General features: G+C 39.2%; 42 protein-coding genes, 1 tRNA gene and 1 pseudogene. 9 read left to right on the top strand and 35 right to left on the bottom strand.

Going from position 1 to position 51,389, the window contains the following annotated elements; translation table 11 throughout:
* Positions 1–654 precede the first annotated feature (654 nt).
* The 5 genes from Q0064_RS06720 to Q0064_RS06740 all read right to left on the bottom strand — a co-directional run bounded on the left by Q0064_RS06720 (position 655) and on the right by Q0064_RS06740 (position 4,752).
* On the bottom strand, positions 655–1,314 hold the full coding sequence (locus Q0064_RS06720; RefSeq protein ID WP_298146183.1) for an aspartate kinase: 660 nt from the start codon (positions 1,312–1,314) through the stop codon (positions 655–657).
* A gap of 130 nt (positions 1,315–1,444) precedes the next feature.
* Entirely contained in the window at positions 1,445–1,804 is a 360-nt protein-coding gene (locus tag Q0064_RS06725; protein WP_298146186.1) for a YraN family protein, read from the bottom strand.
* Positions 1,804–2,736, bottom strand: coding sequence for an LD-carboxypeptidase (locus Q0064_RS06730; protein ID WP_298146189.1), 933 nt, complete (start codon positions 2,734–2,736; stop codon positions 1,804–1,806). Before Q0064_RS06730 ends, Q0064_RS06725 begins: the two co-directional genes overlap by 1 nt.
* Positions 2,737–2,770: 34 nt before the next feature.
* Entirely contained in the window at positions 2,771–3,820 is a 1,050-nt protein-coding gene (locus tag Q0064_RS06735; RefSeq protein WP_298146192.1) for an AMP-binding protein, read from the bottom strand.
* Positions 3,820–4,752 carry a CPBP family intramembrane glutamic endopeptidase gene (locus Q0064_RS06740; protein ID WP_298146195.1) on the bottom strand — a complete coding sequence of 311 codons (933 nt, stop codon included), beginning with the start codon at positions 4,750–4,752 and terminating at the stop codon, positions 3,820–3,822. The genes Q0064_RS06735 and Q0064_RS06740 overlap by 1 nt, the downstream gene beginning before the upstream one ends.
* 138 nt (positions 4,753–4,890) lie before the next feature.
* Between Q0064_RS06740 and Q0064_RS06745 the strand changes: the two genes are divergently transcribed.
* From Q0064_RS06745 to Q0064_RS06755, 3 genes are all read left to right on the top strand, one after another.
* Positions 4,891–7,410 (top strand): TonB-dependent receptor, encoded by a 2,520-nt coding sequence (locus tag Q0064_RS06745; RefSeq protein ID WP_298146197.1) that lies wholly within the window; start codon positions 4,891–4,893, stop codon positions 7,408–7,410.
* A 153-nt stretch (positions 7,411–7,563) separates the two neighbouring features.
* Positions 7,564–8,655 (top strand): UDP-N-acetylglucosamine 2-epimerase (non-hydrolyzing), encoded by a 1,092-nt coding sequence (gene wecB, locus Q0064_RS06750; protein ID WP_298146200.1) that lies wholly within the window; start codon positions 7,564–7,566, stop codon positions 8,653–8,655.
* Positions 8,648–9,826 (top strand): glycosyltransferase family 4 protein, encoded by a 1,179-nt coding sequence (locus Q0064_RS06755; RefSeq protein ID WP_298146202.1) that lies wholly within the window; start codon positions 8,648–8,650, stop codon positions 9,824–9,826. Before wecB (Q0064_RS06750) ends, Q0064_RS06755 begins: the two co-directional genes overlap by 8 nt.
* A 21-nt stretch (positions 9,827–9,847) precedes the next feature.
* On the opposite strand, the gene Q0064_RS06760 is transcribed toward Q0064_RS06755, so the two are convergent.
* Genes Q0064_RS06760 through Q0064_RS06780 form a run of 5 tightly spaced genes read right to left on the bottom strand, consistent with a single transcriptional unit; the run spans position 9,848 to position 15,671 of the window.
* On the bottom strand, positions 9,848–11,200 hold the full coding sequence (locus Q0064_RS06760; RefSeq protein ID WP_298146205.1) for an undecaprenyl-phosphate glucose phosphotransferase: 1,353 nt from the start codon (positions 11,198–11,200) through the stop codon (positions 9,848–9,850).
* A 1-nt stretch (position 11,201) separates the two neighbouring features.
* Positions 11,202–12,185, bottom strand: a complete 984-nt coding sequence (locus Q0064_RS06765; RefSeq protein ID WP_298146208.1) for a UDP-glucuronic acid decarboxylase family protein — start codon at positions 12,183–12,185, stop codon at positions 11,202–11,204.
* Positions 12,186–13,511 (bottom strand): O-antigen ligase family protein, encoded by a 1,326-nt coding sequence (locus Q0064_RS06770; protein WP_298146211.1) that lies wholly within the window; start codon positions 13,509–13,511, stop codon positions 12,186–12,188.
* Positions 13,450–14,559, bottom strand: a complete 1,110-nt coding sequence (locus Q0064_RS06775) for a DUF1972 domain-containing protein (RefSeq protein ID WP_298146214.1) — start codon at positions 14,557–14,559, stop codon at positions 13,450–13,452. Before Q0064_RS06775 ends, Q0064_RS06770 begins: the two co-directional genes overlap by 62 nt.
* Positions 14,556–15,671 carry a glycosyltransferase family 4 protein gene (locus tag Q0064_RS06780; protein ID WP_298146217.1) on the bottom strand — a complete coding sequence of 372 codons (1,116 nt, stop codon included), beginning with the start codon at positions 15,669–15,671 and terminating at the stop codon, positions 14,556–14,558. Before Q0064_RS06780 ends, Q0064_RS06775 begins: the two co-directional genes overlap by 4 nt.
* Before the next feature lie 73 nt (positions 15,672–15,744).
* Here Q0064_RS06780 and wecB (Q0064_RS06785) point away from each other — a divergent pair, with 73 nt between their 5' ends.
* Complete coding sequence (gene wecB / locus Q0064_RS06785) at positions 15,745–16,860, top strand: UDP-N-acetylglucosamine 2-epimerase (non-hydrolyzing) (RefSeq protein WP_298146220.1); 1,116 nt, start codon at positions 15,745–15,747, stop codon at positions 16,858–16,860.
* On the opposite strand, the gene Q0064_RS06790 is transcribed toward wecB (Q0064_RS06785), so the two are convergent.
* The 21 genes from Q0064_RS06790 to Q0064_RS06890 form a co-directional block, all read right to left on the bottom strand.
* A complete protein-coding gene (locus Q0064_RS06790; RefSeq protein WP_298146223.1) occupies positions 16,835–18,070 on the bottom strand; it encodes a hypothetical protein in 1,236 nt (411 codons plus the stop codon). The genes wecB (Q0064_RS06785) and Q0064_RS06790 overlap by 26 nt on opposite strands.
* The gene (locus Q0064_RS06795) at positions 18,057–19,298 is read right to left on the bottom strand and encodes an oligosaccharide flippase family protein (protein WP_298146225.1); all 1,242 of its coding nucleotides are present in this window, start codon (positions 19,296–19,298) and stop codon (positions 18,057–18,059) included. Before Q0064_RS06795 ends, Q0064_RS06790 begins: the two co-directional genes overlap by 14 nt.
* Positions 19,299–19,317: 19 nt before the next feature.
* Positions 19,318–20,070, bottom strand: a complete 753-nt coding sequence (locus tag Q0064_RS06800; RefSeq protein WP_298146228.1) for an FkbM family methyltransferase — start codon at positions 20,068–20,070, stop codon at positions 19,318–19,320.
* An 834-nt stretch (positions 20,071–20,904) separates the two neighbouring features.
* Complete coding sequence (locus Q0064_RS06805; RefSeq protein ID WP_298146231.1) at positions 20,905–21,270, bottom strand: hypothetical protein; 366 nt, start codon at positions 21,268–21,270, stop codon at positions 20,905–20,907.
* A gap of 107 nt (positions 21,271–21,377) precedes the next feature.
* On the bottom strand, positions 21,378–22,313 hold the full coding sequence (locus tag Q0064_RS06810) for a glycosyltransferase (RefSeq protein ID WP_298146233.1): 936 nt from the start codon (positions 22,311–22,313) through the stop codon (positions 21,378–21,380).
* On the bottom strand, positions 22,297–23,436 hold the full coding sequence (locus Q0064_RS06815; RefSeq protein ID WP_298146236.1) for an FAD/NAD(P)-binding protein: 1,140 nt from the start codon (positions 23,434–23,436) through the stop codon (positions 22,297–22,299). The genes Q0064_RS06810 and Q0064_RS06815 overlap by 17 nt, the downstream gene beginning before the upstream one ends.
* Entirely contained in the window at positions 23,437–27,063 is a 3,627-nt protein-coding gene (locus Q0064_RS06820; RefSeq protein ID WP_298146239.1) for a hypothetical protein, read from the bottom strand. It abuts the gene before it with no gap.
* Positions 27,060–27,854, bottom strand: a complete 795-nt coding sequence (locus tag Q0064_RS06825; RefSeq protein ID WP_298146242.1) for a glycosyltransferase family 2 protein — start codon at positions 27,852–27,854, stop codon at positions 27,060–27,062. The genes Q0064_RS06820 and Q0064_RS06825 overlap by 4 nt, the downstream gene beginning before the upstream one ends.
* Positions 27,844–28,635 carry a sugar phosphate isomerase/epimerase family protein gene (locus Q0064_RS06830; RefSeq protein WP_298146244.1) on the bottom strand — a complete coding sequence of 264 codons (792 nt, stop codon included), beginning with the start codon at positions 28,633–28,635 and terminating at the stop codon, positions 27,844–27,846. Before Q0064_RS06830 ends, Q0064_RS06825 begins: the two co-directional genes overlap by 11 nt.
* On the bottom strand, positions 28,632–29,558 hold the full coding sequence (locus Q0064_RS06835) for an NAD-dependent epimerase/dehydratase family protein (protein WP_298146247.1): 927 nt from the start codon (positions 29,556–29,558) through the stop codon (positions 28,632–28,634). The genes Q0064_RS06830 and Q0064_RS06835 overlap by 4 nt, the downstream gene beginning before the upstream one ends.
* Before the next feature lie 590 nt (positions 29,559–30,148).
* A complete protein-coding gene (locus Q0064_RS06840) occupies positions 30,149–32,038 on the bottom strand; it encodes a glycosyltransferase family 39 protein (protein WP_298146250.1) in 1,890 nt (629 codons plus the stop codon).
* Positions 32,025–32,987, bottom strand: a complete 963-nt coding sequence (locus tag Q0064_RS06845) for a glycosyltransferase (protein WP_298146254.1) — start codon at positions 32,985–32,987, stop codon at positions 32,025–32,027. Before Q0064_RS06845 ends, Q0064_RS06840 begins: the two co-directional genes overlap by 14 nt.
* A 35-nt stretch (positions 32,988–33,022) precedes the next feature.
* The gene (gene rffA, locus Q0064_RS06850) at positions 33,023–34,156 is read right to left on the bottom strand and encodes a dTDP-4-amino-4,6-dideoxygalactose transaminase (protein ID WP_298146257.1); all 1,134 of its coding nucleotides are present in this window, start codon (positions 34,154–34,156) and stop codon (positions 33,023–33,025) included.
* 2 nt (positions 34,157–34,158) lie between these two features.
* Complete coding sequence (locus Q0064_RS06855) at positions 34,159–34,953, bottom strand: hypothetical protein (RefSeq protein WP_298146261.1); 795 nt, start codon at positions 34,951–34,953, stop codon at positions 34,159–34,161.
* The gene (locus Q0064_RS06860) at positions 34,943–35,869 is read right to left on the bottom strand and encodes a glycosyltransferase family 2 protein (protein ID WP_298146264.1); all 927 of its coding nucleotides are present in this window, start codon (positions 35,867–35,869) and stop codon (positions 34,943–34,945) included. The genes Q0064_RS06855 and Q0064_RS06860 overlap by 11 nt, the downstream gene beginning before the upstream one ends.
* Positions 35,869–36,684: a dTDP-4-dehydrorhamnose reductase gene (gene rfbD / locus Q0064_RS06865; protein ID WP_298146266.1), complete on the bottom strand. Its 816-nt coding sequence runs from the start codon at positions 36,682–36,684 to the stop codon at positions 35,869–35,871. The genes Q0064_RS06860 and rfbD overlap by 1 nt, the downstream gene beginning before the upstream one ends.
* Complete coding sequence (rfbC, locus tag Q0064_RS06870) at positions 36,681–37,229, bottom strand: dTDP-4-dehydrorhamnose 3,5-epimerase (RefSeq protein ID WP_298146269.1); 549 nt, start codon at positions 37,227–37,229, stop codon at positions 36,681–36,683. The genes rfbD and rfbC overlap by 4 nt, the downstream gene beginning before the upstream one ends.
* Positions 37,226–38,089, bottom strand: a complete 864-nt coding sequence (gene rfbA, locus Q0064_RS06875) for a glucose-1-phosphate thymidylyltransferase RfbA (RefSeq protein ID WP_298146272.1) — start codon at positions 38,087–38,089, stop codon at positions 37,226–37,228. The genes rfbC and rfbA overlap by 4 nt, the downstream gene beginning before the upstream one ends.
* A 2-nt stretch (positions 38,090–38,091) precedes the next feature.
* A complete protein-coding gene (locus Q0064_RS06880) occupies positions 38,092–39,060 on the bottom strand; it encodes a hypothetical protein (RefSeq protein WP_298146275.1) in 969 nt (322 codons plus the stop codon).
* A 5-nt stretch (positions 39,061–39,065) separates the two neighbouring features.
* Positions 39,066–40,754 carry a hypothetical protein gene (locus Q0064_RS06885; RefSeq protein WP_298146278.1) on the bottom strand — a complete coding sequence of 563 codons (1,689 nt, stop codon included), beginning with the start codon at positions 40,752–40,754 and terminating at the stop codon, positions 39,066–39,068.
* 373 nt (positions 40,755–41,127) lie between these two features.
* Positions 41,128–42,618 carry a GH3 auxin-responsive promoter family protein gene (locus Q0064_RS06890; protein WP_298146301.1) on the bottom strand — a complete coding sequence of 497 codons (1,491 nt, stop codon included), beginning with the start codon at positions 42,616–42,618 and terminating at the stop codon, positions 41,128–41,130.
* 254 nt (positions 42,619–42,872) lie between these two features.
* Between Q0064_RS06890 and Q0064_RS06895 the strand changes: the two genes are divergently transcribed.
* Entirely contained in the window at positions 42,873–43,112 is a 240-nt protein-coding gene (locus Q0064_RS06895; protein ID WP_298146281.1) for a twin-arginine translocase TatA/TatE family subunit, read from the top strand.
* 259 nt (positions 43,113–43,371) lie between these two features.
* Here the strand turns inward: Q0064_RS06895 and Q0064_RS06900 are convergent, their stop codons facing one another.
* Together Q0064_RS06900 and rpiB are read right to left on the bottom strand one after the other, a co-directional pair.
* The gene (locus tag Q0064_RS06900) at positions 43,372–45,489 is read right to left on the bottom strand and encodes a Tex family protein (protein ID WP_298146284.1); all 2,118 of its coding nucleotides are present in this window, start codon (positions 45,487–45,489) and stop codon (positions 43,372–43,374) included.
* Between the two features lie 2 nt (positions 45,490–45,491).
* Positions 45,492–45,923 carry a ribose 5-phosphate isomerase B gene (gene rpiB / locus Q0064_RS06905; protein WP_298146287.1) on the bottom strand — a complete coding sequence of 144 codons (432 nt, stop codon included), beginning with the start codon at positions 45,921–45,923 and terminating at the stop codon, positions 45,492–45,494.
* Between the two features lie 676 nt (positions 45,924–46,599).
* On the opposite strand from rpiB, the gene rnr reads away from it, so the two are divergent.
* The 4 genes from rnr (at position 46,600) to Q0064_RS06925 (ending at position 50,683) form a co-directional block, all read left to right on the top strand.
* Entirely contained in the window at positions 46,600–48,780 is a 2,181-nt protein-coding gene (rnr, locus tag Q0064_RS06910; protein ID WP_298146291.1) for a ribonuclease R, read from the top strand.
* Positions 48,773–49,447 (top strand): DUF2807 domain-containing protein, encoded by a 675-nt coding sequence (locus Q0064_RS06915; protein WP_298146294.1) that lies wholly within the window; start codon positions 48,773–48,775, stop codon positions 49,445–49,447. The genes rnr and Q0064_RS06915 overlap by 8 nt, the downstream gene beginning before the upstream one ends.
* A gap of 66 nt (positions 49,448–49,513) precedes the next feature.
* Entirely contained in the window at positions 49,514–50,197 is a 684-nt protein-coding gene (locus tag Q0064_RS06920) for a LysE family transporter (RefSeq protein ID WP_298146296.1), read from the top strand.
* A 415-nt stretch (positions 50,198–50,612) separates the two neighbouring features.
* A tRNA-Cys gene (locus Q0064_RS06925) sits at positions 50,613–50,683 on the top strand.
* A gap of 56 nt (positions 50,684–50,739) precedes the next feature.
* Here the strand turns inward: Q0064_RS06925 and Q0064_RS06930 are convergent.
* Positions 50,740–50,913: pseudogene (locus Q0064_RS06930) on the bottom strand (type II toxin-antitoxin system RelE/ParE family toxin); the annotation flags it as partial.
* A gap of 80 nt (positions 50,914–50,993) precedes the next feature.
* Complete coding sequence (locus Q0064_RS06935; RefSeq protein WP_298146299.1) at positions 50,994–51,206, bottom strand: hypothetical protein; 213 nt, start codon at positions 51,204–51,206, stop codon at positions 50,994–50,996.
* Between the last annotated feature and the right edge of the window lie 183 nt (positions 51,207–51,389).

Here is a 51,389-nt window from a genome sequence, read left to right on the forward strand (position 1 = left end):
CCCATCTTGAAAGGCAAAATTGATTCTTGATTGGTGGCCAAAATTCAAGTTGGGTTCCTGTTTTAATTCAAAGCAGGTAGTTGAAATGCGGTAATCCGGCACGCTTACTTGTTCATAACCACCCGAAACGTTTATAAACGTTTAAACACGCCTAAAATTCGTCGACAAAAAATCGATTTTGTAAATTTATGCCGGAGGCGGGCTGGAGGCCCCGGAGCGTTGCTGTACCCTTTTGGGATAATTTTCACTACAATCCCGCATATTCACTACGGCTGAACTGAATATAAACTGTTTTGTGTTTTATAATTTTTTCACTGAAAACAGGTTTTGGACGCTGATTTTGAGAATAGTTTTGCGCTACGAATCGATTGAAGCGGTTTTTAGATCATCAACTTTTGTGGGAACGACATTGATTAGCCCTGATGGCAGCGGAAAACCCACAGCTGCAACAAGGCGTGCGCACACTGTTTTGCTGGCGACCAACGGAAGCCAAGCGAAACGGTTGTGCAAACCCTTGGTGTAGCGCGGATTTGCAGCGAACAGCAGGAATAGCTTCAAACCTACACTAGACTTGAAAACTTTGTTAAGCCTCTGTAATTTAAGCTTTTGAGAATAATAATGTACGTAAATTTGATCGTACGTGCGTTTCTAAAATCAAATCGATTTTAAATCTTTTATGACTTTAAAGGCAAGATCAACTTCCTCATCGGAAACTAAAATGGTGAATTCGAAAGAAGTGGAAATAACTTCGTTAATAATGATTCCTTCCCAGGCAAGTCGCTGGAAAATAAAGTAATACACACCGGGCGTCGACACGTTGTCTTTCGGCAGCTTTACGGTAATCGACGCTAGATTCTCGAATTTGTGAAGCAGCTTTTCGCCTACAAAATGCTTATCTACCAGCTGGCTGACCGATTCGCTGATCACAATATTGGTTTCGGAAACCCCACGCGACGAGGTGTAAAAAATATCGGTGTAATTTTTTATATCCGCGATTAAATCGGCTTGTTTGTTCAAAATCGTATCGGAAACCGCAAACGTATAATCGACCAACGAAGAGCGCACAGTAATTTCTCCAATGTTTTTGAGCACTTTTACGATCTTGTGATTCATTCGGAAATCGAGATCTTCCGACAAGCGTTTGAGTGCCATCACAATTGCGCCTTGTTTCACGTCTTTTCCTAATTCTTGCTGTAAATCGGGCAACATATTGCGCGAAAGCGAGGTTAGGTTGATGATTCCTTGCGCGAGTGCGTTTAGCAAAAAGGGCTTTGTTTTGATGTAATTTTCTACAACGGCCGCAATAGTTTTCATAACAGAGTTGCTTTTAGTAAGAACCGCGCTCTACACCTAAATAATGTAACGCCAATTTACATTTTGTGGAATTTCATCCAAACTAAAACGCCGTTCTTGTATATCTGACAATTTGTTTCAAATATAACAACTAGAAATGATAAAATGCATCGGGTAAGTGTTTGATGTCGAAAGATTCGCCATTTTTAACAATCGCAATGATATCAAAACGGAATTCTACCTCATCTTCTAAATCTTCTGCGTAAGCATTTACCGCTTGGAGGAGGTTGTTAATTTTCTTTGATTTTACCGTTTCTTCGGGCAGTCCGAAATCAACACTACTGCGGGTTCGCACTTCAACAGCACACACAACATTGCCTATTCGTGCAATGATATCGATCTCTGATTTTTGATACACGTAATTGCGCTCCAGAATTTCGTAACCCTGTTCTTCCAAGTAGGTCACGGCCATTTCTTCGCCTTTTTTTCCTAAGTCGTTATGCTGCGCCACTAGTCGAAACGTAAAACTGTTTTGTCTTTGGTAACGGTGAGTTTTGCATGCGTGCCCAGCACTAATGCGCGATTATCGGGAATATGACCCGCGGGAAAATCGAAAACCACGGGAATGTTTAGGCCTTCCAAATGTTCGGCAACAATTTGGTTGGCGTTTTTGCCCCACGGAATTTCGTTGTCTTTCATTTTTGTCATGCCTCCCACTACCACGCCTTTTAGCTTACTGAGGCAGCCGCAGCGCTTGAGGTTCATGAGCATTCGATCGATGTGGTACAGGTATTCGTCGAGGTCTTCGAGAAAAAGAATTTTATCATCGCAATGCACCTGACTGTCACTGCCCAGCAAACTGTAGAGAATAGAGAGATTTCCGCCAACAAATTCGCCTTCTGCGGCTCCGAGTTGGCTTTCGGAATCGGTTGATATTTCGTACTGCAACGATTGTCCGAACAAACATTTTCGAAGCGATTCGACGGCCGCCGGACTTGCGGTAGCCACATTTAAAGGCATTAATCCGTGTATGCTTGCAAATCCTAAATTATTGAGATGGTTATGCAACACAGTAACGTCGGAAAAACCAATTAGCCATTTGGGATTTTTTTTAAAGGCTGTGAAATCAATTTTATCGATAATCCGCACAGTGCCATAACCGCCGCGAACACACCAAACAGCTTTGATATTTGGGTTGTCGAATTGCTCTTGTAAATCGGCTGCCCGCTGTTGGTCGGTTCCAGCTAACTGATTGTAATCTAAACCAATAGAACTTCCGATTTTGACTTTTAATCCCCAGCTTTCCAGCAGCTTAATAGCTGGTTTTAGATTGTCGGTAGTATTTTTTCGCGCGGTAGCAACGATAGCCACGGTATCACCTGGATTGAGTTTTGGCGGCAGTATTTTTTTTCCCTGGTTTTGGGCGTTCGTGGCAGATATCATAAACAAAAATATAAGAATCGATAAGCGCATGTATTTACGCGTTAAGAGAATCCTGACGGATAATTTTTCCGTTTCCTGTTTCTTTAAAAATAGGTTTAAAGATTATTTCCTTGGGCTTTTCGTATTTGTCTAGCTTTTTGAAGGTGTCTTCGGAAAGTTCGTACGGTTCTCCTTCTACAACTAATACCAAACGTTGCCCCAACTCGTCGTCGGGCAGCCCAGCTACAAAGAAGCGGCGGTTGATTTTAGGCGCTAACTTTTCTTCGATTAATTCTGGAGAAAGTTTAATGCCGCCTGAATTGATGACGTTGTCGATACGTCCTAACCACGTAAATGTGTGTGGCGTATGCACTTGCACCAGATCGTTTGAAACAATTTTCTCGTTTGAAATATCGGGTGCCGAGATTACGAGACAACCGCGCTCATCGGCGGAAACTTCGATATTCGACATGGTCTGGAAAACGGCGTCGCCAACAGGTTTAGCTGCGATATGCGATACGGTTTCTGTCATTCCAAACGTTTCAAAACATGCCGTTCCAGAGGCAATTAAATCGGCCTCAAGTTGTGCACTAATTTTGGCCCCACCAACAATTAACTTCTTGATCCATTTTAAGTCGGCAATCGAGTTTTGCGCTTGCAACGGCACCATTGCTGAAAAGGCGTATTGGGTATCGCAGTTTTTCAATGGCTTTGCGCTTGGTGCCACAAAATCGATGTCGAGTCCGAGCACAAAACCGCGTACAAACATCATTTTTCCTGCCACATATTTTGCAGGCAAGCAGTGAAGTACTTTATCGCCTTCCATTAAATCAAAAAACGCACCTGTTGCCAATGCCGAATTAACCATGGCTTGCTTTTTAACGCGAATACGTTTTGGCAGACCTGTGCTTCCCGAAGTATCCATTTCGATGTAATCGCGATCGTCGAACCAATCGAGCAGAAAGTTTCCAACGGGCTTTTCAAAATCGGCTCCTTCCTTAATAAAACTGTAGGCAACGCGGCATAAATCATCTTTTCCTAAATGGAAACCATTGAGTTTAAATTTATGATGTACGTCGGTGTAATTGATTGTATGTGTTTCCATTATATTTCGTTTTGAGGAATTGGTCCGGTAAGTTTTTCTCGCCAACCTTTCCATTTGTATTTTTTAGCAAAGATGAATGTCAAGATAGGGAAAATAATGACAAGTGGGACAAAAATTTCGATTCCGGCAGACGGCTCCGACAAATCTTTAAAGATCGAGTGAGTTTGAAAGGCTGTCCAGTCGGCAGTTACGAGTAATGCGGTACACAAATTATTAGCTGCGTGAAAACCGAGTGCGAGTTCGTTACCCTCATCCATTAATGTTATCAATCCTAAAAACAAACCGGTTCCGATGTAATAAAACATGATTATAGGTCCGATTTTATCGACTTCTGGATTGAAAAAATGCAATCCGCCGAAGATTACCGAGGTGAAAATCCACGGCAACCAACGATTCTTAAACAATGTCGCAAAGCCCTGCATCAAATAGCCTCTAAAAAGCAGTTCTTCTAAAGTTGTTTGAATTGGAATCATGGGCACTGCAATTAGAAACAAGATGATAAAAGGCAGCAATTCGAATTGCAAAACATAGTGTTCTGGATCTGAAAGCGCGTATGCTACTGTGGTTATGATCGAAAAAATGCTCCAGATTCCAAAGGCAAAATAAATTCGGGAGTAATCGATTTTAGGCCGGCTGGTAACAATTGTTTCAAAAGCTAATCGGTGTACGTACCGAACCGCGAAATAGAGTCCGCCCAAACCTGCTAAAAAAGACAGCAATAACAGGAACAGCAATAAGTTGGAGTCCAACACTTTATAGAGTACGTCTTCCGAAAGTTCACCCAATTTGCCGTCTTTAGCCGACTGAATTAATACGGCAATCGTTAAAGGGATTTGGCCTATAACACTAGCTACAATTACCAAAACGGATCCCAGCAAGTATTTAAAAAATTCGGACGCTGGTTTATTGGAGACCGAAAAAAAGTTGCTCATTTGTTTTCTTTTTGCGCTAAGTTACAACAGCGGCTTAACATATCGAAGCGTGCCGCTTACTTCATTTAACAAAGCTTTGGCAAAAGTGCCTTAAACCATTGGACTACCTTTGCGGTCAAATTGCCTGAAAAATAAGCTATGAGAAAGATATATTCCGGAATGTTCTACACATTCATTCTAATTTTCAGCACGTTAAGTGCCTATTCCCAAAACTCTGGAAAAACCGTAAAATTATCGGGGCGTGTTTTCGACGCAGGAACTAAAGCACCGATGGAGTACACGACGATTACGCTCAAAAACACCACAACTAATGCCGTTTCGGGTGGAATTACAGACGCGAAAGGTGTCTTTAATATTGATGTTGCTGTGGGTACTTACGACATTACTATTGAATTCATCTCCTACAAACCCGTCGAAATCAAAGGAAAAACCCTGACGGAAAACACCAACTTAGGCATTTTCTCTCTAGTCGAAGACGCAACTGTGTTGGAAACCGTCGAACTGCGGACAGAAAAAACTACCGTTGAAATTAAGCTCGATAAAAAAGTTTACAACGTGGGACAGGATTTGCTTGTGAAAGGCGGTACAGTTAGCGATGTTTTGGACAATATTCCATCTGTAGCTGTTGACACCGATGGAACCATCACTTTACGTGGAAATGAAAATGTACGTGTGCTTATCGATGGGCGTCCATCAAATGCAATTAACATTTCTGAAGCGCTGCGCCAGATTCCTGCCGATGCAATCGATAAAGTGGAGGTGGTTACCAACCCGTCGGCACGCTACGACAGCGAAGGCGGCGGCGGTTTGTTGAATATCATTCTAAAAAAAGGAAAAAACCTCGGAATCAACGGTTCGATTATTGCTTCTGGCGGCACACCAACCAACTATGGTTTAACTGCAAATGTGAACTATAAAACGAAACTCTTCAATCTTTTTGGAACCACAGGTTACAACTATCGTAAAAATCCAGGCAACGGCTTAAACAACAGCGAATATTTGAATGAAGACGGCACAACCCGAAATTTTATCGATGAAAAAAGATACAACGAACGGATCAACGATAGCTATAACACCAACTTTGGTTTCGACTTGCTTCTCGACGAAAACACCACTTGGACGCACCAAATGAATTACCGCAGCAGTGAAGGAAGCAACGATGAAACAGTTCGATTTAACAACTTCGACGCCAACCGTGAAAACCTCTTCGTAACGCGTCGGAACAATGAACAAGATAACTCTAGCACTAGCATTGAATACGCCTCGAACTTTGTGCATAATTTCAAAAGAAAAGGCCACAAACTCACGGCAGACTTGTCGTTTTCAACCAGTAGAGATAACGACGAGTCTGTTATCGAAAATAACAATACTGCTGTACTGCAAGAACTTACGTTCAACGATCAAAATCAAAAACGCAACATCATTCAAATTGATTATGTAATGCCTTTCGGAAAGAACCAACAATTCGAAGCCGGATATAAGGGCGACACAAATATTCTGGGAACAGACTTCGTAGTTGGCGGACTCGATGAAAACGGAAATTTCTCCCAATACCAACAGTTTTCTAACAACCTGGAATACAAAGAACGAGTTAACGCGCTTTACACGCAGTATGGAAATAAATTTGGTAAATGGTCGGCGTTGGTTGGTTTACGTTGGGAAGATTCCAACATTGACGTTAATTTACTCACAACCAACAACTTCAACAACAAGCGCTACAACAACTTTTTCCCTTCGGCCTTTTTAACGTACGAGATAACGCCTGAGACCAACGTATCGTTGAGTTACAGCCGTCGTATTAACCGTCCGCGTGGCCGACAATTAAACCCGTTTAGCAACTATTCTTCGAACATCAATATTTTTCAAGGAAATCCAGATCTTGATCCGGCAATGACCGATGCGTTGGATTTCGGATTTTTGAAAAGATGGCGAAAATTAACGCTAAACGGATCGATGTACATCAACAGAACGACAGATTCGTTTCAGTTTGTCCGTAAAGAAAGTGGCGATTTCGTAACCACTATCGTCGACGGAGCCGATACCGTAGATGCCAACGGGAATCCGGTTATCGTTGGTGGTGAAGACATTCAAGTACCTGTAATTTTAACCACGCCCATTAACCTCGCCACCGAATACCGTTTCGGATTTGAATTTACTCTAAACTACAATCCATTTAAATGGTGGCGTTTGAATTCAAACTTCAATTTATTCCGAAATGAAACGCAAGGTGATTTCACCTACACCAATACACAAGGTGAAGAGGTAATACAGAATTTCGACAATATTGCCTTCGGTTGGTTTTCTAGAATCAATTCTAAAGTAAATCTGCCTTACGGAATCGATTGGCAAACGAACGGTACTTATAACGCACCTCAACGCAATGCACAAGGTAGATCACTTGGTGTTTTTAGCGCGAATCTAGCGTTTAGTAAAGATATTTTAAACGATAAAGGAACCTTAGCGCTGAATGTTCAAGACGTTTTTAACAGTCGAAAGCGAATTAATGAAACCAATTTGCCCCAGTTAAACTCGTACTCTGAGCAACAATGGCGCGTACGAACAATTACGATGTCGTTTACCTACCGATTTAATAAGAGTAAAACGGATAAAGATCGTCCGACGAGACGCGACGACGATGGTGGGGATTTTCCAGGATAAGGGAAAAACGGTTTAGAAAAAGGTCGGTAAAGCATTGGTTTTACCGACTTTTTTGTTTTCGAAGTGTGTAGACTTCAAATCCCAAGCCTTTCCGACACCAAATGCAATTTTCCAAACGCTTTCTTTTACATTTGTTACCCGAAAGAATCGTCCATGAAAATAACTATTGTCGCCGGAGCTCGTCCCAATTTTATGAAAATTGCGCCGCTTATTCGCCAGATAAAAAATCGGCAGGAACAACGGTCCGATATACATTTCCGATTGGTGCACACCGGACAGCATTACGACACAGCATTAAGCGACGTTTTTTTCGAGCAACTTCACATACCAAAACCTGATGTTAATTTCAATGTAGGTAGCGGCAGCCAAGCTGAGCAAACTGCAGCAATTTTAACCGCTTTTGAAAAAGAGCTCATCGAAAATCCTTGCGATTTGGTACTTGTTGTTGGCGATGTAACTTCGACAATGGCCTGTGCTATTACGGCGAAAAAAATGGGTGTGAAAGTAGCCCATGTTGAAGCGGGAATTCGTTCAGGAGATTGGACCATGCCTGAGGAAATTAATCGTAAAGTAACCGATTGTTTAACCGATTTACACTTTACAACCTCTGTTTCAGCCTCGGAAAATTTGTTGCGAGAAGGAGTTAATCCGCAGCAAATTCACTTTGTTGGAAATGTAATGATTGATTCGCTGCTACATTCGAAACCACATTTTAAAGCACCTGATTGGTTTGCGGAAGCTAATTTAGAATCCGGGAAATATATCTTACTGACCTTGCATCGGCCATCCAATGTAGACAATGGTGATCAATTGCTGCAAACACTAAGAACAATAGAACAAATTGCTGGCGAGCGCGTTGTTTTATTTCCGATTCATCCGCGAACGAAACACGTTTTAGGATCGAAGATCAACGAATTTAAACGCATTTATTTCACCAGCCCACAGCCGTATTTAGAATTTATGTGGTTGGTGCAAAACAGCAGTTGTGTGATAACCGATAGTGGCGGCTTATCTGAAGAAACTACTGTGCTTGGCATAAAGTGCTTTACCCTACGAAACAGCACCGAAAGGCCCGAAACAATTGAGATAGGGACCAATACCTTGATAGGAACCGATTTAAATGTCCTTTCAAAAGCATACACATCCTTCCTTGAAAATGGATTAAGAACACACGGCATTCCCGAGCTGTGGGATGGTCGAGCCGCCGAGCGTATTTTGGAGATAATTTTGCGCGAAAATGACTGAAATACTGATCATTACCAACTATTTTCCACCAGAAACCGGAGCGGCAGCCAACCGAATCATGCAACTTGCGCAATTGCTTCAAAAAAACGGAAGACAAGTAACCGTGTTTTGTCCGCTTCCCAATTATCCAACAGGCAAACTGTATCCCGGCTATAAAAACAAACTAAACACACGAGAATCGGTTCAGGGAATTTCGGCAGTGCGTTTTTTTATATGGCCATCCGCGTCGAAAAATCCGCTTGTGCGACTGTTTTCTACTGCTTCTTTATTGTTGTTACTTTCGCTTAAATTGCTGTTTTCGCGCTTGCCTAAAGACGTTGTGGTACAATCGCCGCCCTTATTATTGTCGTTTGTGTGTTGTGCGATATTGCGCTTACGCAGAAGAAAAATCATACTCAATGTCTCCGACTTGTGGCCTTTAGCCGCAGTTGAATTACAAGTTATACCACCCAAAGGCATTGGCTACCGTGCAGCCTGCTACTTTGAACGAAAAATATACGGTTGGGCTCAGGTTATTTTGGGTCAATCGGAGGAAATTTTAACGCATATTAAGTCTTTTCAACCTAAAGCGACATTTGAACTTTACCGAAATTTTCCTGAATTTACTCATGAAACGACGCCTGTTGTGGAGAATGCCGAAAAAGTGCAAATTTTCTATGCCGGACTTTTGGGTGTAGCTCAAGGAATTTATCGTTTATTAACCGAGATTTCCTTTGATGCGAACAAGGTAGAAATTCATGTATTTGGAGCAGGTGCCGAACAAGATTTAATAAGAAGATATTTGAATCAAAAACCGAATTGCGGCATCTACTTTCACGGGAATTTAAGTCGGTCTGAATTACAGGCTCGTATTGAAAAAATGGATTTTGCTCTGGTGCCATTAGTAAGTCGCATTTACGGTTCGGTTCCATCTAAAATATTCGAATACAGCAAGATGGGATTTCCACTGATTTATATGGGTGGTGGCGAAGGCAGTGATATCGTTCGGAACTTCAAGTTGGGTTACGACGTTGAAACGGGTGATTACAAGCGTCTTTCCGAGCTAATCTCACAAGTAGCCCAATTAGATTCAGCAGAACGACTCGCATTAAAATCTGAGGTTTATCACACAGCTAATAGAAGTTTTAACGCAGTAGAACAATTTCAGAACTTGGCTGTTTTTAAAAGTTAGAAAAGCTTGATAATTGACGACTTAATACGCCTTTTCGTCGCCGCGAACCGCGTTCACCACCGTCATTACAATAATTTTAATGTCGAGCAGTAACGACCAGTTTTCCAGGTAAAAGATGTCGTATTTGACGCGATAAATAATGTCTTTCTCATTTTCAACTTCGCCACGAAAACCATTGGTTTGAGCTAAGCCGGTAATACCTGGCTTAATGAAATGACGAACCATAAACTTATCGATCTTTCGAGCATACATTTCGGTGTGCGAAACCATGTGTGGGCGTGGTCCCACAACCGACATATCGCCTAAGAGCACATTAAAAAATTGTGGCAATTCGTCGATGCTCGACTTTCGAAGAAACTTACCAATTCGGGTTATCCGAGGGTCGTTCTTAGTAACTTGTTCTAAATCGGCTATTTCATTTAGCGTCATCGAACGAAATTTAAAACAATTAAACTCTTTGTAATCCAGGCCATTACGCCTTTGTTTAAAGAAAACTGGGCCTTTGGATTCGAGTTTGATGATCAATGCTAATAGAGGTGTGAGCCAAGACAGGAAACCGATAATGATTACAATACTAAAAAGAATATCGAATATGCGTTTTGCTGTTCGATTTATGGGGTCGTCTAATGGAATGTCGCGCAGAGATATAATAGGAATGTAGCCGTAATAATCGAGTTTGGTGTTATTCCCTAAAATGTTGCGCTCGTCGGGAAGAAACTTCAAAATTTTGAGGTTGTTATCGGCAAAATCAATAAAAGTTTCTACTTGGGTAGGCGACAAATCTACCAGCGCACAATAAATTTCATCGATCTTATTTGTTTGAACAAAGCTTAAACACTCGTCGATTTGCTGCTTTTTGTCGGATTCTAGATTAAAAACACGAATTAAATCGTATCCATAATCTGGATTTTCATTGAAAAAGTCGGCTAACGCTTTTACATTTTTAGCTTGCCCGACTAAAACCACGTTTCTAAAATTTCCACCGTAAATAGCTCTATATCTGCGTAATGAATAATAGATTAGCAACTTCACGGTTGCTACGAAACAACCTGAAGAAAGCGTGTAGATTATTACTTCTTTTGCGGGAACTTCTTTAGAGTAAATTCCTGCAAAAGCGAAGCAAACGAGTGTAAAGAGAAACAGTTGTCTGGCTAACTTATTAAGAATAGCAACTACTTTCGTAAATCGGTAAACCTCGTAAAAATCGATGTTTAGAGCAATGATTACCCAACTTAGAGAAATAAAAATAGAGAAATAAATGCTTGCAAATTCACTTCCCAACAAGCAGATTGAAAGTAGATTAATTACAACCAAGTCGAACACATACGTGGCCGGCCGAATGTAAACAGAATATCGTCCTGTTTTTGCGCGCATTCTAGTGGTTGTATTTGGAGAAGTCTTTGTGGTCTTGTTTTTCTAAGTCGGCTTTCGACAAGCTTTTGAAGTAGTCGTAGGTTAATTTCATGCCTTCTTCACGACTTACTTTTGGTTCCCAACCCAATAGCTCTTTTGCTCGAGTAATGTCGGGTTGCCGCTGCAAGGGGTCGTTTTCTGGAAGTGGTTTAAAGACGATTTTCTGCTCCGTTCTAGTAAGCTTGATAATTTCTTTCGCGAAGTCAAGAATGGTGATTTCGTCGGGATTTCCAATGTTAACGGGTAGTGAATAATCGGAGTGCAATAATCTAAAAATACCTTCCACTTGGTCATCTACATAACAAAACGAGCGTGTTTGTAATCCGTTTCCAAAAATGGTGAGATCTTCGCCGCGCAGTGCCTGACCGATAAAAGCTGGAATTACTCGACCGTCGTTGAGACGCATCCGGGGTCCGTAGGTGTTGAAAATACGAACAATTCGGGTTTCCAAACCGTGAAAACGATGATAAGCCATGGTTATAGACTCTTGGAAACGCTTCGCTTCGTCGTAAACGCCTCTTGGACCAATGGTATTTACGTTTCCATAATAGTCTTCAGTTTGTGGATGTACGAGCGGATCGCCATATACCTCTGAAGTTGAAGCGATTAAAATTCGTGCGTTTTTGACGCGAGCTAATCCTAGTAAATTATGTGTTCCCAACGAACCAACCTTGAGGGTCTGAATTGGTATTTTTAAGTAGTCAATCGGGCTGGCGGGCGAAGCAAAATGGAGTATATAATCCAAATTACCTGGCACAAAAACAAATTTACTCACATCGTGGTGATGGAATTCAAAATTTGGATGCTGAAAAAGGTGTTCAATATTTCGGAGGTCTCCAGTTATGAGGTTGTCCATGCCAACAACATGGTAACCTTCTGCAATAAAACGGTCGGCTAAATGCGAACCTAAAAAGCCCGCGGCTCCCGTAATGAGAATTTTTTTCATCTATTTTGCTTCAATATTCGTTTTGCTGCTTGGCAATGCGGTATTGAATAAACAGTAGAGTACTGTAAAGAAAATAAGACCGCGTTGTCTGCAAAAAAACGATTCGGTCAAAAATAAGACTATAATAGACAACGCGAAAACGATATGTAAGAAATCTGCGCGTTTTATTGCATTTCGCATGTTCAGAAACAGCATTCCAATGAGCAATACAAATCCGAAAACTCCAAGCTCTGCAAAAATTTGTACGTATTGGTTGTGGAAGTTAAATTCGGCATAACCATTGTAAAGTCCGTGCTCATTTGCTTTTGCAACAATTTTACTTTGAGACGCTTCTAAACCATATCCTTTAAAAAATATTGGATCTTCCTGCAACATTTCACCAAAAATGCGCGCTTGATAAATGCGTAATGCCGTTCCTGGAAAAAAGTGATTTTGTTCAAATTTGTCCATATTCCACGCCTGATTGAGCGAGATGTTGTACACCTTTCCTTGTCCGTTTCCAATAGTCGTATTCAATGTATTGTCAACAAATGCAGTTTCGTATTCCAATAAAAACCGCTCTCGAATATTCTTCACAAATACCAAAGAAAATGCCAAGAACAAGAACAGTGAAATAACCGTTAAGTATCGCACACTTTTAGGAACTTTCGAAAAGAAAGAATAAAATACGACAATCAGTACTGCATCAATAAATATTACACTTTTCGAAGACAGTAATAGGACAAAAATCCCTAAAATAGCCAACGCTGCTTTTTCAATTATGTGCTTCTGCGGAAGCGAGATAAAATAAAATAATCCAAAAGAAGCAAACACCGACATGTAAATGGCATTGCGTTCAATTGTTACTAAATTGTGATAAAAAAACGCAGAGTTGTCTCCAGTAGAAATAAAAGTAAATAAAGCAACACCTATGAAAAAGCTGGCATACGCAGCGAATCCAAAGGAGTATATTCGAAAAACTCTCTGAAGTTGTTGCGAACAATATTGAGGCAAACAAGCAAATGCTAACGGTATAATAAGAAATACCAAATCTTTTCGCAAACCGTTTAAGGTAGCGCCGTAATCTATGGACCATGCAGCTGAAATCGCCATAAGCCCATAGAGCAAAACAGGTAACGCTAATGCCACCGATAATTTAAAATTCTTGCGTGTAAACGAGAATAAGCAAAGCAGTGCTAATAAAATTGTTGCAACACTGCTGTAACCAAATTTTAGCGGAATACTTGTTAAAACAACAGCTGCTAAAAACAGTTGCGCTTCTGCGTCAGTTTTTAGATTGCTGATTTTCAGCCAGGCGATTTGTAAATAATTGTAGATAAGCGTCATTAATCTTTTCCCACGAAAAATTGGTTGCAATTGCGCCAAAATTTTCAGAAACGAAGCGCAAGTTATCACTTTTTTGTTTGTGAGAAACTAAATCCGCTACTTCTTCCGCGGTGGAAAAATAATCGGCATTTTCTTTTAAAATTGCTCGATTAAAAATGTTATTGTGGGCAACAATATATGCCTGAGAAGCCATGGCTTCGAGTAAGGATGGGTTTGTGCCGCCAACAGAATGTCCGTGAAAGTAGATGTTTGAAAAATAGCGTAAATTGTTAAGTTTCTCCAAATCGTAAACGGAACCTACGAAAACAATATTGTGTGTGTTGCCAAATTTATGTTTGAGATAATTTCCAAAAGCGGTTTTATGGTTGCCAATGACCAACATTTTTCGGGCTTGCTTTGCGAGTGCAACGCCGTCGAGAATAGTCTCTACGTTATTTTCAGGCTCCAACCGTGCAATGAGCAAGTCGTATTGAAGTGGAACTACTTCGAAACTCTGAATCTGTGTTGCATCGGGTTGATTAAATTGAACTGCGCCGTAAGGAATGTATGTTGAATCGACTCCGAAGCGCTCTTGCAAGTGCTGTTGTATTCCTATGGAATCGGCCACAAGAACATCGCTGCTTTTCACCGCCAATTTCTCGCTAAAGCGAAGTAACTTTTGTACGGGTTTCGAAAATTTGGTTCGTTTCCACTCCAAACCGTCCATATTAGTGACAATTAGCGCTTTCCGCGGAAGCAGAAACGACCATATAGAACTCGATGTGTAACCCAATTGAAGTACGACATCGAACTTGCGTTTGCGAATGTCTAAAATGCAGTTCAAATCGTAAATGTATTGACCGGCTGTACCCATTTTATACTCTGGATCGTAACATTTTACAATTTGAACACCTTTATAGGATTGTTCTGTGTATGGATGATTGTGGGAATTGTAAACAACCACCTCGTGGCCCTTCTGTACCGCATACACGCTGAAGAATTCCGCAAATTGCTCGAAACCGCCGTAATGATTCGGAATTCCTCGAGTTCCTAAAACTGCAATCTTCATGAGTGGTCGGTATTTTTGAGTATACTTTGATACGCCTTGAGCGTTTGCGCAGCCGTTTCTTCCCAAACGTACTTTTCGAGGATCTGTTTCCGAAATGCTTCATCAACCGGAGCTGCATATGCCGTGTCAATTGCTTTTCGAATGCTTGCTACGTTATCGGGTTCACAATAAAACGCGTAATCTCCGAAATAATCGTAGGTATCGCCTTTCTTAGTTGCAACGATATTACAACCCGATGCCGCTGCTTCCAAGGAAGACAAGCCAGGCGTTTCCATCCAGCTTACCAAGGCGTGTACTTTAGCAACTCGGTAAAGGTGTCGTAAATCCGATTGTGGCATCGGTTCTAAAAAAACAACATTTGCGCCTGCTTCTGCACGTACTTGATCCACGTACTTACTCTGATTCGCAGATGCCTTTCCAACCAAAACCAAAGTGTAAGGCGCGTCTTTTACTGCACGAACCAGTTGTAAAGTCGATTTTCGTCCTTCGATTCTAGCGGCACAAACTATACAATCTTTATATTGAGAAAACTTCTCGTTTGGCTCGGTATCTGTGGAGAACAAGGACTTGTCTACTGAATTCGGTACTGGGAAATAATGCGGATTCTTTAAATTAAAATCGGCAATTACCCGCTGCATCTCGGAATCGGAATTGGGCAAAAATACGTCGGTTTGCGAAACCAGTTGTTTCATTAAGCCATAGTATCCTTTGTAAAGCATCTGATAAACGCCCTTATGCATGCGTTTCTCGACCCAATGACGTATAAATGTTTTTACGTATCCTATTTGATAGGGGCTCAAAATATTAGCCACAACTTGAAATGCACCTCCGCGAGCCTTGCGCTCAAACTCCGTGTACAAACCGTAAATGGTTGACAATGCCACAGGCTTTCCGTGCTTTTTTGCATGTGCCGCTTGTATAGCGGATTCTTGAGGTTCCATCAGATTGAAAACGTGAACCAAATCATACGTTTGCAAATCGGGTTCCAACTCGATACTGATGCTTACTTCAACGCCGAGCTTCTCAAGGAATTCTTTGGTTTTCTGCATCTGAATGAGATCGCCACCTGGAGCAGAAAACAAATTGGTTCGAGAAAGAAATAATACGCGCATCGGCCGTTTTTTAGCGCGACAAATATAGTTTTTTTAGTAGTTTCGCTCCACGCGAAAGTGCGTGTATTTGCTCATGAAAAAAGTACTGTTTTTATTTGGCACGCGCCCGGAAGCCATAAAAATGGCGCCTTTGATTGAACGCTTTTCGAAAGACTCCCGATTTGAAGTAAAAGTTGCCGTTACGGCTCAGCATCGCGAAATGCTCGATCAGGTGCTTTCGTTTTTTGAAATTGCCGTTGATTACGACTTAAACGTTATGAAGCCGAATCAAACGCTGCATCAACTCACTGCCGATTTAATTTCGCGCATTACCAACGAAATCTTGTTGAAAGAACCCTTCGATTATGTTTTTGTTCAAGGCGATACAACCACTGTTTTAGCTTCTGCACTAGCCGCATTCTACCAAAAAATTAAAGTAGTTCACATCGAAGCCGGATTGCGCAGCGGCGACATGCACTCCCCGTTTCCCGAAGAAATGAATCGGGTTTTAACTTCGCGCATCGCCGATTTTCACTTTTGTCCGACCGAAACATCCAAGGACAATTTAATTCGTGAAAACATCCATAAGAATGTTTTTGTAGTTGGTAACACGGTTATCGACGCGCTTTTAACTGGACTTCAGAAAATAGACCCAAATAGCGAAGCAAAATTACTTGCCCGTTTTTCGGATATTGATTTCGAGAAGAAAATAATTCTGGTTACTTGCCACCGTCGTGAGAACTTCGGACAGCCCTTTGAAGAAATTTGCGAAGCGCTACTTGAAATTGCCGCTGCCCGATCAAACGAAGTTGAAATTGTTTACCCGGTACATTTAAATCCGAATATCAAAGAGATTGCGCACCAGAAGTTGCTCGCTCCGAACATCAAACTAATTGCTCCGCTGGATTATCCGGAATTAATTTGGATGATGAACAAAAGCCATATTATCTTAACGGATTCGGGCGGTATTCAGGAAGAGGCGCCCAGTTTAGGAAAGCCGGTTTTAGTTTTGCGAGAAGTTACCGAACGTACCGAGGGTGTAGATGCGGGAACTGCTGTTTTGGTAGGATCCGACAAGAATAAAATTGTTTCCGAAACTCAAAAACTGCTCGATAATTCGATGTATTACCAATCGATATCAAAGGCGTCGAATCCGTACGGAGATGGAAGTACGAGTAAGCAGATTATAGAGATTTTGGCTGCTGATTGAGAGCTATTCTGTCGTAACAAGCTAAAATCAATCCAAGGACAATCGACTTAGTATCGGCTTTGAAATAGAATCCGAGGAAAACCCAATACGACAAGAATAAAAACAGAATCGTGCCTATTAATAATCGGTTGTACATTTTATACGACTCACCTACGACCTGTGCTTTTCGAAGTACGAGTATCGAAGAAATAAGCAAAACAATTCCCAACAATCCCGATTTTAAAAAGGTGGTCATGTAGCCGTTGTGTACTATGGAAATGTACTTCATTTTCGTTCCATCGAGTTCTACTTCTTGTTTTAAATCAACTCTTGATCCAAGACCTTTTCCAAAAAGTATTGTGGGAGTTCCCGAATTGCCCATTTGTTTCACGGTTAGGATGTTTTCAACCGATCGGTAATTGTCGTTGAAATCTTTCCAATCTGAAGCGTCGACACGTGTTTTGAACGCTTCTTCTGGAATTACTTTTATCTTGTAAAGAAAAGCATCGGCTCCCTTTCCGTTTCGGATCGGATTGTACGCAAGTAATGCAAAATAACCTCCTACAACTAAAACGATTCCGGTTGCCAAAACAACAATAAGTCGTTTGTTTAGTGCAAAAAATCCTTTCAACGCAAAAAACAAAATTCCCGCTTGAATAAAATTTATTCGCGACAAATAAAAAAAGGTTGAAGCAAGCAACAATACTAACATTAATGCTTTTTGTTGCTTGGTAAATTCTACTTGAAATTTTTTGGAAAACCAAAGTAAGACCAAGGCGTAAATTTCGAAGTCGCTAAAATAGCCGGCATAAAAGCGCAGCAAGTGTATATCGCGAAATCCAACAAGCAGAATAGTTCCGGCAACTAATACAAGGTGAATAATTGCGAGATAAAAACCTGAAACTATCAGTGTTTTAATGGGATTTACTAGATGGGTTCGCGCTAGTTGATACCCTACTAACAATCCGAGAATAGGTTTAACGATGTATGTAAAATCGCGGATAAAGTCGTAACCCTTAAAATCGTGGAAAAATGCTGATATCGTGGCAATTACTAAGATAGAAGAGAAAAAGAACAACTGATAAAGCAAATGCTTGTTGTAGGACTTTCGTAGGCTAAGGGCTGTTGCAAAGGTCCAAATGGCAAAAGTAAGTTCGTAGTTATTCAAATACGGAACTGCAACACACAGTAGGAATAAAGCGGCGTATAGTGTGTTTTTATTTACTTTCAATCGAAAAGAATTTATGTTGGCTATAGCTAATGTACAGAATTGCGAACAAGATTTCGGCAATTAAAACAATTGCCGCAATACCTTCCAAACCAAAAGCTGATGCGGTAAAGATAATTCCTAAAACTGTTGCTACTGAAATGATGTAAATTATTTTCGTGTACGTTTTTAATAAATCGCATACAATCATTAATTGCTCTCCTGCTATTGTAATTGGCATGATAGCGATTGCAGCTAAGGTAATTATATACAAATTGCCGCTGCTTTGTATCTGGGTAGGAGAAAGTTTGAAGAAGCCTAAAATTTCCGTTTTAAGATAAAGTGCGATTAGGCCAGCTACTAGTGTTCCAGCGATGGCTATGAGCGAATACTGTTTCCAGAAAGCAAGACTCTTGGGTTTTTCAAAAGAAAATTTATGCGATAATTTGGGAAGAAAGAATTTAAAGTAAACTTGATTCATACTTCGCGCCAGTGAAATAAGCTGGTCGAAAATTTTATAAATTCCGGCGGTATGCCAGCCTAAAAAATAGCCTGAAAGCACCTGAGGCGCAATTTGCCGCAAGCAAAGCAATAGTTGGGAAAGCGTAAAGCTAAAATCCTCACGTAGGGTTTGAAAAATTCGAGAAAAACTGCTGGGAACAAAGCTTATTTTTAAGCGTTTAAAGATGAAAAAATAGCCTGCTGAAAAGGCGGCAAAATTGGAAACAGCCCAAAACGGATTGACCCGAAGATAGTCGCCAACCGAAGTAACGAAACTTAAAACCAATACGAGATAGATAATTTTTGAGCCAATATTTACAGCAGCTGTGGTTCGATACCACTGTAAGCCCTGTAATACAGATAGTGGTGAAAAAGCTTGTGCCGCTACTATTAGAAACGAAAGGGCAAACAGATCTGTATTTTCTAGTTGGGTGCTAAAAAGCCAAATCGTACTGTAGAAAATAACTGTAAGAAACAACAGCAGCACCAACTTGGTTGAAATCATGTGATTAATGATATTGGATTTGGTCGTTATATCTTTTGCGGCTGCGATATCGCGAATCAACTTCATATCAAATGCATAGTCAATTAGAAGAACAAGAAACATAGCTATTGAAAAGGCAACGGCATTTTTTCCAAGACCAACAGCTCCACAACTTTGTAAAATATAAGGTGTAATGATAAGCGGTGTGATAAGGTTAATGCCCTGGCCGCAGATGTAGGTTAAAAAATCGATTTGCTTTTTGTACATGTCCTTCTTTTATTCTTGGCTAAACAAAGCCATGAATCATAACTGGTTTTCCGCCTTCTTGGAAAATCCCGCTTGTATAGAATTTATATTCCGGCACCATTTGTTTAATAGCTGTTATCATTTCGTGGGCATTGTTTTGCGGATGATAACTAGTTATAGCAATTTTTGGTTTACATCGTTTAATAGTTTCTTTTGCTCCATTAATCAATTGCTGCTCAAAACCTTCGACATCGGCTTTTAAATAGGTAATTGGTGTGTCTCCAACTATAGCATCAATGGTTAATAAATCGACTTCTTCTCCGCCTGTGTTTTCATCGTAAAGAGATCCATCTAGGGAACTTTGTGCAAAAGTAACTTTACCGATATAATCGCCAACTGCGGCATTAACGATTCTAACTTTAGACGGGCTGTTTTCAAAAGTTTTGCTTAGGGCTTCGCAAAAACTTTTACTTGGCTCCACAAGTATCATCTCTTTACATAACTGCGATACTGACAAGGCAAACAATCCTTCTGCGGTCCCAACATCAAGTAGAACTTCGTTTTCGCTAATTTCTGTTCCTTTTTTCTGGTAATAATGCCAATCGGATGTGTCAAACGTTTCGGCTACAACTTGATTGATTCGATCGATTGGGAAAATCGTTGGCCAATAAAGAGGTTTCTCGACCCCGCTTACATGAACCTGCGCAAAATTTTTATCTTCATCATACTTTATAGTCGATAAATAGCTTTTTGCAATCTGCGCTACCGTAGGCTTAAATAAAAATGCAAGCATTTGTATCGTACTTATTCGATTTCTGGATTTAAATAACCAAAAGAAAAATATTTTTAGTCGGCGCATTTCATTTAAATTTTGATAATTCGGCTATTTAAAGCTCTAGATATAAATGTACTGGTTAAAAAACTGTTATCTAATTTATTAGTGAGCTTGCAATCCACTTAGAGGAATTAGCCATAACACAATATACAGCACTTAGATTAGAAAACTAAAAAACTGTAGTAAAAAAATAACCGCATTACTAGTGTAACCAAAGGTAATGTTCCTTTTTGAATTTATCGATTGGATAAAAGTAACATAATAATATTAGGTGGATTCGCTGTGAAAAATTTTATTAGCTGTCTAGAAATGAGCGTTTAATATGAGTTGGTTGAGCTTTTTGCAGATAAATTTTAAGTTAAGCCTTTAAACGGCCGCTTCCTTCCATGTGTTTTTTTGATAGATTTCAGTATCTCACAGAAAATAGGCATGTTATATCGATAAGATCTATAAAAAAGTCCAATAAAAAAAGATTAGCAACAACAGCTACAGCTTATTTCTAGCCCTTCGGCAGCAAAACGATTGATTCGTATTGGCGTAACCGATGCTGTAGCAATGGCGTTAACTGTCTGTAAAAAAATGAGAAGTAGAGTCAAAGTGCTTTTCTTGACCAGACGTCATTGGAGTCAATTCTATTGTTTGTTACTCTTACACATGGGTTGGCTCTCAGAAACAAACTTTACTACGCTAAACTTCTTGCTTGGATTTCATGCTAGAATTGCACGATATCTTATTCCAAAAAAAAACCACGAACGAGAATGTTCATGGTTTTTCTATTGTGCGATTGAAATCTTATTTTTTCAAAAAGATATACTGAGGATATGCTGCTTTTGCTTGATAATCAGAAGCTTTTGCGTCAATTACAATTTGGATGAATGGGTCCACTACATTAACACCCGTTACGTTTATTGTTGTTCCATCAGCTAATTCAACTTGCTTTACATCTTTCAAAGCAGCTGCATTCGCAGGCGTGTTGTCCATTATGAACATATTAAATTCTCTACCTACTCCTGCATTCCAATTCTCGTCAGAATAATTACTTAATTGGAATCCACTCTCTTTACTTGCTTCAGTAGCTGTTTGCGTTTGCTTTTCTTCTTTACAAGCACTTAGACTTAGGACTGCAATTAAACAAATCACAAAAATATTACGTGTCATCTTTTTATTAATAAATTAGTAGTTGCAAAAATATTTTTTTTTCCATTACATCGCACGTTTTTTTGAAACATATTTCACATTCGAAATTTGTTTGAAGTTTGTTGAAACTAAAGTTTTTGAGTTGATTCCACCAAGTAGGTTTGTTTTGTATCAATAATCTCAACAACCAACGACAAATATTTGATAATTATTGTCAGTACAAAAAACAAGCCAGAAAAACTCCCTGACAGCAAAAGCATGGTAGTTGTCCAGCCGGCTATAGGCTTTTCGCCAATAAAGTAGATAACTGCTGCATATACGCCTGCGAAAGCTGTTAGGCATAACATGGTTATAGTTATGGTTATTGCAATCTTAAAGGCAAGATTTGTATAGAGAATTAGGGCATTTACGGCGATTTGATTTCGAAGTTTCGGATTTTGACGCGGCTTTTTGGGAATAGCCGGATTCATTTTATATCGAATCACATCAATACTTAGTCCGCTATTAGCGTAAAGTGCCTTGCGATAAGGTGCGGTTTTACTAATCGAGTACGCTCTATTGATGGCACGACGAGAAAGAATACGAAATCGTTCTGACTGAAGTTTGTACTTACTGCGAGAAAACCGATTGAAAACCCAGTAAAAAACGCCTGACACGGCTGTATTATCTGATGATGGTGCTACCGAAATGATATCGAACCCGCGTGCCATGTGCTTATAAGAACTAATGATTATATCTTCATTGTAGTCGAGAGTTAAATCATCAAATTCGTAAACGAAATCGCCCATCGAAAGATCTATTCCTGCATTCATCGATATTTCAAGTCCTTGATAAATACTCATGTTAACCAACGTTAGCTGGTATTGCGCTGATTGATTAAATTCTATAATTTTTGATATCGTGTCGTCTGTGCAGCAATCATTTACAAGAATTATCTCTGTAAAATCGAATGTCTCAGAAAATAAACGACCAATAACCCTTAAAAAGGGAATGACTACTTCGCTGTCGTTGTGCAGATAAACGACCGCCGACACCATTTTACTTTCTTTACTCGAAGTTTCCATCTTTTAAAATTTGATTTAAGTCATAAATGGTGTTGATTTTTCCAGATAAAACCGAAACAAAAGTAGGCTGCTTTGATTGTTTAACAATGAGCGTGGGTCGGGCATCATCAACTTCAGAGGTTTTCAAGATAGTCTTAACGGAAAACAGCGAATCAACGTACTCGAGCTCGATGTCGTCCTTTAAATATTTGCGTGCTAATTTACTCATAAAAGGCCATGCTGAGCTTGGTTTTGCCGAACAAGTGTTGCAGTTGGCTAACTGTTTAGGTGAGCATGTATTATTGCTTCTAGACTGACAATCGAATGTGGGGAGCTTCTCAGAACTTGTCTTGTGGGGCGTGTGAGAAACAGCTGTTAACGAGTGTAAGCCTGTTTTTCCAAACGGCATCAATGAAAAAAAAGGACCGTCCATTATGGTAATACCTACATTGGCAATAGAATCGCTTACTTTACATAAAATTACCTCGCACAACTCGTATTTTAATTCGATTGGCTTAAATGGTAATTTTGTAATAATTTGATTTAATGAAGCATACGTTGCGTTAAGTACAAATTTCGTTGCAAATTCCTGCCCTGTTGAAAGCCGAATTCGGTATTCGTCTTCCAATTGATAAATCTGATCGATTCGAACGTTGTACTTAATTTCGACGTTGCTAAAACTGTTTAATGATGAAACGAAATGATCTCTGATTATCTGCGCATCAAACGTACTTTCTCTGCTTAAAAATGCACTTTCAACCATGTCTTCTTTAAAGTACTTTTTCTTGTCAATTGCGATGCAAGGAATTTCGGCTTGGGTGCAAAATTTCTCGAATTGTGCAGCATTTGTCCAAGAATATTGCTGTGAAATAGCATAAATCTTGTCGAAATCGTCCTTAATTGCAAATTCAAAATCGGTACTAAAAGCTTCGTAATAGTTCGCTGATTTAACTGCGGTTGAAAACGATCTCGGATAATGATATCCCATGTGGACCCGAGCTTGATTTATATAGGTCGCGCGCTCAAATGGTGCGTTATCGAACTCTAATACTAAAATACGTTCATTGTTGCGCGCTGAAAAGTCGGCAGCGTACAATCCATATAAGCCTGCTCCAAAAATTATTTTGTCAAATCGCTGCAACACCTAAGGTTCAATTTTTAAGGTGTTGGGATAACCTGCTACATTCAAATAATCAGCTGCTTTCTCAACAACGTCAATATGTATGTAGTTTCCAACACGGTTTATAGCTTTTATATGCAATGTGCTTCCGTTTGAACAAACCAAAGCTTTTGCGTTGGAAAGTTGCTCAAAGTTATCCTTAGAATAGTCTGCTAACAATGTGTTTTTCGACAATCCTACGCCGGCTTTCCAATTTTCATCCGAGATATTACTTAGGCTAAATGGCTTTTTTGCTTCGCTGTAGGAAAGCGATTTTCCACTTATATCTGTCAGACCTAAAAAGTGGATTTTTGATGGTGCGTCCAAATTCAACGTTGCTTTGGTAATTTCGCACTTCCACCAATGCGAATCGGCACTTACTCGAAACGCATATCGATTGATACCTTTCTTCGTTGAAAAATTATATGAAACTTTAACGCTGTTCCCAGAATACATATCCAATCTACCTCGAATGGTATCTTTTGTTTCTATTTGTGCTACGATAAAGGCCGCTTTCTCTCCATTTCGTTTTTGGATTTCAATTGTAGCCGTATTTCTTAATTCGTTATTGTTCTTTCCTTTATGAGCTGCAAACAAATTTGAACTTTCCCCTCCCCAAAGTTTGGGAATAAAGCCTAATTCATAAACATCAGGTGTATCGATTGTTGAGACCGCGCTTGTTGTATTTTCAATTTGAAGTTGCGTTATTTCAATATCTGAAACCTCAGCATCAATACGAAGATCTTTTGGCAACGCTGGCAAATCAATTTCGCATGGCATAGGTTTTGAATTCAAAATAAATCGTTTTGAATTCTCTTCGGTAAAATTAGCGTCTGTAGGCATTTGATAGAAAATCTGTACCGTAGTCGGACTGTTTGCCGCAGCTGTAAATTTAACTTTAACTGGAGTATTTGGATTAAAAGTGGCAGGAAACTGAATCTGACTTATAATACCAAATACAAACGGATCTGTACCTACTGGACTAATTTTCAAACTGTTGTTTGAACCTATACCCACATTTACGTTTTGCTTTAATAACGCGGAGAGATTAATATTCTTGAAATTTGAGATAGTTATGCCTCTCGCAGATTGATTCTCTCCCTGTGCGTCCTGGATTTTGAATTTTTCCTTCAAACTCTTGCGTACGTAAATGTCGAAAGAATAGGAGTGCTTAAGCAACTCATAATTCTTAAAAATGTATTCTGAGAGTAAGTAGTATTTGTATATCACAGCAACGCCGTCGATGATGTACCAAGGTTTGTCTTTTCTAGGCATTAAAACCACCGGAATTCGCTTATCCTCAAGCTGATTTACAACATTTTGTTGAGCTTTTTCACCGTTTAAAAGAAGTGGGCTTTGGTTAACATAAATTGGATTTTGTCTGTGTACCAAAGCATAATAGTAGTTGACGGAAGCGAAATCAAAATAAGTTTCCTCTGGTTCCAGATAGCTATCTAAAATAGATTTTAAATTTTTTGCCTCAGTACTGTCGAATGTAGCATTTACTCTAGTCCCTTTAAAGTCGATAGCTTCATTAAATTGTACAGAAAAATTTACAGCCGTTAAAGCCGAGTGCATGGAACTTTTATCCTTACTAACTAGTGATTGAACATGCATATTACCAAGTATAGAGAAGGTTATGAGTACTAGGTAAAAATAGACAAGATTATTTCGTCGTGATTTGATGAAGATAAATGCAATTATAGCTAAAGAAACTGGACCCAGGACACGAACTGTCATTTCAAATTGGAGGGAGTGCCGAACAATACCTCGTGGCATGTTGATAATGTAGCAGGCGCTAAAAAACAGAAAGAAAATGACGGCCGCAAAATTCATTCCTTCTTTTTGGCGCAACAAATCCGCGCGTTTACCCGTTAGCGTTTGTCCGATAACTAACGCTAATAAAAATGTTGCCGAAAGAGGTAACACATAATACAGCAGTCGGAAAACCACACTGTCTTGATTTCCCATTTCCTTAATTACCCAATTCTGATTCGACAGCGCTACGGTTAAAAAATCTTGCAATCGACTTATTGGATTTACACCTTTAATTAGGCACAAAACAACAAACAAAGCACTAATTACAGCAGCTAGTACCACAGCCGATTTTACCAAGGGCTTTACAGCAGTATAGTTTTTTGTTGCGATAATTAAAATGGTATAGCAAAGGAGACTACCGCCGATACAAGCAAAACCAACATCGAGTCGGTAAAGTGACACTGCAACGATTGAAAACCAAAACCAATAATTGCTTTTTATGTTCTGGTTTCTTATCAAATTAAGTAAACTTAAGGCCACGGCACCGCAAAAAATATAATCGGTTTGTACCATTCCAAAAAGTGGAAAGCAGAGCCACGCCAGAAATGCTGGAATTGGGCCCATTACTTGTTTAAGCACATAATAGGCTACCAAACTATAGAGTACAAAAATATAATTTTCATACAAAAAAGGCGCCCAAGGTTCGTAACCATTTAGCATGCCATATAGGTAACCAAAAAATTGTCGGCTTAACATATGAGCGTCAAAGTTCTCGATAATTGGAATTTGCCCGTACCTAAAAAAATGATCGATAGACAAGCCGTGATTGGCTGCTTCAAAATACTCATTCTCAGGATAAAAAACACGCCAGGGCTGCGAATCTATAATAGCAAGTGAAAGTAAAGTAAGTGGAAAATAAAATTTTGAAATTGGATTTTCACTAACTAAAGATGGTTTTCTCAGCAACGTTTTATATCGATAAACTGCCGCAACAACTGTACACGCAAATAGTACTAAGTAAATGGTAAAGGACATGTTGAACACAACCCCTGTCCGAACATTGATAATGTTACAAACTTCTAATGCTAGTGAAGCTAAAGGTATTGTTAGCAAAATCCTTGCTGAAGCCTGAAAGAAAATGGTTTGTTTTTCAATAAGCTGCGCTGATTTTTTAGCCACAGCTGTTCCAAAAATTAAACGCGCTAGTCCCGAAAATGCGAGAAGTAAAAAAATAAAAACAATTGAATCGAGCTTTATAGCTATCGCGACATCGTCAATAATCAATTGTTTATTAGAAATAAAAGTATAGTTCTTTACTAGAGCTAGATAAGAGATTATTGTAAGTGGTATGGAAATTAAAACCGTCCAGAAAGCCAACTGCTCGCTTTCTTTGCTTCGAGTTAAATCATATACCAGTTGAACCGACAGCGCTAAAAGAAAGGCGAGTCCAAAGTCAAAACTAGAGAGCAAAACACTGGCAAATGCACAAGCTATACCCACAATTGCCACAGTGTTTGTAGTTGAGGTTAAGCCCTCTGAAACTGGCGATTGTGACGTTTTTTTACTTGTAAATAGCGCAGTGAGTATAAGAAACAAAAATCCGGTGAATAAGGGTATGCCTAATACCACCTTGTAAAATAATGAAACTCGTTTACCTGCATCTAAATCATTAAAGCTACCGTTTGAAATAACGTGATCTGAAAAGTCGTTTACTTCTGGTACGAATTTAAACAACACGTTTAATATGGGTAAAAAAGCTGTAAACGCGAAAAAAGCGCTTAACGTCAGCAAAGCCCGAGATAGCCTTGGTTGTTCATTCCAGAATACGGCAGTGTCTTTCAAGAATTTTTTCATAAAGGTTTGTAGCGTCCTAGAAGGTTAAGAAATAAGATTTTAAGTAAACCGCCATTTCCCTTGAAGAAACTTATTTTCGTTGGCGTTTTACCCTTTGCTGGATAAACCCTTGACACAGGAACTTCAGTTACTTTCATTCCTAATTGGGAAGCGCGAACTGAAAGATAGGCAAGCAGTTCGTAAGTAACAAAAATGTCGCGTAGGGGTTGCACAGAAGCATGAGTAAGATACTTCCTAGAATACCCTCGAAAAGCATTTGTAGTGTCGGTAAACTTATGTTTAGCAGTAAGGGTTATTATTGGAGCATGAATGAAAGTTACAGCTAAATGCCTTATCAGTGGAGTATTTACTGCCTCGCCACCTTGTAAATATCTTGAACCCTGAACAAAATCATAGCCTTCTTCTAACTTCTCAATAAATTTCGGAACAGACTCAATACTGTCTTTATTGTTTCCATCGATTGTTAAAATACCGCTGTAATCTTGATTTAGTGCAAACCAAAATCCCATTCGTAGTTGGGCGCCTTGTTTACCAGGACCTCGCTTTATAAGAAGGGATTGTACGCCTAACGACTCCAGAATTTCTTCGGAAAGCGAACCATCGGTTGACCCTCCATCACAAATGATGATGTCAACGATTTTATCAATTCCTGCATCAAATGCCCGTTTAAGTTCCGCTTGAATGCGATTTCCTTCATTAATCACAGGAATACACAAACAATATTTTGAACGTTGTGGCCGGAATACCTGTGCTGTAAAATCAGGAACGCCTCGTATTAAACTATATTCCATCACGGCAGTTTTTAATATATTCACATACTTTCTGAATGTCACTAACGTTTTCTGCTCGCTTCATCTCAATCGATATAAAATTTTCGTATCCCTTAGCGCTTAAAAACTTTAGCAGCTTCTTATGTACAGGACGTTCCACAATCATCTCAAGATAGGGTTCGCTAATATGAACATGATTAATAAGATGAACGGCGTCTTCTAAAACGGAAATATCTTCTTTGTTGTGGATAAAAGCACCCAGATCAAAGTTAATTTTTAATCCTGGGCAATTTAATTCTCCGACAAAATCAATCGCTTCACGCGTGGTGTTGATAAAGTTTGTACCGTAAATTGTTGGATTCGGCTCTAGCGCTAAGTTGGTATTGTGCACATGTGCAAAATCGCCAAGCTCTTTAAAAAAGCTCTGTGCCAGACTATACTGACCATCTTTAATAATTCTGTTTTTCGGAGATCCAAATACAAGGTTAGGGCAGCTAATTGCGCTCGCAAATAAAATTGCTTCTTTACAGTAATTGGAGATCGCTTTTCGGTCATCAGGATTATCAAAAATCGACTCAGTACGACCAAATAAAATGGATTGTAAAGAGCAAACGGTTAATTGATTCTCTTCCCAAAGCCGTTGCTTAAAAGTTCTTGCTTGAGATAGTTCGCTGTACGGTGCGTTACCAAATAATCTTGTTGGAGCAATTTCAATGGAATCAAATCCTATTTTTTGAAGATAGGTATAAAAAAAGGAGTCTATTGCCTCGTCCCAAGCAATATTTGATATTGCAAGTTTCATTGCTTATTTTGTTTAATAAAATCTACTATCTCATTTAAAACATCTTCTTTATCACGGATATAGGGTCCGGTTCGGTTGAAGACATTTGCGTGTTTTGTATACAAATTGTAAGAAGGTGGTGTTTGAAAAATTTCGTTTACAAAGGGCTTGTCAAAAATTAAGTGGTAAATCTGACTTATCAAAACGGGCTCGGTTACCAAATTTACCTTCTTAACACCAGCATCTAAAAGCAAATTAATATCGCTCCAAAGATTTTTTAGGTTATAAAATTGGAATTGTCCGCGACTGTCTGTAAAGTTTAAAGCGGAAAAACCGATGTCTAGAAACTGCTTTTTCAAGAAGGATCTATCCGACTCTGAAAGATCTTCTTTAAGATGATAAAATCCGTTTGGCTGCAAATGGTAGTAGTTTTTTAAGTCAAAATCTTGTTCTAGAAGCTCGTCGTATTTTTTTATAGACAACATTTTGGGAGAAATATGAATAGCATCATAGATGAAATTCTTCTTTAAAGACTTCCCAAACAAGCCAGGCAATCGCACAATTAAATAGTCTGTGAAATTTTGCTCTACCCAGCGTTCCAGATAAAATCTGTTTTTGCCATAAGGCTCCTGTTTTAATTCATCTATCTCAAAATCTTCATCGACCGCAGTAGGAGTTGGATATACGTCGACTGTTGAAATCAAAATAATCTTTTTAGGATTAATCTTACTGATGTTATCGATAGCGGTTTGAATTAACTTAAAATCCTCTTCAGCTGAAGCATTTGCAAGAAATTTTTCGGCTCTAACTCCCGAATATACCAACAAATCGGGTTGTAAACCGAAGGCGCTGTTCACGTTGGTAGAATTAACGGCAACATCAAAATTATATTGTTGCATTAAATTTGACCCCACAAAACCTGAGTGACCAACCAGTATTGTCATTTCTTTGTGTTTAAGTAGTTTTCTTTCCCAAATAAAAGCTGAAAATGCTAGATACGCCGCAAATATACAATTTCAAAGTACATTAATTCTTCGATGTATGCAGGCAATCCATGCGATTGCATTGATGACGGCTGTTGAGGAAAATTATGGATTTATTACTTTTTGCAAGTAACTGTAAAGAGCTAAATCATACTCACAAATCTCACCACAATGGATGGTGGTTTTAAAATTGGAAAACGACTCTGATTAGCACCGAAAACATGCTTTTTAAACTTGGTAGGAATTAAAAATTCAGTTAAAAAAGTACATAAATAGTTGAGTGTAAGACCTGTTTTCTCATGATTTCGAGCCATCGCAAAGAATAACGAAATAAACGCGTTTTAAAATGACTGGCTTGAAATTGTTCGTAACTAGTTTTTTTGTCTGCCTAAATTGTTCATTTTAAGCGATCAGACAAAGGTCTTTGATCGAACGCGGGTTTTTTATTCTGTACTTACCAATCTTATCTTCAACATAAAATTGTATAGCAACTATTAGAAAAGTCGTTGCAAAAATTTGAATGTCTATTCTTTAAACCGCTGTTACCGACGCTATTTTTGTAGATTTTGAATTACCCTTTTTAAGTTTTCACTTGCGCTAACCGTCATGTTACGTGTAGTTTCAGACATTTCTATTTTTAGCTGATTTGTCTTCGGATCAAATGTACAGTATTTGTTTGGTTTGAAAATTTCCGAAAGTTGCATGCCAGAAAAGGTGTATGAAAAATTATCAATACTTAACTGTAGTTTGCTGATTATGATGTCTGTTTTACTTTGGGTGAAACTAATTGAAACGTCGTTGTTAAAATCGGCTTTTGCTAAAGGAAATGCTAGTTCTTGCGGCTGGTTTGAAGCAAAAATCTGCAATAACACTTGTCTTTTTTGGCTTCTTTTATCAGCAGTTTGTTCTGTATATTTCAAGTTTGCAGCAGCCGACTCCTTTGAAGATATCGTTATTACTAGTTTCGTCGACTCACTCAAATCATTTTTTGCTTTGAAATGCTTCACCCATGTATCAAAACCATTAAATTCTTTATCAACAAAAAAGTACTTATTTAAAAATTCTTTAGTCTCACCATTCGGTTTATATTCCCGACCAAAAGCATCAAAATACCAAAAGGATTTTAGCGAAGTGGTGTCTTTCTTAACTAAAGCAACATAATTGTCTAAACTCATTTCTTGGACTTCCTGATATGTGCTGTCGTTATGCAAAAAAAACGGTAAATACCATCCTAAACTACTCACTATTTTGTCTCTCTTTTCGTTGTTCTCTTTTATGAAATTAGTAGTTTCTCGAAATTGTGTTTTTTGAATTCTGGAATAATACTGATCTTCGTTTAAGATATGATTTAACGAAAGTGCCAAAAAGACCATGCTAGCAACTGTAATTGCCCATTTATTTTTCAATAAATCGATAGCAATAGCTAACATCAACGCCAATAATGGAATTACAACAATGAAATATCGGCTAACCATCATAGGAACTGACAGATAAGATCGAACTAACGGTATGGCAACAACAATAACGATGATCGCCATAAACATTGAAATACTAAAAACTAATTTGTTTTTTACTACTTCCTTAAAACTTTTCCCCGCTTGCAGTTCTCTTCTAAATTCGCGAGCCAAGCAAAAGAATAGAAAGAAAAACAAGAGGTAAATAAAGTTAAGAAGCATATTGTTGTTGCCAAAAAACTCTTTAAAAATCAATAAAACAACATCATTGGTTGGTACAGGTATCCAAAATTGCTTGATTTCGCTAGCTTTTAAAAATATGGGTGCCGCTGGTAAAAATAACAGCAAAGTAATTATCCCAGACAAAATACCAAATCGTACAACCATCCAGCGTTCCTTGAGCTCTTTAAAGAATAGTGAAACCAGTAGGATAAAATAAAAGGCTGCTAGTACAAAGAGTCCGAAAAAATGGATGCTTATCATTATCCCTGCCGTAAAGCCAAGCCAAGCAGCCGATTTAACGTTGGGTTTCTTCATAAACCGTAAAAGCATATGCAATGCAAGTATGGTAAACAAAAAGAGCAACATATACGGCCGTGCTTCCTGAGAATACGATAGATGAAACGGATTTGCCGCCACAATAAGCGCCGCTAAATAACCAACGCGTTTCGAAAAAAAAGCAATTCCAAGTTTGTAAATCGCTAACAAACTTAGTATTCCAATGATTGCCGAATACGCTCGTGCTACGTAGGTCGTGTAGCCAAAAATTTTAAACAAAAAATACAGCGAATAAAAGTATAAAGGTGGGATTTGTTCGCCTTCTACTATAGCTCGGTAAACTTGAGATAGGTCTCTTTGTGGGTTGGCTTCGTTTAAAGAATGTATTTCATCTATCCATACACTCTGATAGTCAATTTTATAAAATCGCAATAAAATGGCAACGAGCAATACTCCGATGATTACTGCATGATCTTTAATTTGCTTCATCATTTGCTTTTGTTATCGAATCAATAAAGCTTCTATAAATGTCGGCTTTGGGTTCGGAAATATTTTTTCGTGAACTTAATTGCAACAGCAATACAATTAAAGTAACTGAAAACAACTGAAGTATGATTCCAGAAATAATCAAAATTAAACTAGAGGCCCAGCCAGGTATGGCATTATCTGTAAATAACTTCTGGTATAAAATATATAATACAGATATAAAACAAATGGCAATTCCATACAAGGAGACTCTTAAAATGCGGAGAGATAAAAAGTCAAAATACACGGCTATTGAACTCAAGCCGTGTAAGATCAATCCGTTAAAGTTCATTTTTGAAACACCCTTGTAACGTTTACCTCGATCCAACTCCACTTGTGTGTACGGGATTCTCGATTGGATGATACCTCCCGAATAATGATTCCATATATTGTGCTGATGCACCACCTTCCCTAACAGGTTTTTAGGAATGCTGCTAAAATTTCCAAAACTTATTCGCTGGCCTGTGAGAAAATGAAACAGGTTTTTATAAAAAAAATAGCCCGTTTTAAACCAAACAGACTCTTGGCGCTTTTTGCGTTGTGCGAATACAATTTTCTTACTGTGTTCTCTCTCTGCGGAAGCTATTAAGGCCGGAATATCTTCGGGTCGGTCCTCACCGTCGCTGTCCATTACAACCACGTAATCGTAATCGGTAACTTCGTTGTAGATGTATTGAAGACCCACTGCAATAGCTCGCTGATGACCAATGTTTAATTTAAGATGAACCGTTATTACCTCAAGTTTTGTTTCTAAGAAAGGTTGCTGTTCGGTAGAACCATCGTTGATTGCAAAAACTCTTAGTTCCAAATCGTGATCTTTAAGCAAGAATTCAAGCCGATTCAGCAGAATTTGAAAACTCTCCCAATCGTTAAATACAGGAGTAAGACAACATATTTTTAAAATTCTATTCATTTATTTGTGATATCTTACTGCTAGTCAACGTTATCTTATTTATTAAACTCCCTCAAAACCCCAATCACTTCCTCCACATCTAATTCATAATACAGCGGCAATCTAACTAAAACATCGGTAAAATGATCGCTATTAACCAAACATCTTCCATCGTGGCGTTCGTGATAAAACGGACTCTTGTGCAAGCTCAAATAATGAAAAACCGCTAAAATTCCGTGTGCTTTTAATAGATTTATAACCGCCGTTCTTTGTTCTAAACTCGTACAAATCAAATAAAACATGTGCCCGTTATTGCTTGCGTACACTGGTAATTCTGGAACTTTGATGTTCTTTTCGGCGGCCCAAGAAGCTAAATTTGTGTAATAAGCGTCCCAAATGGCTTTGCGCTTTCGCTGAATATCTGCTAAATTTTCGAGCTGTGCCCACAAAAAAGCGGCAACTATTTCAGATGGCAAAAACGAACTGCCGATATCTACCCAACCGTATTTATCGACTTCCCCTCTAAAAAACGACGAGCGGTTGGTTCCTTTTTCCCATATAATCTCGGCACGCTTCGCAAATTGCTCATCGTTTACCGCTAACATCCCGCCCTCTCCAGAAATAATATTCTTGGTTTCGTGGAATGAAAAAGCCGCTAAATGACCGATGGAACCCAAAGCCTTTTTAGTGCCGTCGGCGAAAGTGTAATAGCTATCTATTGCCTGCGCTGCATCTTCAATAACAAATAAATCATGTTGCTTTGCAAGTGCCATTATCGGTTCCATATGACAAGCAACACCGGCATAATGAACCACAACAATAGCTTTGGTACGTGCCGTAATCAAGGATTCTAAACTGTTTTCGTCTATATTCGGATGATCGGATCGACTATCAGCAAAGACAATTTTGGCGCCGCGCAAAATGAATGCATTGGCAGTAGAAACAAACGTGTACGAAGGCATAATAACCTCATCGCCTGGTTCAATTCCCACTAAAATCGCGGCCATTTCAAGCGCATCAGTACAAGAGGTTGTTAACAAACATTTCGCGAATCCGTACTGCTGCTCAAAAAACGTCTGGCATTTTTGGGTATAGGTGCCATTTCCTGATATTTTACCACTTTTTACGGCGTCTTCAATATAGAAAGTTTCTTTTCCACTCAAGTACGGTTTGTTAAACGGGATATTCATAATCAGACGATTGGCGTAAATTTTGCTTTCGCAGGAAGTAAAAACTTCATAAATGCAATTTCTTCTTCACTACTTCTTTTGGTGTAAGTGCGATCGGAAACGTTGAAAAACGAAATATCGCTTTTTGAAAAATCTATTTCAGAAACGTCACTAACAATTTCAATAGATCTAGCATTAGCATTCCACTGTTGCAAATACGCGCGCATTTTCTGGAATTTTTCCGACACCGAAACTTCTTTAAATTGAAATCCTACTTTGTCCGAAATCGACTTTGCTGGCGAACCTGCGTAAATTTCGTTGTAATTCATGTCTTTAGTAACCACCGAACCCACCATGGCCATCGACTTATCAGCAGCAATTATCGGTGAAACGATACAATGTCCTACAAACCAAACATCGTTGCCAATTTGCATAGGTTTTTCCGACAAAAACCGACACCCTTCCAGCGTATCGCCGTACTTAATATGACTCCAAATCTGCGAATGGGCTCCTATTCCACAATTATTCCCAATCGTAGTTCCTCCTATCGAGTCGATAATAGAAAACTGACCAATCCAGGCATTATGACCAATTCGACAAGGCAAATACCCGTGAATATTGGTGTCGTGTTGGATTTTGGAATAATCACCTAACGAAAAATCATCGCAAATAATCTGCACGTTCGTTCCGATGTAACAATTATCTCCGATAACGATGCGACGTGCATTTCCATTAATACCTCGAATAACTGCAGAAGGCTCAATTATCGTGTTCTTTCCGATGTAAATTTCATCAGCAGCGATGTTCTTAGGACTCATAATTCACAGTTTTTTCTACTATAAACGGCTTTCTGTTTTTCGATTGATCAAAGATCTTACCGATATAAATACCCACGACTCCAATTATGGTTATCATTATTCCAGATAAAAACCAGATCGAAATCATGATCGAGCTATAACCTAAAACCTTTATTTCACCTGCAAGGTACTTGTAAAGTGTATATATTCCTGCTAGAAATGAAATCAAGGAAATACACATGCCAAGCTTTACAAAGATTTTTAACGGCTTATTGGAAAAAGAAATGATCGTATCAAATGCCAATCTAAATAACTTTCCGTAAGTGTACGAGGTTTTTCCCTCGGCTCTTTTGGCGTGTGCTACTTCGATTGACGTACTGCGAAAACCCACCCAATTTACAAAGAGCGGAAATGACTTGATGTAATCGCTCATCTTTAAAACCTCATCGATCACTTTGCGATCGTAAATTCCAAAATTAGCTATAGTATTATCGAATTTACTGTCGGTCAAGTAACTGTACGTTTTGAAGAATATTCGCGAAAAGAGTTTTTTGAAAAAGCCGTCCTGTCGGTTACTGCGTTTCGCTAAAACAATGTCGTAACCTGTTTGCATTGCTTTAAATAACTTTTCTATTTCTTCGGGTTGGTCTTGCAGATCGCAATCCATAACCACAATTTTATCGCCTGTGGCCAAAGACAAGCCTGCTATTATAGCCGGATGTTGCCCAAAATTCTTACTGAGTTTTGCAGCGACAATTCGGTGATTCTTTGCGGCGAGTGCTTCAATAACTGCCCAACTATTATCCGGACTACAATCTTCTACCAAAACAATTTCATAGTCATTAAAAATCGGTGAAACTGCTTGCTCGATGCGTTCAACCAAGGTTGGAATAATGCGCTCAGCTTTGTAAACCGGAGAAACTACTGATAATTTCATTAGGCTTCTTTTTTAAAAGTTTGGTCCCACTTGCTGCGATCTAAAACACTATAAGCCGGTCTTTTTGCTGGCGTTGGAAAATCGGAAGTTGGAATTGGCGTTACTGCAACTTTCAGCTCTGCCTCTTCAAAGATCTTAATCGCAAACGAATACCACGTCATTTCTTTGTTTCCACAGAAGTGATAAATACCAAAAGGTACCTCTTTTTGATTTTTTGCGTTTACTATAGCCAATAATGCCTGCGCTAAGTCGATTGCATGCGTCGGGCAGCCTCTTTGATCGTTTACCACGGAAACCGTTCCGCGTTCTTTACCCAGACGCAGCATGGTTTTCTTAAAATTGTGTCCGTAATCGGAATACACCCAAGAAGTTCGAACAATATAAAAGGGTTCCAAAATTTCCTGAATTCGCTGCTCTCCGGCTAGTTTACTTTGTCCGTAAACACCTAAAGGATTTACCGCGTCGGTTTCTTGATACGGCGTGTTCTTAGTTCCGTCGAAAACAAAATCGGTTGAAACGTGTATAAGTGAAGTATTGAATTTTTTACAAGCCAATGCTAAATAACCAACCGCAGTTTCGTTTATTAGAAAGGCGCGCGCTGATTCTGATTCGGCTTTATCTACTGCCGTGTAGGCCGCAGCATTGATACAGAAGTCGGGACGGAGTTCTGAAAATTTATCCTCAATTTGTAGCTGCTGGGTAATGTCTAGTTCATGTGAGCTGCAAAATGTAAACTCGAGATTTTGAAATTGTGGCGCCAGTTCTTGCAAACACTGCCCAAGTTGTCCGTTTGCTCCAGTTACCAACACTTTCATACCGGCAACGCTTCTTTTAGGAATGGAAGATTTTGGTCTTTCTCTGAAATAATGAGCTCTTGCTCTGTTATCTGCCAATCGATAGCTAAATCTGGATCGTTGAAAAACACACCGCCTTCACTAGCTTTATTGTAGTAATTATCGCATTTATAGAAGAAAACTGCCGTTTCAGATAATACCACAAATCCGTGTGCAAAACCGCGTGGAACGAAAAACTGTTTCTGGTTTTCTGCGGAAAGCAAAACGGTTTCCACTTTACCGTACGTTGGCGAATTGGGTCGTAAATCAACGGCCACATCTAAAACTTCGCCCTGTAAAACGCGTACCAGTTTTGCCTGAGCATGCTCGCCGCGTTGGTAATGCAAGCCGCGAATAACGCCGCGAGTGGAAAACGATTGATTGTCTTGCACAAAATCGACCTCATGACCTACCGCTTCGGCGAATTTCCTTTTGTTGAAGCTCTCCATAAAATAGCCTCTTCCGTCGGGTATAACCGTGGGTTCTAGAACGAAACAGCCTTTTAAAGTCGTTTCTATAGCTTTCATCCGTTGATAATTTCAATTAAATGTTTTCCATACCCACTTTTCAATAAGGGTTGTGCCAGTGCTTCGAGCTGCTGCGCGTCGATGTATCCCATTTTGAAAGCAGCTTCTTCAATAGAACCAATTTTCAAACCTTGCCGCTCTTCAATTACTTGAACAAACTGCGACGCTTGCATAAGCGAATTAAACGTTCCGGTGTCAAACCAAGCGGTTCCGCGATCAAGAATGCTCACTTGTAATTTTCCTTGTTGCAAGTAGGCTTTATTAACATCTGTAATCTCGATTTCACCACGCGCACTTGGCTTGATATTCGAGGCTATTTCCACAACTTGATTATCGTAGAAATAAATTCCAGGAACAGCGAAATTTGATTTGGGAACTAGCGGTTTTTCCTCGATAGAAAGCACTTTTCCTTGCTTGTCGAATTCTACTACACCATAGCGTTCTGGATCTTGTACGTGATAAGCATAGATGATTCCACCGTTTGGATTATTGTTTGCTTGTAATAAATCGGCAAGTCCTGTTCCATAAAAGATATTATCTCCTAAAACCAATGCCACTTTATCGCTTCCAATAAAATCTTTACCAATTATGAAAGCCTCGGCCAAACCATTAGGATGTTCTTGAACGGCGTACTCAAACCGACAACCCAAGCGCTTTCCGTCACCTAAAAGTTGGCGAAACAGAGGCAAGTCGTGTGGTGTAGAAATGATTAAGATTTCCCGAATTCCCGACCACATTAAAGTGGATAGTGGGTAATAAATCATCGGTTTATCGTAAATCGGCATTAGCTGTTTACTTACTGCCAACGTAAGCGGATGTAGGCGCGTACCGGAGCCGCCTGCGAGAATGATTCCTTTCATAACTATTTTCTTTCCGCTAGAAAACGGGCTTTATTTTTAGCAAGAAACGCAGAGAGCAACCCAAAAAGTAAAAATCCAATTATACCTACCAAAGGCAAGACTAAAAAGTAGGATCCGTTCAAGGAAGATTTGGATTTGATATTCGGCGTTATACTCACAACTTTAGCGATCTTATCATTAGTCAGTCGCTCTATTTGTCTATTTCCTTGTTCGGTAATCAAAGCGCTTTTCGATAACAAAATTTCGTTGATCTGGCTGTTTTCGTTGATATATACCGCTGAAGCCGAAGTACTTCCTTTCCCAAATGCGTTTAAAATATTGTTCACTTGGTTTAGCGTTTGTGTGTTCTCAACAATTTTAGTTTCGTTATTTTGTATCGCTAACTTTTGTATCGCTTTAAAATACGCGCTGTTTTCATACTCGAGCATTAAAGGTTCGATAACCTGATTTTTAGAGATTTTTCCAGCGGTTGTAATTGTTATAAGATGGTAAGGATAGTTCTTTGCAGTAACTTCGTCTTTCAAAACCTTTTCAATGTCGTTGTTTTCCGAAATAAGCTTAAGCATCTCGAAATTATCGCTGTTGTATTTTACGAACTGATAAACGTCGGTAATCGGTTCCATTGAAATGTTTTTTAACTTCTTGCGAGCCACGCCCAACTTTGCAAAGAAAGCGGTATCGTTTTCTTTGATTTTAGAGTTAAACAACTCCGTTTTCTGATACAGATAATCCGTGCTCATGAAATTTGGCATTACAATCACTAAATGATTGTACTTTCCCGGAAGTGAGTCTAAAAACAAACCGCCACTTAGACACAAAACAAAAACAACCGAAAGTGCAATCCACTTTCTTTTCAAATACATAATTCCTTTATAAATGGAATACGAAAAATTGGAAGCACCTTGATTTAGCTTTTCCTTAATTTGATTCAATTCGATTTCTTGATTTGTGTCGGCCGATTGCTGTTGCATAAACGCTATAAGTTAAATATCTGTTCTAAAATTTTTATCGTAATTAAATAGGTAGGCTTAACACCCGTTGTTCCTAAACCACCCGAGGCTAAAGTACTTCCCGTTTCTAGCGGATTATCCGAAGCATAGTACGCATAACGAACTTTCACCTGAGCTGGTATACTTTTTCTAATTTTGGAAGCCGATTGAATGGCTTTCTGATAGTACGCCCCTTCCATTTCCAAACCAATAACACCCCAAGTTGACTTGTGGAAAAACGTCAACAAATCTTTGTTCTGTAATGAGGTTCCTAAAACCGTTACCATCGGACCCGCACAAACAGGAATGTCGTAACCGGTTAACATCTCAGCAGTTAACTCGTTTTCAAACGGATAATTGTCGCCTGTACCTTCATTGATGTGCGCCGAAGGAATCATAATATCGCCTTTTCCTCCTTCTAAAATACCGGCTTTACCCATAATGGAAACCGAAGCCACATTCAAATGTTGTTTCACCCCGTCGGGTTGCACAAAAGGCTTCAATAATTCATCGATTGTTTCATAAGCCTGTTCGCCAAACGCATAATCCATCACAATTAAAATCGGACCGTTTTCTTGCGATTTTACTTTCGGAAACGACGTTTTCTTCCAATCGATTTTAGCAGTATCGAAAATCTGAACATCAATATTAGTTCCCGAAGTATCTGGCATCGAAATCATTCCGTTTGCCAATGCCAATTTCTCTACTTTTAAACGCAATTCTTTGGCACCACTGCTGCTTAACTCTTCAAACAACTTGAAATCGATACCAGATTCGGTCTTGTTTTTTTGAATTCCGGCTGCGAAAATCGAATTCATTACCGAGTGCATATTGGCACTGATGATGTGAATTTCACGATCGAGTAATCCGTTGGAGAATAAGGTCGATTTGATATTGTGTGCCCAAATTTCTCCGTGAATGTGATGTCCTAAACGTTCTCGTAAAATCGGGCTGAAAGAAATGGTGCGTTTTTTATTTTCCAAAACTTCTTCCAAAGCCAATTTTCCCAACCAATACACCACGCTTAAAAAGCGGTCGGGCTTTTCGGCGCTGCCAAACGAATCGTAAATAGCATTCACTTCCGAAAAACTGCGTCCTAGAATATTTGCCGTATGCGAAACTGCTTTTTCACGTTCAATTAAGCTGAGTTTCTTAGAAGTTTTAACGGCTTGTTCAAGCTTTAACCAATCGCGCGACAACTCGCCTCCATCGTCCAATAAAACGCGATCTTTAATTTTATGCGATTCGATAAAAATGAACGTTAGGTGCGTTAAAATGTCGTAAATATCCGAACGTCCGCGGGTAATTACCACATTCATTTGCTCTTCGTCTATGCGGTAACAATTGCGTTTACGCTTCGGCGGAACGATCGCGGTAAAATGACTATTGGTATAACCTTCGTCGGAAATTAAGTTGATAAAACGACACTCTTCGATACCCGTTGGAAGACGCTCGATGACGTAAAGCAAGCCATTTAGCTCCACTTTTTCTTCCGCTATACTTCCGTAGATTTCGGGTCGGAGCGATAAAAGTGCTTCTCGTAACGTTTCCCCGGATACACCCATTGGTTTGTAAAAACCGCGGTTAAAAAGGTGTCGGATGGTAATATATAATCGTTCAATAGCAGCCGACGACTCTTGGGCTCTACTGCGGTGTACATTTCTAATTTCGCTCATGTGCAAAGTTTACTAACCTGCAAATGTAGGTTTTTTCGTTTGTATTCTAGTTGCCTCTGCTTTTGTTAAATGGTTAAGCGTGTAGTTACGTTGCAGCTAGATTTTTTAAACGTATAGATTGCTGTGTTTCGGTGTACTCTATTCTAGTTTGCTTTACCTGATAGAAAATGAGGTAGATTTTTTGGCAAAAAAACATTTGGATAATTTTTTGAACGTTATTTTTAAAAACAGACTATTATCGAATACATTTATTTGATAAATAATATTTTAACTTGGGTAATATTGCAATATTACGTATGTTAAATATGACTGCTTTTTTTGACAATTTCATTTTCAAAAAATCAACCAATTTATACTCCAGTAAATAAAAGATTTACAACAATTTCGTCAGAAAATCTGCAATTTTTCGGTCGTTACTCAATCGCGGTAACTTATTCTGACCACCTAATTTCCCTTGACTCTTCATGTACTCCTGAAATCCGTTTTTGGGAACTACCGAAATCTTCAGTACCTGTAATACACTACCCGAAATCAAGTCGTCGTAATAGCTGTTTTGCTTACGTAATGCTGTATCTATAGCTAATGCAAACGATGCCAAATCTTCCGGTTCTTGTTCAAATTCAATAAACCACTCGTGATAGGGCAAACCCGAATCTGGAGCAACTTGCGGAGCTACGGTGAACTCACTCACCACAGCTTCCGAATCCGTTAAAGCGGTGCGCAAAGCCTCCTCCACTTCTTTGCCAATGACATGCTCCCCAAATGCCGAGATAAAATGCTTGATGCGACCCGTAACCACCAAGCGATAAGGCGAAAGTGATGTAAACCGAATCGTATCGCCAATGTTGTACGCCCACAATCCGGCATTAGTCGATAAAATCAAAACGTAATTCACGCCCAGTTCTACCTCACCAACCGTTAGTCGCGGCGGATCTTCTTCAAAAAAGCGATCGGCAGGAATAAATTCGTAAAAAATTCCAGAATTCAACAACAACAGCATGCCTTCCTCTTGCTGCGAATCGGTATAAGCAAAAAAGCCTTCCGATGCTGGGAAGAGCTCTATACTGTTGACTTTCCTCCCAATCAATTGCTCGAATTTCTTACGATACGGCTCGTAATTCACTCCACCGTAAATAAACAAATTGAAGTTTGGAAACAACTCGCCAACTGCTTTACCCGACTTTTCTTGCAGACGCTCAAAGTACATTTGCACCCAACTCGGAATTCCGCTTATGATCGACAAATCTTCTTTGATCGTTTCGTCAACAATCGCATCGACCTTGGTTTCCCAATCGTCTATACAATTGGTTTCCCAAGAAGGAAGTCGGTTTTTCTGTAAGTATTTTGGAACATAATGGGCAACAATACCGGAAAGTCGGCCCAATTGTATGCCATTTTTCTCTTCTAAAATCGGACTTCCCTGCAGGAAAATCATTTTTCCATCTACAACTTTTGTGTCGCCTGTTTCGTGAATGTAATGCAAAATAGCATCGCGCGCAGCTTGAATGTGAAACGGCATCGATTCGTTGGTTATCGGAATGTACTTTGCGCCTGATGTTGTTCCCGAAGTTTTGGCAAAGTACCGCGGTTTTCCGGGCCAAAGTACGTTGGGTGTTCCAGCAACAACTCGATCAACGTACGGCTTTAAGGCTTCGTAATCTCGAACGGGAACGCGGGAAACAAAATCGGCATGTGAACGGATTTCAGAAAAACCATGATCTTTCCCAAACTGGGTATCCGCTGCGCACCGAATCAGTTTTTCAAAAGTGCGTTGTTGTGTAACGATAGGCTGCGAAGCCCATTTTTTAGTTTTTGCAACCGCTAGTGCTGCAACGTATTTTGATAAAAAAGCTTTAACCGACATAAGGCGCAAGTTACTCGAAGTCATTTAAACTTTTTTGAATGTACCGAAAAATAGCGTCTTTTACTTCAAATCTGTGACTTTCACGGACTGCTTAGCAACGCTTGTAAGTAAAAAGCAATTGAAGATATTTCACAATTTTGGCATAGAAGTCCATTCAAAAATCGATTTTTTTAGTATCGCTGTACAATTGTAAAAGCTTTAAGAATACAAACAGCAAATTTATCTTACTTTTGTAGCGATAAACAATTTGAATTATGATTGCTTCAATGATATTTTTAGGCAGCTTTGGACCAACCGAATGGGTTTTAATTTTAGTGGTTGTTTTGCTGCTTTTCGGAGGAAGAAAAATTCCGGAATTAATGAAAGGTTTAGGTAGCGGAATTAAAGAATTTAAAAACGCTGCTAAAGACGATGCACCATCAAAGCCCGTTTCGAGCGACCCAATTCAGCCTTCTTCGCCTTTAAACGACGAACCTAAGGTTCACAAAGAATAAACAAAAACCGCCTTCGAGGCGGTTTTTTTGTAGCTATTATTTAACGTGAGTTCGATATAAAAATCGAAGTTAGAAATCATTTAAATAGTTGATTACAAGGCGTATTTTCTTAGGGATACCGAGGTATCTCAAAAAAATACAACGAAAGAAGCGACTGTTTAAATGGTTAGCTTTTAAAATTGTGAGTGAAAATTTTTCTTCTTCCGGATACAACTCTTACTTCAAGCGATCTAACAAGGATTTTTATGTCGAACTCACGTTATTTAAGTAGTGCCAGCTGTATTCGTCCGGTTTGCAACTCAACCGACAATACCCGAACTCGAACGTGCTGGTGCAATTTCACAACCGATGAAACATCGCTAACAAATCCTTGTCCGAGGTTTGAAATATGAATCAAACCGCTTTGCTTGATACCGATATTCACAAAACAACCAAAGGCGGTAATGTTGTTAATAATGCCCGGTAATTCCATACCTTCCCGTAAATCATCAATTGTTTTAATAGTCGAATCGAATTCTAAAACCTGAGCTGTCTTCCGCGGATCGCGAGCGGGCTTTTCCAATTCCTTCAAAATATCTTTCAAAACTAAAACACCCACTTTTTCAGTAACGAAATCCGAAGGTGAAATTTTGGCGATTTCCGCTTTGTTTCCTATTAATTCACCCACTGTAATTCCAAGAACTTTCGCCATTTTTTCAACCACAGCATACGCTTCCGGATGTACCGCCGAATTATCGAGCAAATTGCTTCCGTTGGTAATGCGCAAAAATGCCGCAGCTTGTTCAAAAGTTTTCTGACCCAAACCCGGAACCTCTAGCAGCTGTTTTCTGTTGGTAAATCCGCCGTTGGCTTCCCGAAATTTCACTATTTCTTCGGCAAGCTTCTCCCCTATTCCACTTACGTATTTTAAGATCGATTTTCCAGCCGTATTCAAATCAACGCCAACCGCATTAACAGCCAACATCACGGTTTTATCAAGTTCTTCTTTCAGTAAATTTTGGTCAACATCGTGTTGGTACTGCCCCACTCCTATCGCCTTAGGTTCTATCTTAACCAATTCGGCAAGCGGGTCGGCCAATCGTCGACCAATAGAAACCGCACCACGAACGGTAACGTCGTAATTCGGAAACTCTTCTCGTGCAATTTTCGATGCCGAGTATACGGATGCTCCTGCTTCCGAAACCACAAAAACTTGAACATCGGAATGAAAAGGTACTTTTTTAATGAAGCGTTCAGTTTCGCGCGAAGCTGTTCCGTCGCCAATCGCAATGGCTTCAATTTTGTGCGATTGTACCAAACTGCCGATTTTTTTTATTGCCATCGTTTCAGCCGATCCTCCGTCGTGCGGATAAATCGTCTCGTTGTGCATTAAAGTGCCGTATTCATTCAAAAACACTATTTTACATCCGCTTTTAAATCCCGGATCAATACCCATTATGCGCTTGGCTCCCAAAGGTGGTGCTAACAACAACTGCTTTAAATTGGCGGCAAAAACAACGATCGACGCCCGATCCGACTTTTCTTTAACCTCTTGTAAAACATCGTTTAAAATGCTTGGCTTTATGAGTCTCTTTAAACTGTCGGAAACCGCTGTTTGTAAATACGAATCGGGTTGTTTCCTAAAACCGGCGTTGCGAATGATTAGTTGTTCCAAATAATCATCGTCGACCTCATACCGGAGTTTCAACACGTTTTCGTTTTCAGCTCGTTGGATGGCTAAAAACCGATGCGGCGGTACGCGCGATAAAGATTCTTGCTTATCGATGTACTGCGCGTACTTTGCTTTCTGCTCTTCGGTACAACTCGGATGCACTTTTGTTTGCATCAGCGTTTGTTTGCGCATGGTATTTCGCACCGACGTTCGCACTGCAGGTATTTCGCTCAACTGCTCAGCAACGATATCGAGCGCTCCTTGCAAAGCCAAATCTTCGTTTACAATAGTTGCGTTTAAAAACTGTGACGCGTACACTTCTAAATCAACCGACTTCTGTTGAAAAATCGCATCGGCCAGTCCTTGCAATCCCGCCGCACGGGCTTTGGCTGCGCGCGTTTGCTGCTTTTGTTTGTAAGGCAAATACAAATCTTCCAAAACCACCAAACTATCGGCGTTTTGTATCGCTTCACGCAATTTCGTATCGATTATTCCCTGCTTGTCTAATGCTTGAAAAACAGTTTTCTTGCGTTTATCAAGTTCGCGAAATTGTTTGGCAAAATTCGAAATGGCATCAATTGCAACCTCATCGGCGTTCTGAGTAGCATCCTTTCGGTACCGCGCTATAAAAGGCAAGGTTGCGCCTTGGTTCAATAAATCTAAAACAGCTGTAACAACGGGCGAAGGAATTCCCGCTTTCTCAACAACAAAAGCAATTTCTGTCATATTTATGAGCAAGCAATTTTAGCAACTCGGTTTGCATGACGCCCGCCTTCAAATTCGGTGTTCAAGAACACATCAACCATTTCCACAGCTTGCTGCACGCTGGTAAATCGTGCGGGTATGCTAATAACATTTGCATCGTTATGTAAACGAGCTAGTTGCGCAATTTCTTTGGTCCAACAAAGTGCAGCGCGAATTTGCGCATGCTTATTTACGGTCATTGCAATGCCATTTCCAGAACCGCAAATTACAATTCCGAACTGTGCTGCCCCGCGTTCGATATCTTCTGCCACAGGATGCCCGAAATCCGGATAATCTACGCTGGCGGTGGTGTCGGTACCGTGGTTTAAAACCTGGTGTCCGAGTTGTTCTAAATGGGCAACTATCGCCTTTTTATAGTCGGGTCCGGCGTGGTCGTTTCCTATCGAAATAATCATAATACTGTAATTGTATTGCACAAAGGTACGTTTCGCAGCTCGAAAATGAGTCGATTTCTTCAAAAACCTAAGTCGTTGAAAATCTGACTACTTAAATTCATTTATTGCGACATCTAGCCTGATATTCAGCGAATTGTTGATAAAATATGTTAAAGTCTTAAAAATAAGACAAGAAGCATTGTGTTTTTTTTGTTGATAAATCAACATAACTTCTAACAGATTTTTTTGTGTGGAAACAGATTTTTTTAGAAGACAAAATTCTCGCGAGATTATCAAATAAAGTTTGCCTTATTTATTGAAAAGTTATCGACTGGTTTTTACGATTTCTTAACAAAAGTTCGGCTGTGAAAAAGCTGACGAAAACTAGTTTCGGTGGTTTTTCTACAATTGTCAATAAAGTTTGTAAAAAGCTCAAAATGAAACTAGTGCAAAGTTAAGATAGTGTTAATAAATCGTTACAACTAAGTAAAAACTAAGAATCAACTAAACGGTAAAATACTTTTTGTACAAATCAACACACTATACAACAACACATATATATTTCTATAATTAAAATTAATTTGTTGTTATTTATTGTTTGTTCATAGCTTTAAATTTCGGTTCAATTTCAAAGCTTCGATATTGCTTTTGTAAACCTGTACACATTTCGCTGTACCTTCGTAACAACGATTACACTATGACAAAGATTCCAAAAAAGCACGGAAAGAAGGTGAAAACCTATTCGGAGAAAATTTTAAAAATTCTCTCTAAATATCCGAACAGAGCTTTTAACTATAAACAAATTGCCGCTGTTCTTGAACTCGACGACACCAAGAGCCGAAATGAAATCATCAAAGATTTAAAAATTCTGGCCGCTCAAAAAGTGATCATCGAATCGGAACCTGGAAAATACCTCGTAAAAGCCGTTTCGCCGGATTACTATGAAGGAACCATCGATATGACCACGCGGAAAACCGCCTACTTCATCTGCGAAGATTTTGAAGACGATGTTTTTATTCCAACAAACAACCTCAACCATGCACTCGATAAAGACAAAGTGCGCGTTTATGTGTACAACCGCCGCCGCGGAAAGAAACCGGAAGGCGAAGTCATCGAGATTATCGAACGCAATAAAACCGAATTTGTTGGCGTAATTGATATCCAAAAAAACTTTGCGTTTGTAAGTACCGCAAATCCGAAAATGTACACCGATATTTTTATCCCAAAAGATAAAACTGGCGGTGCCAAACAAGGCGATGTTGTACTGGTAAAGATTGAAGATTGGCCAGCCAAAGCCGATTCGCCTTTTGGAGCCGTGATCAAAGTTCTTGGAGCACCTGGAGAACACCAAACAGAAATTCATGCAATACTTGCCGAGTACGGTTTACCTGCCGATTTCCCTGCGGAAGTACAAGCTTTTGCCGACGGTATCGACACCCAGATTACAGCTGTCGATATTGCTGCTCGGCGCGATATGCGAAAAGTACTCACGTTTACGATAGATCCGAAAGATGCGAAAGACTTTGACGATGCACTTTCATTTCAATTTCTTGAAAATGGAAATTATGAAATTGGTGTGCACATTGCCGATGTTTCGCATTATTTAGAAGAAGGAACCATACTCGATCAAGAGGCGTTTAATCGAGCAACTTCGGTTTATCTCGTTGATCGAGTGGTACCTATGCTTCCCGAAGTACTTTCGAATTACGCGTGTTCGTTGCGTCCGAATGAAGAAAAACTAACGTTTTCTGCTATCTTTGAAATCAATGCTAAGGCGCAAATTGTAAACCAATGGTTTGGTCGAACGGTCATTTATTCTGATTTCCGATTTGCGTATGAAGAAGCTCAGCACATCATCGAAACTGCCGAGCATACAATTCCCGCAGCAACATCGCTAACGGGAAGCGATCGTGAAGTTCCGGAACCCATCGTAAAATCAGTACTAAAACTCGACGAACTCTCAAAAATTCTGCGAAAGCAACGCATGCAAAACGGCGCCATTTCGTTTGATAAAGTAGAAGTAAAATTTCACCTCAACGAAACCAACGATCCGGAAGGCGTGTACTTTAAAATCGCTAAAGATGCCAACCATTTGATTGAAGAATTTATGCTATTGGCCAATCGTAAAGTAGCCGAATTTATCGGTAAACAGAAGAAAACTTTTGTGTATCGTATCCACGACGAACCCAATGAAGATAAGTTGATTAACTTCCAAACCGTTATTGCAAAATTTGGTTATAAAATCAACTTCCGCTCTAAACAAGATATTGCCAAATCTTTGAATTCGATTTTAGAAGATGCTCAAGGAAAAAAAGAACAAAATTTAGTGGATACCTTGGCCATTCGAAGCATGAGTAAAGCCAAATATTCAACCCAAAATATTGGTCATTATGGCTTGGCATTCGATTTTTACTCGCATTTTACTTCGCCAATTCGCCGTTATCCAGATGTAATGGTACACCGTTTGTTGCAATTTTACTTGTTAGGCGGCGCCTCAGCGAATGCCGAGTTTTACGAAGAACAATGCAAACACGCTTCTGATATGGAAGTTTTGGCCACTAATGCCGAACGCGACAGCATTAAATACATGCAAGTTCGCTACATGCAAGATCACAAAGACGAAGAATTTCTCGGCGTGGTTTCCGGCGTAACCGAATGGGGTATTTACGTAGAAATTGTTTCCAACAAATGCGAAGGTTTATGTCGAATTCGTGAAATTAAAGACGACTATTATACTTTCGACGAAAAGCAGTACGCTTTGGTTGGTGCAGTCTCTAAAAATATCATACAATTAGGCGACGAAGTTTTCGTTAAAGTAAAAAATGCCGATTTAGTTAAAAAACAACTCGATTTTCATTATTTAAGAAAAAATGAATAAGATTTTTAAAATTGTAATTACGTTACTTTTTTCAACAGTAGCACTGGCTCAAGGTACCAAAACTATTAATCTGGGCGATGTTTCCGAAGTAGAAGTTTTTGATAGGATCAACGTGGTTTTAATTCCCTCTAACGAATATAAAGCTGAAGTATCCGGCAGTAATGTTAATGATGTAGAATTCGAGCTGATTGATAAGAAATTAAAAATACACTTTCCTTTACATAAGTTCTTGGAAGGTGAATCAACTAAAGTACTTTTTTATTACAAAGAATTACATCGCGTTGAAGGAAATGAAGGTTCAAATATCAGTAATACAGATGTTTTAAAAGGTCGTGAACTTTTATTAGAGGCTAAGGAAGGTGCAGAAGTTCGTTTAAATATTGAAGCAGAAACTGTAAAAACAAATGTGTTTTCAGCCGGAGTTGTAGCTGTTGCAGGTGTTGCAGCGGTACAAGTAATATCCGTTTTAAGTGGTGGAAAATTTGAAGGTAAAGATCTAATTACAAAGGAAACTAGTGTATCTGTAACTGCGATAGGAAAAGCAAAGATTTTTGCTACCGAAACCGTTAATGCTAAAGTTCGACTTTCCGGTACTATTGAAGTCTATGGAAATCCAAAACAACTCACAGAGTCGCGTTCAATGGGTGGCACTATTGTTCGTAAATAAAGCAGAAACCGTGGAAAGTTAGTTTACTTTCTTTACCTTAGCCTTTCGCAAACGCAAAACAAACAAATGCTGCACGACATTTTACTGGCAATCCCACTCGGATTTTTGCTGTGCTTCATGATTGGTCCAGTTTTTTTTGTACTACTGGAAACCGCCGCAACTAAAGGATTACGAGCCGCTTTGGTTTTCGATTTAGGTGTGGTTACGGCCGATTTTGTATTCATTGCCGTAGCGTATTTCAGTTCGTATCGCTTAATAAACAATCTGCAAGATGAACCCGCACTTTTTATTTTCGGTGGCTTAATAATGGTAACTTACGGCTTAATTTCGTTTATAAAATTGCGGCGAAATGCAAAAGTTGCCATCGAAACAGAAACAGTCGAAATTCTAAAAAAAGACTATCTAGCACTTTACGGAAAGGGATTTTTATTGAACTTCATTAACGTCGGAGTACTCGGTTTTTGGTTGCTTATTTTTATCACCTTCGGACCCGCTTTAGAATTAAAAACGAGTCGTTTAATCGTGTTTTTTAGTTCGGTAATTGGGTCGTATTTGCTAATCGACCTAGTTAAAATGTTGGCAGCAAAACGTTTAAAATCAAAAATGACTCCGAAAAATATTTCGCTTATTAAACAGATTACCAGTATTTTACTAATAATTTTCGGAATATCTATTATGCTGCAAGGTTGGTTTCCAAGCGATCAAAAATTGGTGAAAAAAGCCGTCGAAATCATCGAACCCAACGAATAATTGTCAAATTTTTTGATTTTTTCTATTTTTTATATCCTTTTACTTTTTTCAATCTCGAAATCTTTCAATCTCGAAATCTTTCAATCTTTCAATCTTTCAATCTCAAAATCTTTAAATCTTTCAATCTCGAAATCTCAAAATCTTTAAATCTTCATAGCGGCCCCCGCGCTTTCGCTACTAGTCCTCGTTTAAAAAAAGCTAAAATTAAACGGCAAAAACGCGCTTCTGCCGTCGCGGTTTTTTTGTCATTTTAGTTTTTTTTTAAACTGCGGGCTAATCGCTCTATCGCTGCCGCGGCAATCGTTACCAAACAAATCGTTGCTAAGAAAATCGATATATCTAGAAAGATTTTTTCTCGAGTTTTGTGCAAATGCTTTGATTTTTGAGATAATTACTTACATTTGCCGACCGCAATGGCGTCGTGGCCGAGTGGCTAGGCTGGGCTCTGCAAAAGCTCCTACAGCGGTTCGAATCCGCTCGATGCCTCTAAAAACCTTCAGAGAAATCTGGAGGTTTTTTTTTAGATATCGATTTAGGAAAATCTAACCTCTGTAAATGTCTTTGCGGTGTCCTAATTCGATCACATCGATAACAAGAATGTCATCTAAAATTTCATAAATTATTCTGTAATCACTGACTCGGATTCGGTATCCGTCACGCCCTTTTAATTTCTTATATCCTGCTGGACGCGGATTCTCAGCAAGTTGATAAAGAGCTTCTTTGAGGTTTGAATACTAAGGTTCATTGATTTTCTCTAGGACCTTTATCACATTTTTTCGTAATGTAATTTTATACCTCATTTTTTTTGAGCCCGCTTCTTTTCAATCAACGTAAACGCTTCATCTATCGGAAATGAAGGTTCGTTGGCCTGTTTAGATTTATCGTATAATTTGATGTCCTCCAACTCCTCCAACTCTTCCATAATGGCTTCGAAATCTTTCATCGGAAGAACTACAGAAATTTTATTTCCGTGTGCATCGGTAATGTATTGCGGATGTACAGTTAACATATTTTTTATTTTTAATGCTTATTGTCTAATCAAAAAAAATCTTGAATTTTTCAATTGTAATATAACTAATTAAACTCGGATCTATTATTCCAAAATCTTTTAATCTTTCAATCTTTCAATCTTTCAATCTTTCAATCTTTCAATCTTTCAATCTTTCAATCTTTCAATCTTTCAATCTTTCAA

Source organism: Flavobacterium sp. (assembly GCF_027490375.1).
In the GTDB taxonomy this organism is placed as follows: Bacteria; Bacteroidota; Bacteroidia; order Flavobacteriales; family Flavobacteriaceae; genus Flavobacterium.

What these genes read in the sequence shown, in the direction of transcription:
- Q0064_RS06825 (WP_298146242.1), bottom strand. Translation starts at nt 27,854, where the DNA reads ATGGAATATAGTTTAATACGAGGCGTTCCTGATTTTACAGCACAGGTA.
- Q0064_RS06900 (WP_298146284.1), bottom strand. Translation starts at nt 45,489, where the DNA reads ATGACAGAAATTGCTTTTGTTGTTGAGAAAGCGGGAATTCCTTCGCCC.
- rfbC (WP_298146269.1), bottom strand. Translation starts at nt 37,229, where the DNA reads ATGAAAGCTATAGAAACGACTTTAAAAGGCTGTTTCGTTCTAGAACCC.
- Q0064_RS06855 (WP_298146261.1), bottom strand. Translation starts at nt 34,953, where the DNA reads ATGAGTCCTAAGAACATCGCTGCTGATGAAATTTACATCGGAAAGAAC.
- Q0064_RS06770 (WP_298146211.1), bottom strand. Translation starts at nt 13,511, where the DNA reads ATGACGCTTATCTACAATTATTTACAAATCGCCTGGCTGAAAATCAGC.
- Q0064_RS06810 (WP_298146233.1), bottom strand. Translation starts at nt 22,313, where the DNA reads ATGGAAACTTCGAGTAAAGAAAGTAAAATGGTGTCGGCGGTCGTTTAT.
- Q0064_RS06935 (WP_298146299.1), bottom strand. Translation starts at nt 51,206, where the DNA reads ATGTTAACTGTACATCCGCAATACATTACCGATGCACACGGAAATAAA.
- Q0064_RS06760 (WP_298146205.1), bottom strand. Translation starts at nt 11,200, where the DNA reads ATGCGCGCAAAAACAGGACGATATTCTGTTTACATTCGGCCGGCCACG.
- rpiB (WP_298146287.1), bottom strand. Translation starts at nt 45,923, where the DNA reads ATGATTATTTCGATAGGAAACGACCACGCCGGACCCGACTATAAAAAG.
- Q0064_RS06805 (WP_298146231.1), bottom strand. Translation starts at nt 21,270, where the DNA reads ATGACACGTAATATTTTTGTGATTTGTTTAATTGCAGTCCTAAGTCTA.
- Q0064_RS06720 (WP_298146183.1), bottom strand. Translation starts at nt 1,314, where the DNA reads ATGAAAACTATTGCGGCCGTTGTAGAAAATTACATCAAAACAAAGCCC.
- wecB (WP_298146200.1), top strand. Translation starts at nt 7,564, where the DNA reads ATGAAAATAACTATTGTCGCCGGAGCTCGTCCCAATTTTATGAAAATT.
- rfbD (WP_298146266.1), bottom strand. Translation starts at nt 36,684, where the DNA reads ATGAAAGTGTTGGTAACTGGAGCAAACGGACAACTTGGGCAGTGTTTG.
- Q0064_RS06920 (WP_298146296.1), top strand. Translation starts at nt 49,514, where the DNA reads ATGCTGCACGACATTTTACTGGCAATCCCACTCGGATTTTTGCTGTGC.
- Q0064_RS06840 (WP_298146250.1), bottom strand. Translation starts at nt 32,038, where the DNA reads ATGAAGCAAATTAAAGATCATGCAGTAATCATCGGAGTATTGCTCGTT.
- Q0064_RS06835 (WP_298146247.1), bottom strand. Translation starts at nt 29,558, where the DNA reads ATGACAATACTGGTTGGTCACTCAGGTTTTGTGGGGTCAAATTTAATG.
- Q0064_RS06740 (WP_298146195.1), bottom strand. Translation starts at nt 4,752, where the DNA reads ATGAGCAACTTTTTTTCGGTCTCCAATAAACCAGCGTCCGAATTTTTT.
- Q0064_RS06745 (WP_298146197.1), top strand. Translation starts at nt 4,891, where the DNA reads ATGAGAAAGATATATTCCGGAATGTTCTACACATTCATTCTAATTTTC.
- Q0064_RS06895 (WP_298146281.1), top strand. Translation starts at nt 42,873, where the DNA reads ATGATTGCTTCAATGATATTTTTAGGCAGCTTTGGACCAACCGAATGG.
- Q0064_RS06880 (WP_298146275.1), bottom strand. Translation starts at nt 39,060, where the DNA reads ATGCAACAGCAATCGGCCGACACAAATCAAGAAATCGAATTGAATCAA.
- Q0064_RS06860 (WP_298146264.1), bottom strand. Translation starts at nt 35,869, where the DNA reads ATGAAATTATCAGTAGTTTCTCCGGTTTACAAAGCTGAGCGCATTATT.
- Q0064_RS06795 (WP_298146225.1), bottom strand. Translation starts at nt 19,298, where the DNA reads ATGTACAAAAAGCAAATCGATTTTTTAACCTACATCTGCGGCCAGGGC.
- rffA (WP_298146257.1), bottom strand. Translation starts at nt 34,156, where the DNA reads ATGAATATCCCGTTTAACAAACCGTACTTGAGTGGAAAAGAAACTTTC.
- Q0064_RS06755 (WP_298146202.1), top strand. Translation starts at nt 8,648, where the DNA reads ATGACTGAAATACTGATCATTACCAACTATTTTCCACCAGAAACCGGA.
- Q0064_RS06885 (WP_298146278.1), bottom strand. Translation starts at nt 40,754, where the DNA reads ATGAGCGAAATTAGAAATGTACACCGCAGTAGAGCCCAAGAGTCGTCG.
- Q0064_RS06765 (WP_298146208.1), bottom strand. Translation starts at nt 12,185, where the DNA reads ATGAAAAAAATTCTCATTACGGGAGCCGCGGGCTTTTTAGGTTCGCAT.
- Q0064_RS06830 (WP_298146244.1), bottom strand. Translation starts at nt 28,635, where the DNA reads ATGAAACTTGCAATATCAAATATTGCTTGGGACGAGGCAATAGACTCC.
- Q0064_RS06915 (WP_298146294.1), top strand. Translation starts at nt 48,773, where the DNA reads ATGAATAAGATTTTTAAAATTGTAATTACGTTACTTTTTTCAACAGTA.
- Q0064_RS06845 (WP_298146254.1), bottom strand. Translation starts at nt 32,987, where the DNA reads ATGAATAGAATTTTAAAAATATGTTGTCTTACTCCTGTATTTAACGAT.
- wecB (WP_298146220.1), top strand. Translation starts at nt 15,745, where the DNA reads ATGAAAAAAGTACTGTTTTTATTTGGCACGCGCCCGGAAGCCATAAAA.
- Q0064_RS06820 (WP_298146239.1), bottom strand. Translation starts at nt 27,063, where the DNA reads ATGAAAAAATTCTTGAAAGACACTGCCGTATTCTGGAATGAACAACCA.
- Q0064_RS06890 (WP_298146301.1), bottom strand. Translation starts at nt 42,618, where the DNA reads ATGTCGGTTAAAGCTTTTTTATCAAAATACGTTGCAGCACTAGCGGTT.
- Q0064_RS06775 (WP_298146214.1), bottom strand. Translation starts at nt 14,559, where the DNA reads ATGAAGATTGCAGTTTTAGGAACTCGAGGAATTCCGAATCATTACGGC.
- rfbA (WP_298146272.1), bottom strand. Translation starts at nt 38,089, where the DNA reads ATGAAAGGAATCATTCTCGCAGGCGGCTCCGGTACGCGCCTACATCCG.
- Q0064_RS06735 (WP_298146192.1), bottom strand. Translation starts at nt 3,820, where the DNA reads ATGGAAACACATACAATCAATTACACCGACGTACATCATAAATTTAAA.
- Q0064_RS06780 (WP_298146217.1), bottom strand. Translation starts at nt 15,671, where the DNA reads ATGCGCGTATTATTTCTTTCTCGAACCAATTTGTTTTCTGCTCCAGGT.
- Q0064_RS06800 (WP_298146228.1), bottom strand. Translation starts at nt 20,070, where the DNA reads ATGCTTGCATTTTTATTTAAGCCTACGGTAGCGCAGATTGCAAAAAGC.
- rnr (WP_298146291.1), top strand. Translation starts at nt 46,600, where the DNA reads ATGACAAAGATTCCAAAAAAGCACGGAAAGAAGGTGAAAACCTATTCG.
- Q0064_RS06730 (WP_298146189.1), bottom strand. Translation starts at nt 2,736, where the DNA reads ATGATATCTGCCACGAACGCCCAAAACCAGGGAAAAAAAATACTGCCG.